We start from the raw sequence: 57,671 nt of genomic DNA on the forward strand, positions 1-57,671 counted from the left end.
CGAATCCTTCACGACCCACCACTTTGGTGGCACTCCTCAGTTTTATTCAGTTCAATTATTCCTCTACAGATAAAGCATTACACTTAACAGATCGTTAGCTCAGTTGATTCTTCATAATAAGAGCGCAGTTGGCTTTACTCTTAACGTCCACATTGGTCGAAGGTTCGAATCCTTCACGACCCACCACTTTGGTGGCACTCCTCAGTTTTATTCAGTTCAATTATTCCTCTACAGATAAAGCATTACACTTAACAGATCGTTAGCTCAGTTGATTCTTCATAATAAGAGTGCAGTTGGCTTTACTCTTAACGTCCACATTGGTCGAAGGTTCGAATCCTTCACGGCCCAGCTCTTTTCTCTATTTGAGTGTAAATTGTTGATTAGCATTGCCTGTAATACTTTTGGTTGATAGACGTTTTGCTAATGTTGCTTGCCAGCTAACTCCGTCATATTAATTTTGAAAAAATATAATGATGAGGGAGAGAACCGATGAAACATGCAAACTTAAGCCTTGTGGCCGCTGCGACTATATTGGCTGTAAGTGTAAATGCACATGCTGGAGAGACAGAGTTTAAATTCGGAGGTTATGTAAAAACGGATGTTATGTTCAGTGATTACAGCAATGGAGCGCCAGACTCAGGAAACCTTTCAAGGCAGTTTTATGTTCCAGGTACCATTTATGGTGTCGAAGGCAATGGCGAACAGGTTGTTGACTTTCAGGCGCGTGAGTCAAGGTTTAATTTCAAAACCAGTACAGATCTAGGTGGCCATAAATTAACAGGTTTTATAGAGCTGGATTTCTTTACTCATTCAGATGGCAATGAACGCGTCTCAAATAGTTACTCTCCTCGTATTCGTCATGCATTTGTCAGCTTCGACAACTGGACTGTAGGACAAACCTGGAGTACGTTCCAAAATCCGGGGGCACTGCCTGAGAATCTGGACTTTGTTGGCGCTGCGGAAGGTACCCCTTTTGCCAGACAGGCGCAAGTACGCTATACCAATGGTGGTTTCCAGTTTGCGGTAGAGAATCCTGAAACTACGGTGACGCCATATGGCGGTGGTTCCCGTATCACCAGCGGCAGCGGCATGGTGCCTGATTTTGTAGCCCGCTATAACTTTAAAACGGAAGGTGGAGCTAAGTTCACCGTTGCCGGCTTGGCAAGGCAGTTAAATATTGAGAAAGGTGATATCGATACTCAGGAGATGGCATATGGTGCCAGCTTTACCGGTGTCATCCCGGTCGGTAGCGATGATATCAAGCTTTCGGCGACGGTGGGTGACGGTTTAGGTCGTTATATGGCGCTTAACTACGCCAATGGCGGTGTACTAAATGAGATGGGGGAGATTGAAACCATCAGTTCTTACGGTGGTTATGCCTCTTATCGTCACTGGTGGAATGATAAGTGGCGCTCAAGTTTCACTGTTTCAGGCTTTAAGGCCGATAATGATGTGACGTTAACCGGTGGTGCGGTCAACGAAGAGTCCTATTCAGGTTATATCAATTTACTCTATTCACCGGTTAAGCCAATGACCGTCGGTGTTGAGTATATGTATGCAGAAAACACTAAGCAAAATGGTGATAAGGGTGAACTGAATCGCGTTATTTTCTCAGTGAAATATGTTCTGTAACCATTGCTCTTAGCTCTTTAGCATTAAAAAAGGAGGCATTGGCCTCCTTTTTATTTAACAGCTTCACTCGGCATTGCCTTTGAGGTCTGTTATCGGTTTTTAATCTTATGCTGGTTGCGTAAGTAGCTGATTTTCTCTTACAAACTGCTCGAACTCGGTGCAGCCACCAACGTGCTGTTTATCAACGAAGATCTGAGGAACAGTCTCAACAGGTTTGCCTACTGTTTTTTCAAGATCTGCCTTACTGATCCCTTCTGCATGAATATCTACATACTTGAATTTAAAGTCATCACGAGCTTCAACAAGTTGTTCAGAAAGTTGTACCGCTCTAACACAGTATGGGCAGCCCGGACGGCCAAAGATTACGACAAACATATTTGCTCCTGAGAATTTACACGCGTACTTTATACCACAGGAATAGTATATTTGCATATTTTCTAATGATTAAAGTTTTTTTCGATTTGATAGCGGCCTTGATAATCGAAGAAAGTTTCTACTAAATCCCACCGTTTCTTGCTCTGTTTAAGCAGTAACAGGTCGGGATGCCTGAACTGATCTGATGCCGCTATGACCTGCTCGGCGCTGTTATATTGTTGATGTTTTAAACCTGGGGTGCGTGTATGAGTCAGTACAAAGAGGGCGTAGAAGGCTCTGATCTGCCCGTTAGTCTGAAAACTAAAATATCGGCAGTAGTCATTGCCGTCGGGATCGATATAACGAACTAGCAATTTATCGGCTTCCTTTTCCAGCAGCATGGTCTGACACTTGAAGAGGTGGTGATGTTTTTGCTGTAACACCTCTTTTAATCGTTTGTCAGGATCGATAAGCATTGAGTCGCATTGATGACAGATCTTGGCTGCAATATCATTTTCCTCACCGCAATTAGGACAGGCTTTAGAACGAAAACGAAAGTCGCATTGAGATCTCCCCCCCAGGTGCTCAATTAATGCCTGGCAACGGCGACCGAAGTGTTCGACGATATCGCCGTCATCATCAACAATCCCCCAAAAGATGTTAGCAAAGTTGCAAATCGGGCAGTGTACCTGTACGGGAACACTCTTGCTGTCAGGCTTATGCTGTCCCACTTCGGGGAAATACAGATCGTATCCATTAGCGGCATAATCGATAACCAGGCATTCATCTTTACCTTCACAGATCCTGAGTCCTCTTCCCACCATCTGTTGAAAAAGGCTTACTGATGCCGTAGGTCTTAAAATTGCGATTAGGTCTACGTGAGGAGCGTCGAATCCAGTTGTGAGAACGGCGACATTGACGAGATATTTTATGTTTCTCGATTTGAAGTCGGTGATGATCTCATCCCGGTCGACCGTTTTTGTATCCGCGGTGATCAGTGCAGCTTTCTCGAGAGTTAATTGCCGCATAATCTCCTGGGCATGGCGAACAGTGGCGGCAAATATGATGACACCCTGCCTGCTGGCTCCCAACTCGACAAGCTGCTTTACTATCGCTGTTGTGGCACGGCCGCAATGACTGAGTAGGTTATTGACCTCCTCTTCGCGATATTCGCCGCTGGGGGAGGTCTTTAACGCGCTAAAATCATATTGTACAGATAAACCATCGAACATCTTAGGGGAGCTCAGGTAGCCTCGTTTAATCAGCGGTCGCATCGGCAGCTCGAAGATGCACTGTTGAAATACGGCCTTATCAGGATTACCTATCTTTCCATGGTAGTGTTGATGGTAGATCCAGCCCCTGTCCAGTCGGTAGGGGGTTGCAGTGAGTCCTAACAGCCTTAGTTTGGGGTTTTGTCTTCTCAGGTGCGAAAGAAGTTGTTGGTATTGGCTATCTGCTTCTGAGCTTACCCTGTGGCACTCATCGATGATCACTAATGAGAAAGCTTCATTGAACTGCTGAGGTGCTCTCACGGCAGATTGGATACTGGCCACAACAGTTTTGTTTTTGGTAGACTTTTGGTTGAGACCGGCGGAGTAGATACTCGCCTCTGCAGTAAGTAATCCCACTTTTTCTGCATTTTGAGCCACTAACTCTTTGACATGAGTCAATACGAGTACGCGGCCATTGGCAATGCGCGCTAATTCCGCAATAACAATGCTTTTTCCTGATCCTGTTGGCAGGACTAACACTGCCGAATCTGCACTTCTCTTAAAGTGAGTTACTGCCGCATCGACAGCTTGTTGTTGATAATCTCTTAACTGCACCTAAAGCCTAAGAATGTTGGTTTACGCAGCTGAAAGGATAACAGTGACAATGGCGGGTATCTAGAGTCAGTGGCCATTCTGCGAATGGAAATTTCTGGCAAAGAAACTGGCCGGCTATAAATAAGGCAATAGAGATAAAAAAAGCCCCTATCTATTGCATATAATAGATAGGGGCCAGCGGGAGTTATTGGTAGCTTACTCGCTGCGGTTGAGTCTTGACTCAATCAAGGTGTCGATAACAGCCGGATCGGCCAGAGTCGACGAGTCGCCTAAGTTTGTCACTTCATTGGCTGCAATCTTACGCAGGAATCGACGCATGATCTTACCCGAACGGGTTTTCGGCAGACCTCCGGCCCACTGTATCAGGTCAGGTGTTGCTAAGGCACCAATCTCTTTACGTACCCACTTTCTGAGTTCCTGACGAAGCTCCTCGGTCTCGGTTGTTCCCTTAGTCAAGGTGACATAGGCATAGATACCCTGTCCCTTGATATCGTGAGGGTAACCAACGACAGCGGCTTCGGCTACATCTTCATGTGATACCAGTGCACTTTCGACTTCGGCAGTGCCAAGCCTGTGGCCCGATACATTGATCACATCATCAACGCGGCCGGTGATCCAGTAATAGCCATCCTCGTCCCGTCTCGCACCATCGCCGGTGAAGTACATGCCACGGAAGGTTTTGAAATAGGTGAGGGCAAACCTGTCATGGTCGCCATAGACAGTTCGCATCTGTCCGGGCCAGGAGTCCAGAATCACCAGGTTGCCTTCGGTTGCGCCATCTATGATATTACCCATATTATCGACAAGGGCAGGTTGAACACCAAAGAATGGACGAGTAGCAGAACCGGGCTTAGTATCGGTGGCACCCGGCAGAGGGCTTATCAATATTCCGCCGGTTTCTGTTTGCCACCAGGTATCGACAATCGGGCAGTGCTCCCGGCCGATGACTTCATTATACCAGCGCCATGCTTCCGGGTTAATTGGTTCACCGACCGAGCCCATGATACGTAATGAGCTACCATCAAAATCGGTAAACTGCTCTTTACCTTCCGCCATCAAAGCACGAATGAGTGTCGGTGCGGTGTAGAGGATATTAACCTTATGACGGTCTATCATCTCACCCAGGCGGGCAGGAGAAGGGTAGTTGGGCACGCCTTCATGAATGAGTACAGTAGCACCGTTGGCCAGAGGGCCATAGACCATATAAGAGTGACCTGTGATCCAACCTACATCGGCTGTACACCAATAGACTTCGCCATCTTTGTAATCGAAAACATATTCATGTGTCATGGCGGCGTAAACCATGTAGCCACCGGTGGTATGCAGCACCCCTTTAGGATTGCCCGTAGATCCTGAGGTATAGAGCAGGAACAGGGGATCTTCTGCGCCCATCTCTTCAGGAATACAGTGCTCGGAAGCCGTATCGATCAGGGATTCCCACTTAATGTCGCGGCCTTCAACCCAGTTAACATCGCCACCTGTTCGTTCTAAGACGATGACCTTCTCGACACAGGTGACATCAGGGTGTGACAGGGCTTCGTCGATGTTAGCCTTCAGCGGAATGATACGCCCGCCGCGAACCCCTTCATCGGCGGTGATCACGACTTTTGATTTTCCGTCGATAACACGAGAAGCAATAGAGTCCGGTGAGAAGCCACCAAAGACAACAGAGTGGATGGCACCAATACGTGCACAAGCCAGCATAACCACGGCAGCCTCAGGCACCATAGGCATATATACGGTAACTACATCACCACGTCTTACGCCCTGGCTACGTAGTGCGTTGGCAAACTTACAGACATCTTTATGCAGTTCGCCATAAGTAATTGTACGTTGATCTTTCGCGTCATCACCTTCCCAGATAATGGCGACTTTATCGGCGTGTTTATCCAGGTGCCTGTCCAGGCAGTTAGCCGAGGCATTGAGTGTGCCGTCATAGAACCAATTAATCGACAGATTATGATCGTCAAAGGAGGTTTTCTTAATTTTAGTGTATGGCTTGATCCAATCGATGCGTTGTCCATGCTCTCTCCAGAAACCTTCAGGATTAACAATCGACTCTTGGTACATCTTTTTATATTTTTCTTCGTTTATATGTGCGTTTTCAGCTATTTCGCTAGAAACTTTGTAGAGAGACTGCGTGCTCATTGGGCTTCCCTTAATCTAATAATGCCTGACTGAAGTATGGAGTCTCAAGGGCTCTTAGCTCTATTAGACCTTGGTCTAGTGCTAAAATCCTCTTTGTTTTTAGACTGTTGTAAGATATTAGACGGCTAGATTTAATTCTTTTTTTAACGCACAATGGTGTAAAAAAGAGAATATTATGAATTTGACCATCTTTGTAGGCGTGATCGCCGTTCTGTATGTTTTCCTGCTCTTCCTGTTGGCTTGGGGAGCCGAGCGGTGGTTTAGTCGTATTACAAAGAAGTTGCAGGTTTGGATCTATGGTCTGAGCCTGGCGGTTTACTGCTCCTCCTGGAGCTTTTTGGGGACCGTTGGTCAATCTGCGCAGGATCTCTGGTCATTTCTGCCCATCTTTATCGGACCCATTCTTATTTTTACCCTGGGGTTTGGTTTACTTCGAAAGATGGTTATCGTTTCCAAGGCGCATAACATCACCTCTGTTGCAGACTTTATTGCCGCTAGATATGGAAAATCACAGCTTCTGGCGGCTATTGTTACCCTGATCGCTCTCTTTGGTATCATGCCCTATATCGCACTACAGCTAAAAGCCATGGTGTTTAGTCTCAATCTGTTTCAGCCCCATGACTCCCCCTTCGATGGGGCGAAAGTATCCTTGATCATTACTGCCGTTCTTGCCATGTTTGCCATACTGTTTGGCACCAGAAAGCTGGATGCCACCGAGCATAACCCCGGCATGATGCTAGCTATTGCCTTCGAGTCGTTGGTGAAGCTGGCGGCTTTCCTTATTGTTGGCGTTGTAATAAGTTTCGGTTTCTTCGATGGTTTTGGCGATATATGGCAGCAGGCAAGTGAGCAAAATCTTATTAATGAGCCCGTATTACGCATCGAGTCACTGATGCCGCAACTGCTGGTGGGGATAGCCGCATTTCTCTGTATGCCCCGCCAGTTCCATGTGATGATGGTCGAGTGTATCGATGAGAAAAACCTCTTAAAAGCCCGCTGGATATTCCCGGTTTATCTGCTCCTGTTTGGTATGTTTGTTGCGCCCCTGGCATTAGCGGGAAAACTTATTCTGGGTGACAGTGTCGCTGCCGATACCTACGTCATAAACATGCCATTGGCGCTGGACCAGCCTGTGGTCGCTATCATCGCCCTGCTCGGGACCCTGTCTGCCGCCACCGGAATGGTTATCGTTGCGGTGGTGACGATCAGTGTGATGGTCAGTAATGAATGGCTGGTCCCTTTCATGCTGCGAACCGGTAAGATTAAAGAGAAAAATTTCAGTCAATTTTCTCAATTTCTGCTCAATGCCAGACGCCTGTCGATCATCATTATTTTGGGGCTGGGTTACTTCAGTTACCTGTCATTTATGGACAGCGACTCGCTGTCAACTTTGGGGATGCTCTCTTTCGGCGCATTTGCCCAACTCGCTCCCGCCGTCATAGGTGGCATGTATTGGAAGCATGGTAATCGAGCCGGCGTATTAATCGGTCTGGCCGTGGGCTTTGGTCTTTGGTGTTACATACTTCTGTCCGGAGTGAGTGCAACCCATGGCATTTTCGCTAATGATTTTGGTCTGCTCGAGTCTATCACACCCAATGTCAGGGACATCTTAACCGCACTACTGGTTAACCTGGCCTGTTATGTACTGGGCTCCATCTGGTTCAGAGCCGGGGTTGCAGAGCGTATGCAAGCCAGTGCATTTGTTGCTCCCGGAGAGTTGAAGAGTAATGCTAACAGGAAAGCATCACCCGTATCACAACAAGATCTATTGATTCTTGCCAGTCGTTTCGTGAGCCCAACCCGTGCCTATGAAAGTTTCTCCCGGTTCTCAAATGAGGCGGTAAAGAGTGATAGCTGGCATAAAGCGGCCCCGCCGGAGTTAATTGCACATACCGAGCATATGTTAGCCGGTGTCTTGGGGGGCTCCAGTGCCTCTCTGGTCATGGAGTCGGTACAGCAGGGGCGAGATCTGGCCCTGGATGAAGTCTTTAGTCTGGTAGATGAAGCTTCTTCAAAAATTATTCTTAGTCAGGATATGCTCAGAGGTGCCATTGAGCACGCCTATGAAGGGATGAGTGTGGTTGATAAGGATCTCAATCTGGTCGCCTGGAACCATAAGTATTCCGAACTGTATCAGTATCCGGAATCATTTTTACAAGAGGGCATGCCGATCAGTGATGTGGTTCGCTTTAACGCTGCCCGTGGTTATTGTGGTGCCGGTGATGTTGATGAGATGGTACGTAAACGCGTTCAACATATGCGAAATGGTACCCCTCATGTTTCAGAGCGTGAACGAAAAGATGGCAAGGTTATCAAGATTCAGGGAAACCCTATGCCAGGTGGCGGGTTTGTGATGACATTTACCGATATCACCCAATATCGCGAACATGCCAAGGCTTTGCAGGAGGTGAATGATACCCTCGAAGCCAGAGTTAAGGAGCGTACCTATGAGCTGGCTATGCTCAATAGTCAGCTGTTGGAGGCCAAGGCGCAGGAGGAGATGGCCAATGCTTCCAAGAGTAAGTTTTTAGCCGCTGTAGGGCACGATCTTATGCAGCCTCTCAATGCGGCAAGACTGTTTACCGCATCGTTGTCTCAATACCCGAACCTGGATCAGGAGGGGAAAAAGACCTTGTCTCATGTCAACAGCTCCCTGAAGATTGCCGGAGAACTGCTTACGGACCTGCTCGATATCTCTAAGTTAGACTCTGGGATGGTCGAGGTAAATAGAAGGGACTTTGCCGTATCTGAGTTACTTGAAGGTTTGGCCGTTGAGTTTGATGCTATGGCTAAAGATAACCGGATCCGGTTCAGTATGGTGCCATGTAGTGCAACCATCAACTCTGACTTAAGTTTGCTTCGTCGTGTGTTACAGAACTTTTTAACCAATGCGTATCGTTATGCTCGCGGGAGTCGGGTCTTGTTTGGTTGTCGCTACCGCGGGGATGAGCTTGAGATACAGGTTCTGGATACAGGTTGTGGTATCGATGAGAAAGAGACTCAGGAGATATTCAAAGAGTTTAAGCGTCTCGATAACCCCAGCAGTAAAAGCGTGAGTGGCTTAGGGCTGGGACTGGCTATTGCCGATAGGATCAGCCGGGTGCTCAATCATAAGATCCATGTGAGCTCAGTACTGGGCCGCGGCTCGGTTTTCTCTATTCGTGTCCCCATGGGACAAACCGCGAGAGAAGCTCAGCCTAAAAAGCTTCCCACAATGTTACAACCTCTGGCAGGGGTAAAGGTACTGTGTATCGATAATGAAGAGGCGATCCTTGCAGGCTTGGAGAGCCTGCTCAGTCGATGGCAGTGTGAGGTGATCTGTGCCACAGGCCTTGCCGATGCGAGAATTAAGTTAGGGTTAAAGGGGGTCGCGCCCGATATTGTTCTGGCCGATTACCATCTCGATGATGGGCAAAATGGTGTAGATGCAATGGATGGGATCCGTGCTCTGTATGGCAGTCATCTACCCGGTGTATTGATCACGGCCAATACCCGTAAAGAACTTATCGATGATGTGCAGCAAAGGGGTTATCGCTACATGGCTAAGATGGTAAAACCGGCAGCATTGAGGGCATTGATCTCAAGCCTAATCAGAAAATAACACTATGGCGCGGTTGAGTATAAATTCCAATATATAAAAGGTTAATGGAGAGATAAGTGAACACAGTTGTCCTTGGTAATCGAGTCGTTACCCCATCAAAGATAGTTTGTGTGGGCAGAAATTATGTCGACCATATAGAAGAGTTAAAAAATGAGATACCCGAACAGATGGTGCTCTTTGTCAAGCCTAACTCATGTATTACTGATGAGCTCATCAGCTATCAAGATGAAGCGATCCATTATGAGTCAGAGTTATGTTTTCTGGTAGAGAATGGGGGATTTGTTGCCGTGGGACTGGGGCTGGATCTAACGAAGCGGAACCTACAGAGCAAACTTAAAGCAAAAGGTTTGCCCTGGGAGCGGGCAAAAGCCTTCGATGGCTCCGCGGTCATGAGTGAATTTGTTAAAATTGAGGAGGCCTGGGATGGGCTTAATTTCGACTTGTTTATTAATGGCGAGCCGACTCAAAGGGGAAATATTGGGTTGATGATGAATAAACCCGCCGAGATCTTAGATGAAATAAAGAGATTCATGACCCTGGAGGATGGGGATATCGTTATGACAGGGACGCCAAAGGGAGTTGGGCAGGTGAATGAGGGGGACGAATTCAGAGCTATACTCCGTGACAATGATGCCAGGCTGCTAGAGGTAAGCTGGTGTGCTGTTTAACCTGTAATTGTTTAAGTCTGTGGGGGGCTTCAGCGTCTCCTGCTCTTCTCCTCTCTTAATGCGTCTAGGCGTTTAAGATATCTTTCTGATCTTCTTATCTTCAATAAAACAGATGCCCACAACTACTGCCGTCTGTAAAGAAAACCACTACATAGTGGATGAGCAATTCAGCATAGAGTAATAATAATTTGCCGAATTCTCATTGACGCAGATCTCTCTATCTATATACTCAAAAAACAAAGTGTAAAAAATATAAAACAAGAAGTCATTTTATTGAACATGGATGGAGCCTACTCTTATGTCAGAACAACGCTGCGATTCTTACTATAGCGCGACAATTAATGATGAAACTCAATACCCCAGACTCGAGGACAACCTCAGGGTGGATGTGGTTATCGTTGGTGGCGGCTTCACCGGCGTGTCGACAGCTGTTGAGTTGGCCGAACGGGGATTAGATGTCGCCATTGTTGAGGCTAATAAGATAGCGTGGGGAGCGACGGGGCGTAATGGCGGACAGGTTACCGGTAGTCTTTCCGGTGATGCGGCTATGGTTAAACAGCTTAGAAACAAGCTTGGCGCTGAGGCGGAAAATTTTATCTGGAACCTTCGCTGGCGTGGCCACGAGATCATCAAAAGGCGTGTTGAAAAATATGGTATCGATTGTGACCTTAAATTTGGTCATCTGCATGCCGCCTACAAGCCCGGGCATATGCAGGAGTTGCAAAAGAGCTATGATGAAGCTGTAAGACGAGGCATGGGAAGCGAGCTGGAGTTGATATCAAGGCAGGATATTCCCGGTTATCTGGAAACGCCACTCTACCATGGAGGGCTACTGAATAAGCGAAATATGCATCTTCACTCTGTGAACCTCTGCATAGGAGAGGCGCGGGCGGCGCAGGGGCACGGGGTGAAGATATTTGAAGGCTCACCGGTTATCGATATTTGCGATGGCGCTTTACCCGTAGTCAAAACCGCATATGGCTCTGTCACTGCCAATAGCGTGCTCATTGCAGGCAATGCGTATCATAAACTTGCCAGAGCCAAATTAAGTGGCATGTTGTTTCCGGCCTCTTTAGGAAATTGTGCAACGGTAAAGTTAACTCCGGAAGTCGCTAAGGCCATCAACCCTCATGATGTTGCCGTTTATGACAGTCGATTTGTGCTCGATTATTATCGTATGACCGCCGATAACAGACTTATGTTTGGTGGAGGCACCAACTACTCCGGACGGGATTCTAAGCATGTGGCTAAGGAGCTGCGCCCGGCAATAGAGCGGACCTTTCCTAGGCTTAAGGGGATCGAAATCGAGTATGAGTGGACGGGGATGGCCGGAATTGTGGTTAACAGAATCCCCCAGCTGGGTAAGGTGTCGCCCAATGTGTTTTACTGCCAGGGCTATTCAGGCCATGGGGTTGCGACTTCGCATATCATGGGGGAGATCATGGCTAAGGCCATCATAGGTCAGTTGACCGAGTTTGATCTGTTTGCCGATATGAGACAGATCCGTCTTCCCGTTGGTGAGTGGTTGGGAAATCAAGGTATGGCTTTGGGTATGCTCTATTATCGGATGATGGAAAACTTTCGTTGATATCGGCTCACTTTCACTCTATTCGACTCTTCAGATTCGCGTCGTTTAAACTCAAAAGCCGAACAGATGTTCGGCTTTCACAAGTTAACGGGCAATAGGAGCAGGGTTACAGCTCGACCTTCTCCATCTCTAGCTGCTGAAGTGAGATAACGGCCTGGGTGCGGTTACGGACACCAAGCTTACGGAAAATCGCAGTAGCATGGGCTTTAATCGTAGCCTCGGAAACACCGAGATCGTAGGCGATCTGTTTATTTAACAAGCCTTCGGCAAACATCTGCAAGACCTTATATTGCTGTGGAGTCAGATCAGCAAGTTTGCTGGCCACCAGATCCGTTGCATCCTCCTCTATCGGTTGAAGCTCTACGTCTGCGGGTAACCAGATATCACCTTCGAGTACGGCTGTTAATGCTTGTGCGAGTGTCTCCATGGAGGCCGACTTCGGAATAAAGCCTGAGCTCCCATAGTGTATGGCGCGACTGATGGTGATGTTATCTTCGTGAGCGGAGATCACCATCACCGGAAGATCCGGGTAGTGTGTACGAAGGTGAATTAATGTTGAGTAGCCATGTGAGCCCGGCATCTGTAGATCCAGTAGTACCAGGTCAAATTCAACATCTTCATTTTCTATCTGACTTTGTAATGCTTCGGCACTGTCGGCTTCAAACCAACGTGTGTCGGAAAACGATCCTGCTAATGCTTGGCGTAGGGCATTTCTGAATAGCGGATGATCGTCTGCAATGATTATATTTAAGTTATCTAGCTTCATGGCTTTTGTGTTTGTGTTAGTTGCACGTGAAGATTAGTTCAATGTAACAGAAAAAGGAGAGGGGATCCTATCGGTTTGTGAGAAAGGGGGAATATTTTGCCTTAAAATTCGGTTTGTTAGACTTAAGTCTAGTAACTATAGAAGGTGAAAATTCAGTAGGGAGCGGAATTCTTTGCTAAAAAAGTGACAGCGGTCGGTGTTAACTGCTATCACTCATAGTCATTGCAATGACGTTTGTCGGTTTACTCTTCGGTCCATACCTTAGTCGGCTTTCTGTTATCGTCGACGGCGACAAAGGTAAAGACACCTCTGATGGCGTGCTCGCGCTGATCGTTATACATATCTTCGACAAAGATATTGACCTCGACTTTCAGTGAAGTGTTACCTACATGGATAACATTTGCGATGATCTCTGCGAGCGTACCGGCCGGAATAGCTTTCTTAAAGTCAATCCTGTCTGAACTGACTGTGACAAGAGGTTTACGGCAGAACCTGGTTGCTGCGATAAAAGCCGTCTCATCCATCCAGGCTAGTGCTTCACCACCGAATAAGGTGTTGTGGTGATTAGTGATAGATGGAAAAATAGCTTTAATGACTTTGGCTTCTGAGTTTTCTATACGGGCTTTGATCGCCTCACTGAGGTGATTTTGTGTTTGGGTTAGTGGCATACGGCAACCTAAGGTTATGCTTTGTGGAATGATGCGAACAGCTCAGCTCATCGTCGGGCACAATTAATGTGCTTGATTTGAATGAGGGTATGGTTCATGTTTTGAGGTAAAGCAGCGTCCATACAAGCCTCATTCAGATGAAGCATGTATGGTTCTGTATCTTTATCGTGGCAGAGTGTCTGCAGCAATTACTGGTTAAGCTTGTTTATTCTGTCACGTGATGCTTTCGCCAGGTCCCGAAGCAGCTTTTCAGAGTCATCCCAGTTCAGGCATGCATCGGTAATGCTCTTACCGTATACAAGTTGCTCTCCTGCAATCACTTTCTGGTTGCCCTCTTCGATAAAACTTTCGGCCATGATACCGGCGATAGCTGTTGAGCCCTCGCTCATCTGTTGCATGATGCTGTCGGCAACGGTTAGTTGTTGCTTATGCTTCTTCTGACTATTACCGTGGCTGAAGTCAACGACCATGCGATGAGAAACGCCGACACTCTTGAGTTTTTCAGCTGCCGCATCGATATCTTCGACATGATAGTTAGGCTGTTTTCCACCCCTTAGAATGATGTGACCATAAGGGTTGCCAGCAGTGCGGTAGACTGCCATCGCGCCATCTTTGTCCGGAGAGTAGAAGATGTGTGGCTCTTTGGCCGCACGCACAGCATCGATGGCGATATTGATATTACCATCGGTACCGTTTTTAAAACCTACCGGGCATGAAAGTGCTGACGCCATCTCGCGATGGATCTGACTCTCAGTGGTGCGAGCGCCAACGGCTCCCCAGGTGATGAGGTCGGCAATATACTGTCCGTTCACCATATCTAAAAATTCGGTGGCAATGGGTAATTTTAGTTCGGTGATCTCTTGCAGTAACTGACGAGCCAGACGTAAACCTTTATTGGCGTTGAAACTGCCATCGAGATCGGGATCAGAGATTAACCCCTTCCATCCGACTGTCGTACGTGGTTTCTCAAAATAGACCCGCATCAGTATACACAGGTCATCTTTCAGTTCCTGGTGGAGCTTAGCCAGCCTTGTTGCATAATCGATAGCCGCTTTTGTGTCATGAATCGAGCAGGGGCCGATAATAACCAATAACCTCTGATCGTCTCCTTTGAGGATGGCTTCGACTTCACGTCTTTGCTGAACAAGGTAATCGGCAGCATCTTGGGTTAGTGGGAATTCTGAAGCCAATTTTGCGGGAGAAATAGCCTTACATAATAAAGTGGTGCGTAGTTCATCTGTTTTAATGGTCATTCAATATACCGAGCGTTCGTATGGGCAGTTAGCCTTATTGCTTGCGATTATAACGAATAGTTGCGACTTGCACAGTGCCTATTGAGTGAATTCTCTCTCTATTTATAAGCAGCTGTGCAGATATTTGGTCAAACTGGTCAGTTCTTTTCGAAAAAAGTGTTCGATTTTAGAACATATGACGTTCAAGTCCGGTGACATCGAGGATCTTGGTCGCTATCTCTTCGACCGAATGGTTAGTGGTATTTACAAAGGGGATCCGCTCTCGCTTGTACATCATCTCAACCTCTTTTACCTCGATTCGACACTGTCTCAATGAGGAGTATCGGCTGTTGTCCATACGGCTCTTACGTATCTCATGTAAACGCACCGGATCGATCGTTAGACCGAATAGTTTGCTCTTATTCTCTTTTAATACTGTGGGAAGTTTAAGGTTATCCATGTCATCTTCGATGAAAGGATAGTTTGCGGCTTTTATACCAAACTGCATTGAAAGGTAGAGGCTGCTTGGGGTTTTGCCACAGCGTGATACGCCCAGAAGTACTAAGTCTGCCTTATGTATGTTCTTTAATGTCTGTCCGTCATCATTGTCCATTGTATAGTTAATTGCATCGATACGTGCTTCATATCCGTCATTTGCCTTGCCATGGGTTCGATGAACGACAGGTGAGGCTTTTATTCCCAATTGTTTCTCTAAAGGCGACACGAAAGTGTTCAGAAAGTCGTAATCGAGCCCTTCACTGCTGTAGATAATGTCCCGGATCTCTGCTTTTACGATTGAATGGAAAACTAATGGCCGTTCGCCTGTTGTTATATAACAATCATTGATCTGTGCTTTTACATCATGAGCCTTCGCTTCTGTCTCAACGAAGGGTATTGTAAGTGCATCAAACTCAACGGGAAACTGAGAAAGTACTGCATGGCCAAATACTTCAGCTGTGATCGCGGTCCCATCTGAGATATAAAATACTTTACGTGACATTTTGACCTCTTGTAGTAATAAAATTACAAATAAAATTATAGATTTACGCTTCCTGCGCTGGAGTGTAAAATGCCGCTGCCCTCCTGTGAAGGGGCCACACTGAAATAAACTTGCGGAGATAGAACTGTGCAGCAATATGTACTCTGGTATCAAGAATTAGGCATGGGTGACGTCAACAAGGTAGGCGGTAAGAATGCTTCTCTTGGTGAGATGATTAGTAACTTAGCTAATGCAGGTGTTCAAGTGCCTGGCGGTTTTGCTACCACCTCTTACGCGTTCAATGAGTTTCTTGAACAAAGCGGACTTAACCAGAAGATATACGACATTCTAGATACTCTAGATGTAGATGACGTGAACGCACTCGCTACAGCCGGTGCACAGATCAGACAATGGGTGATTGACACCCCGTTCCACCCCGAATTTGAGCAAGTAGTTCGTGAGTCTTACGATAAACTTTCCTCAGAAACCCAAGAAGCCTCTTTTGCGGTACGCTCATCGGCGACAGCAGAAGATATGCCTGATGCTTCATTCGCAGGCCAGCAAGAAACATTCCTGAACGTTAAGGGTTATGATTCTGTATTGGTTGCGATAAAGCATGTATTTGCTTCTTTGTTCAACGATCGCGCTATCTCTTACCGTGTTCACCAAGGATACGACCATAAGGGCGTTGCACTTTCAGCCGGTGTTCAGCGTATGGTTCGCTCCGACACTGCAGCCTCTGGTGTGATGTTCACCATGGATACAGAGTCCGGTAACAATGACGTGGTATTTATCACCTCATCATTCGGTCTGGGTGAGATGGTAGTACAGGGTGCGGTCAACCCGGATGAGTTTTATGTACATAAACCAAGCTTAACGGCCGGCAATAAAGCGGTAGTACGCCGTAATATTGGCAGCAAGTTAATTCAGATGGTTTACTCAGACGATCTAGAACATGGTAAACAAGTTAAAATTGAAGATGTTGCAGCAGAAAAGCGCCGCGAATTTTCAGTGAATGATGAAGAGGTCATGGAGCTTGCGAAGCAAGCGATGATCATCGAGCAGCACTATGGTCGTCCGATGGACATCGAGTGGGCTAAAGATGGTAACGACGGCAAGCTTTACATCGTTCAGGCACGTCCTGAAACGGTTCGCTCCCGTGAAGATGTTCAACTGATTGAACGTTTCCACCTTAAGAGTAAGAGCCAGGTACTAAGTGAAGGTCGTGCAATCGGTCATAAGATTGGTAACGGTGTTGCTAAGGTATTAGGTTCAATTGAGGATATGGACCAGATCCAAGAGGGTGATGTACTTGTTACCGATATGACCGACCCGGATTGGGAGCCAATCATGAAGCGCGCCAGCGCGATTGTCACTAACCGTGGTGGACGTACCTGTCACGCAGCGATTATCGCCCGTGAACTCGGTGTGCCTGCCGTCGTTGGTTGTGGTGATGTGACAGACCGTATCAAGAGTGGTCAGGAAGTGACGGTCTCTTGTGCCGAAGGTGATACCGGTTACATCTATGAAGGCATTCAGGAGTTCGAAGTCGTCTCCTCTCGTGTTGACTCTATGCCTGAACTACCGATGAAGATCATGATGAACGTAGGTAACCCGGACAGAGCTTTCGATTTTGCTCGCTTACCTAATGAAGGTGTCGGCCTGGCTCGTCTTGAGTTCATCATCAACCGTATGATCGGCATCCATCCTAAAGCCCTGCTTGAGTTTAACCAACAAGATGCAGCGCTGCAGGAAGAGATCCATGAGATGATAGCCGGCTATGAGTCGCCTGTTGAGTATTACGTAGCTCGCCTTGTCGAAGGTATTGCGACGATCGCTTCAGCCTTCCATCCGAAGAAAGTGATTGTTCGTATGTCTGACTTTAAGTCAAACGAATACGCGAACCTGGTAGGTGGTGACAGATACGAGCCAGAGGAAGAGAACCCAATGCTGGGCTTCCGTGGTGCGAGCCGTTACATCTCAGAATCGTTCCGTGACTGTTTTGCCCTCGAGTGTGAAGCGATTAAACGTGTTCGTAACGAGATGGGGCTGAAGAATGTCGAAATCATGATCCCATTCGTACGTACTCTCAGCGAAGCCGAGCAGGTTATCGAGCTGCTGAAAGAGCAAGGTTTAGAGCGTGGTGTAGATGGCCTTCGCGTCATCATGATGTGTGAGCTTCCGTCTAATGCACTGCTTGCAGACCAGTTCCTCGAGCACTTCGATGGCTTCTCTATCGGTTCTAACGATTTGACCCAGCTGACATTAGGTCTTGACCGTGACTCTGGCATCATCAGTCATCTGTTTGATGAGCGTAATGAAGCGGTAAAAGCGCTGTTGGCCATGGCGATTAAGGCAGCCAAGAAGAAAGGTGCGTATGTTGGTATCTGTGGTCAGGGACCTTCGGATCATGCAGACTTTGCAGCCTGGTTAGTAGAGCAGGGGATCGATACCGTATCGCTGAATCCGGATACAGTTATCGACACTTGGCTATATCTGGGCAAGGAACACGCTTAATTTTCTTTAAATAGAAGAAGCTAATTACAAAAGCCGCTATTTAGCGGCTTTTTTTGTCTATACCCAAGCCACTTCAAGGTGCTCGTTTCAGAGCTCCCGAAGGATATCTGAACAAGGCAGTGATTGAAGAGAATGGTTACCCCATTGTTAAAATCACTAACACAGTGCAGGTATTCTACGGGGGGGCCGAAGGGCAAGTCGAAAAGTAACACTTTTCTTCATTCTTTATTTATAAGAATAAACATTGAATTAGAATGACTAGTACTGCTGTTTCATGCCTTGAACCTTGTCACTTTTCGACATGCTGCCCCCTGCATTTTGAAGTCGTTTGGGTATATACTGTGAACCAGAATTTTAACAATTAAGTAAACAGAAGCTGATATGTCACCCATCGTTAATCTGCCAAAGTTATCACATGAACAAACGTTAGAGCCCATATACCTTGCCTTTTTGTCTGCGCTTGAACAAAGTGACTTTAGCGGAGATATCGACAAACGATACAGTGCGCGCCTGGCTCAAGCGACGGATAACTCTGTGTACCAGTTCCTTCCTCAAGCCGTTATCTATCCACGAAGTCAAAAAGATATCTGCCTGATACTTAAACTTGCTAACAGCTGTGAGTTTGCCAAGGTCGTTTTCAGTGCACGAGGTGGCGGCACCGGAACCAATGGTCAGGCACTGACTCATGGACTCGTCCTTGACCTGTCGCGTTATCTGAACAAGGTGATAGAGATCAATCCTGAACAGAAGTGGGTCAGAGTCGAAGCCGGTGTGGTCAAGGATGCGCTTAATGATGCGTTAAGACCTCATGGTTTTTTCTTCAGCCCGGATCTCTCCACCTCTAACAGAGCCACAATTGGGGGGATGGTTAACACCGACGCATCGGGGGCGGGCTCGCTGGTTTATGGTAAGACATCGGATCATGTGATTGGCCTGTCCAGTGTGCTCTATGATGGCAGTGTGCTCGATACTTACTCAATCACTCCTGAGCAGGTGGAAAACATCGATTCTGTAACCACAAACCCTCTCGGGCAGAGCTTGATGACGGCGATTGCCGGTATCTGTCATGAAAAACGGTCACTTATAGAGTCCAGGTTCCCTAAGCTTAATCGCTTTTTGACCGGTTATGATCTTAAGAATGTATGGAGTGACGATCTCAGCGAGTTTAACCTGTCCAGAATTTTGACAGGCTCGGAAGGTACACTCGCGGTTATCACCGAAGCCAAGCTGAATATTACGCCTCTTCCGTCGGCGCGTATGATGGTTAACATAAAGTATGACTCTTTCGAGTCCGCGCTACGCCATGCGCCTCAGTTGGTGAAAGCCAATGCGACCGTTGTAGAGACCATAGATTCGAAAGTGTTGAACCTGGCTCAGCAGGATATTATCTGGCACTCCGTTTCTGAATTGATTAAAGAGGTCCCCGGTAGAGCTATCGACGGGCTCAACATGGTTGAGTTTGCCGGAGAGCCGGAGGAGGTGGAAGCCAAAGTTGCAGAGTTAACCGAGGTTTTAGACTCTCAAACCAGCGATAGTGGTGCCGGGGTATTGGGTTATCAGGTGACCCGTGATAAAACCAGCATCAATATGATCTATGCCATGCGAAAGAAAGCGGTTGGTTTGCTTGGGGCGGCAAAGGGACGCAGAAAACCCTTGGCATTTGCTGAAGATACCGCAGTACCTCCGGAAAAGCTTGCCGACTTTATCATGGAGTTCAGAGCGTTGCTGGACAGTCATCAACTTCAATACGGTATGTTTGGTCATGTCGATGCAGGTGTGCTACACGTCAGGCCCGCCTTAGATATGTGCGATGTTAATGATGAAAGGTTACTTAAAACCGTTTCCGATCAGGTGGCCGAGCTTACGCTGAAATATGGGGGCCTGATGTGGGGAGAACATGGGAAGGGGGTTCGTGGTGAATATGGCCCCTCGGTGTTCGGTGAGGAGCTGTACGGCGTTCTGGAGGAGGTTAAGGGACTGTTCGACCCTAACAACAAAATGAACCCGGGTAAGCTGGTGGCGCCTAAGGAGACGGGTGAGCTTCTTTATAACGTCGATAGCATCAAGCGGGGCAGTTTCGATCGCCAGATCCCGGTTCAAACCCGCGATGCCTTTCCCGATGTGATGAACTGTAACGGTAACGGACTGTGCTTCAACTACAGTGTTTACTCTCCTATGTGTCCCTCTTTCAAGGTGACAGGAGATCGTGTCCAGTCCCCTAAGGGGCGTGCAGGATTGATGCGTGAATGGTTAAGGCTGCTAGAATCAGAGGGCGTAGATGTCGATGCCCTTGCTAAAGCCAAGCCCCTGGGATGGCTGCAGCGTACTCAGAATACCTTAAAAGCCACGCGTGAATATGATTACTCCCATGAGGTAATGGAGTCACTGAAGGGGTGTCTGGCCTGTAAAGCCTGTACGTCTCAGTGTCCGGTTAAAGTCGATGTGCCTAAGTTCAGGGCACAATTCTTTAATATCTATTACCAGAGATATCTGCGACCGGTGAAAGACTATCTGGTTGCGGGTATTGAAGATAGTTTACCCTTGATGGCTATGGCGCCAAGGCTTACTAACGCCGTTTCTCAAAACCCGGTCAGTCAGTGGGTGATAAAGCGGTCATTGGGTTATGTCGACGCACCCGCATTATCGGTTCCAACCCTTAAACAGAGACTCGATGGCCACGCCTGTCGTGGTTATGATCTCGAGGCGCTGCAGAATATTCCTGAGGATGAACGGCACAACTATGTGATTGTGGTACAGGACCCGTTCAACAGCTTTTATGAAGCCGACACTGTGTACCACTTTATCAAGTTGATTGAAAAGCTGGGTCTAAAACCTGTGCTTCTCCCGTTTAAACCCAATGGTAAGCCGATACACATTAAAGGCTTTCTCAGCAAGTTTGCAAAGACTGCCCAGTCTTCGGCGGATTTTCTGACTCAGGTCCATCAGCTGAATATGCCTATGGTCGGTGTCGATCCGGCAATGGTGTTGTGCTATCGGGATGAATACAGGGAAGTGCTCGGGGATAGTTGCGGTGATTTTACGGTACAACTATCTAATGAGTGGTTAGCACAAGCAATAAAGCAACATGATATACCAAGCTTAAGCCCCGATGCTGCGGAAAAGTTCACTTGGTTCAGTCACTGCACCGAATCCACGGCTAAACCGAATACCGCAGCCCAGTGGCAAGCGATTTTTGCTCACTTTGGCGCAAAGCTGGAGGCGGTGAGCCTGGGATGCTGTGGCATGGCAGGCACTTATGGCCACGAAGCCGAGAATCAGGAGCGTTCACAAGCCCTGTTTTCCATGTCCTGGGAGCAAACGTTAAAATCGATACCGCCGGAGCAGGTGCTGGTATCCGGTTACTCCTGCCGGAGTCAGGTGAAGCGGTTTGGGGGCTTTAAGCCCAGACATCCGGTGCAGGCCCTGTTGGCCTTGCTGTAAATCCGTTTGTTTAGCTTGCCGTTAGCGACACTACACAAGCCTGGCATTGCCAGGCTTACCTGTCTTCAGGAGTCCATATGAGTGATATTAATCCCGATGCCGGATATGAGTTAGCTAAACTCACAAAAGGGGCGCCACTGTGCTCTGAGAAGGCGTTGTTTGACATCGACGAGCAGGGCGAGTGGAGTTATCTGGGGGAGCCATTACCGAACAAGTTTGCACGACTCTTCTCCTCGGTTTTACATCGTATAGATGATCAATATTTTCTTATTACCCCTGTCGAAAGGTTACGGGTAAGGGTTGCCGATGCGGCACTTCTCATAGTGGACTATGAACATGAAGATAACGCCTTTTTGCTCGACTCTAGTCTGGGTACACAGCATAGCGTCATTGATGTGAATGGGTTTGATCTTAAAGATGATGGGATCTACCTCGAGTTAGAGAGGAGCCTTAAGGGGAAATTGGGGAGAGCTTGCTATTATCGATTTATCAATGAGTTTATAATTTCAGAAGATTAAGCAAACTAATCAAAGCCTTATGTATAAATTCGTAATTAGTTATGACTAACAGCTAGTTTCTTACGGACTAAGTGGTAGTATTAAATCAGGTAGTGATGGATTGGGGGTGCTGATTGAAACAGTATGAAAGCCTCGGATATCTGGTGTCACACTTGAATATTGACCTTCAAAATGCACTGGATCAAAAGCTAAAACGATACCAACTGGACATTAAACTCTGGCCGGTTCTTTTTGCCCTGTGGCAAGAGGAGGGGCTCACGCAAACAGAGTTATCTAAAAGGTGCGATGTCGCTCACTATACGATGACACGCCTGCTCGATCAGTTGCAGGTTCAGGGCCTGATCACCCGGCATCAGGAAGCTGATAACCGCCGTGCTTTTCATATCTTCCTTACCGATGCCGGAAAGGCATTAGAGCAAGATCTGGTGATCGAGGCTGAAAGGGTCAATGCCCACTTTCTTGATAATTTATCCAGTGATGAACGCGCAAACTTCATGACATTACTCAATAAAATCAATCGATTCCCCGGATAAAGCTTAGTTTTATAAATTTCATCTTAATCATTATGATGAACTATCAGAGGATAATATGCTTAAACCCCTGTCTATCATACTGCTCTGTTTCGCCCTGAGTGCATGCTCCATCAATATTAACAAGCCCAGGGCCAAACCGGTTCCCTCCGAGTGTGTTTCATCCGGTATCTACCTTGAAAAGTTTGAATTAGCCAATGGTGCCACATTAGTCGTGAGTGAAGGGAAGTTAGAGCCAAGATCTTTGGGGAGTGTAACTGTAAAACTGTTTCGGGATCTCGCCGTGGGAGATTTTGTCGCCGCGGTGTCTTTTCCCCGTGACGGGACGATTCTAAAGGCGGTGTTAATCGAGAATGGCTCCGATAAACAGAAACTCTCTGTTACAACGGTCACCGCGGGTAGCGGTAATTATCAGGACAGTCAACTGATCTGTGTGGCTGGCGACAATATCACACTCTGTTAGCAGGGCTACTTCGGCACCAGCTTGTCATTTTAGTTAAGCAGCAGAAATATCAGCGCCGAAAGGGTGACAAAAATGGTGATGTTTTGCAGCAGCTTTCTGCTCTGAAGCAGGTTCTCTTTTCCCTGCTTGATACTGGTGACCAGATTATTTCTCTTGTAGATCCGACACACCATCTGTTCGGTTATTGGGTCTATAAGTAATTGAAAACGGCATGGATTTCCATTTGTTAAGCGTATTCTATGTTCGCTGTTTTGACTGAAGTTAAGTTTTCTGGAGACCATCTTTCCGTTAATAAATACACGTTCCAACCCGCACCAGTTGCTGGCTTGAAGTTCGACTACATCCTGGTTGAGATCATACTTGAAAGTAACCATCGCGTTTTCCTACGCTAGATAACGAGGTTCTAAGTCAAGCAGACAAATATGACATTAGCCAGTCAAAACGGTTAAAAATTTATGGTCAATTTCTATCCCGTTGGTCATACACGGAAAATATTTTTAAGAAAAAAGGGACGAAATATCGATTTCGTCCCTTAGGCTGCATTTTACGAAATAGCGAGAATACTCTAGCTCGGTTACGACCTTTTGGCTGTCTCGATGATGTTACGAGCCATCTCATCGGCCACAGAAGCCGTCGTTCTGCCTTGTTCATCTGCCTGGGCAAAGATTCTCATCAAGGTGCCGTAGATCTCTTCAACTTTCTTCGTCGCTGAGGTCACATCATAATCTTTTTCGAAGGAAACATTGATGATGCCTCCTGCATTAATCACATAGTCAGGCGCATATAAGATACCCAGCTCTTTGAGCTTTTCACCATGACGCAACTCGGCTAGCTGGTTGTTTGCACAGCCGGCGACTATGGTGGCCTTGAGTTGAGGTATGGTTACATCGTTAATCGTCGCACCAAGCGCACAGGGCGCATATATGTCAACATCCTGCTTATAGATATCCTGTGGCTCAACTATGGTCGCTCCGAATTCAGTGGCGACCTTGTCCAGTGAAGATTGATGGATATCGGTAACGATTAACTCGGCTCCCTCTTCGTGAAGGTGACGGCATAGATAGTATCCGACATGGCCGACACCCTGAACCGAAATCTTAAGGCCTTTGAGTGAATCAAGGCCACGCTGATGCTTGACTGCGGCCTTGATACCTAAATATGTGCCTAATGCGGTGAAAGGGGATGGGTCGCCGCTCTTTCCTTCGAGCCCAGCCATATAAGGGGTCTCTTCATGGGCAATCATAATATCTGCCGTCGATACGCCGACATCTTCGGCAGAATAATATTTGCCACCCAGACTATGGATACAACGACCGAAGGCACGGAAAAGTGCCTCTCTGTTTTCAGTATCGGGATCGGCGATTATCACCGATTTACCACCGCCCATCTCCAGTCCTGCAAGGGCATTTTTATAAGTCATGCCACGGGATAGACGTAAAACATCATTTAAGGCTTCATCGTCAGACTCATAGTTCCACATTCTACAGCCACCAACAGCGGGCCCTAGTTTAGTGTTGTGGATAGCGACAATCGCTTTTAAGCCACTTTCTTTGTCCTGACAAAATACAACCTGTTCATGTTCATCAAAAGAGATATGATTGAATACGGCCACGTAGTGTTCTCCGCTGGGAAATGAAACGTCGAAAACATCGACGACTTGTTTAAATTATATTGCAGAACGATAGCATTTAGAGATACCCTCAACAAAGTAAAGATTTGGATTAATTGTGATCTGTGTGGCAATTTAGCTTTCCACTTTACGTTAACGTCAAGTTGAGTGTTGTTTACCTGGTCGATACCGGGTCACTTTCGGGAAGCGCTTGCAGATCTGCAAAATAACAATAAGACAGGAATGAAGTATGACGGAGCAAGCAGTCGATCAAACTCAAGAGCTTGATCAGGAAAAACAGGAAGCGCTGAGACAAGAGTGGATCAGAGAGCACTTTCAAAAAGCGAATCGCTTTCTCGCCGAAAAGGGTGTGATCCCGAGTAATGTTATTGCCGATGAAAGCCGCTATCTAGCTCCCTACGTTGCGATCTGGAAAATGGAATCTAAACAGCCAAAGAAACAGACATTTTGGGTAATGTCAGGCGATCTCCCTTCAGATTATGTTGATGTTAATGTTGCCGGCACGGCGCGTGAGGCGATCCGTCACTTCTCTATGATGTGGCAACTAAAAGCTGAAAATCTGCATAAGTCGGGGGCTACCAAAGATCCTATGCAGGCTAAATTTGCCCGGGTTTTGGTTTCAAGGGCCGAAAGCCTTTATCAGATCCACAATGACGACAAGTTATGGACATGAGCAGTTAGGAGATAGTCCAGACTGTGAAGATAAGATATAAAGATGGCACCGAACATGGTGCCATTTTTTATTGCCTGTTTGATTCCATACCAAGCGGTATCAGATATAAAAAAAGCGGTAAGTAAACTCTTACCGCTTTTTTATCACTTAAACAGTATCATCCAACGGCCGATGGTTATAGCTCGTCTACAAACGTTTCGGCGCGGCCGATGTAGTTAGCAGGTGTCATCTTCTTAAGTTCGACTTTAACCTCATCGGGTAGTTCCAGGCCGTCGATAAAGATAGCGAGTTGCTCACCATCGATACGCTTACCACGAGTCAGCTCCTTAAGCTTCTCATAGGGCTTCTCGATGCCATAGCGGCGCATAACGGTTTGTACCGGCTCAGCAAGGACTTCCCAGTTCTTGTCCAGCTCACCGCGAAGCTGCTCTTCATTGACCTCCAGCTTGCTGATCCCTTTAAGTGTCGCCTGGTACGCGATTAATGCATGTGCCATACCAACACCCAGGTTACGAAGCACCGTTGAATCGGTAAGGTCACGCTGCCAGCGAGAAACCGGCAGCTTAGATGCCAGATGTTGCATCAGCGCATTAGCAATACCTAAGTTACCTTCTGAGTTTTCGAAATCGATGGGGTTCACTTTATGGGGCATGGTGGATGAACCAATCTCGCCGGCAATGGTTTTCTGCTTGAAGTGACCCAGGGCGATATAGCCCCAGATATCACGGTCGAAATCGATCAGTACCGTGTTGAAACGTGCAACAGCATCGAAAAGTTCGGCGATATAATCATGTGGTTCGATCTGAGTCGTGTATGGATTCCAGTTAAGCCCGAGACTGGTAACAAAACGCTCAGACAAGGTGTGCCAGTCGACTTCCGGATAGGCCGACAGGTGAGCGTTGTAGTTACCCACTGCGCCATTGATCTTACCCATGACTTCAACTGCGTTGATCTGCTTAAGCTGGCGTTCCAGACGAACCGCCACGTTTGCCATCTCTTTACCTAATGTAGAGGGAGAGGCTGGCTGACCGTGGGTACGTGACATTAATGGTACAGAGCGGTATGCCTTTGCCAGTGACTTAATGGCATCGATGACCTGCTGACAATAGGGAGCCAGCACCTGGTCGCGGGCTTCGCTGAGCATTAAGCCGTGAGAAAGGTTGTTGATATCCTCTGAGGTACAGGCAAAGTGAACAAACTCATCGATTGCGGCAAGCTCAGCATTGTCCGCTATCCGCTCTTTGATGAAGTATTCAACGGCTTTAACATCATGGTTTGTCGTTGCTTCAATTTTCTTAACGCGAAGCGCATCCTCTTCATCGAAGTTATCTTTTATCTGATCGAGCAGGGCTAATGCTGTTTCGCTAAAGGGTGGAACCTCTTCTATTTCTGGGCAGCTGGAAAGCAGCTTTAACCAGTTGATTTCGACTTGAACACGATACTTGGTCAGGCCGTACTCGCTGAAAATCCCTCTTAATGAGGCGGTTTTACTACCATAACGACCGTCTACCGGAGAGATAGCAGTTAGTGCGGAAAGTTCCATTAGAAGCTCCTTTATGAACTTGGCTTATTTATTATAGGGTGAGGCTTTTTTTAGCTATATCGACTATTGTTTTTCTTGCGAAGACAAGGTGTCTGCGCTTGCCTCCTAATTGGCGCCATAATACTGCGCTGCGCATGGCTGACAGCAGTAGGGCACGAATCTTTTCCTGTACTTGAGGCTGTTTCAGGTATTCAGGATTACCCGAAATTTGAATCTTGGGCCCTAACGTACTGATGATATCGCTATAGATACCGGCGAAATTAGCGATGACCTGCTGATCGGTGATCTCAAAGTGATGTAGTTGACGATGGATCTGATTGATACGTTCAGACAATATTCCCATGGCATTCCCACGGGCTAATTTTCTTTCTAAGGCCAAAATACCGACAAGATATCGCGTCACCTCGACATCTTTATCTTTAGCATCACCGAGTTGATTGATAATGAGTTGGTAGCCTTTATTCAAGGCTACTTTGTCAGCATAAACATCAGAGGTTGTATCCGGATTAGTTACCAGAATGGTGTTTAAGCTGGCTGCAAGGCTGTCTCTGTCTGAGTTTCCATGTCTCGCAATGTGTTGCACTTGCGCAATGGCCTGCAAAATACCTGCAAAGGCCATAGTACGGTCAATTAGCTGCTCGCTCACGTCTTATTCTCTAATTAATGAATCGATGATTCCGCCACCCAGGCAGAGTTCTGCATCATAAAATACAGCCGATTGTCCCGGGGTTACCGCTGCCACTGGCTCATCAAATATGACTTTAATTCTGTCATCGCCTTCGTAGGTCAAGGTACAGGCAACATCTCTTTGGCGATAACGGGTCTTCACCGTGATTTTAGCGCCATCTACCGGTCCTTTTCTGTCCACCCAGTGGAGTTGATCGGCATAGAAGCCTACTGACATTAACCTTGGGTGATTGCCGCCCTGGCCGACAATCAGAACGTTTCTGTCCATATCTTTGTCGACGACATACCAGGGATCCTCATTGCTGTTTTTCATGCCGCCGATACCCAGGCCCTTACGCTGTCCTAATGTATGGTACATGAGCCCCTGGTGGGTGCCGATAACTTCGCCTTCGGTGGTTTCGATGTCACCCGGTTGCGCCGGCAGGAAGGTACTGAGAAAATCGGTGAACTTGCGTTCGCCGATAAAACAGATCCCCGTGCTGTCCTTCTTATCGTGTGTGATAAGTCCCATCTCTTTCGCTATCTCCCTGACTTCGCTCTTTTCGAGTTCGCCTACGGGAAAAAGTGAACGGGAAATCTGCTCATGGCTCAGGGTGTAGAGGAAGTAACTCTGGTCTTTATTGTTATCTATGCCCCTGAGCATCTGGCTTTGGCCGCTTTCATCACTGCGACGAACATAATGTCCCATGGCGATGAAGTCCGCGTCTAAAATGTCATCTGCAAACTCGAGAAAGGCTTTAAACTTAATCTCTTTATTGCAGATAATATCCGGATTCGGTGTTCTGCCTGCTTTATACTCGGCTAAAAAGTACTCGAATACATTGTCCCAATACTCTGAGGCAAAGTTAACTGTGTGCAGCTTTATTCCCAGCTTGTCACAGACCGCCTGAGCATCTTTTAGATCGTCCGCGGCGGCACAATATTCATCGGTGTCATCTTCTTCCCAGTTTTTCATGAAAAGTCCTTCGACCTGATATCCCTGTTTTAACAGCAGGTAAGCCGAAACTGATGAATCAACACCGCCGGACATGCCGACAATGACTTTTTTACCGATAGTTGTGGGTTCGTTTAATGCCATAGATCCTAAAACCGTTGAATGTGTCTTGGTAGCCGGGGTTGCGGTTCACTCTTTACGAAGTATGAGCGATACAGAAAACAAGCTACATTTTCGGGGGCGTATTCTATCACGCATTCGAGCCAGGGGCTAACCTCAGATGGTCTCCATTAAGCAGTTCCAGCGGATAGTGAATTTTATTACGAAAGTCATTCAGGCTTGTGAGTACCAGAGGGCTTCTGAGTCTATGTTCTATCGCTTTTATCTCCTCAAAGGTTAGCCATAGTGCCCGATTGATCTCTGTGTCTTGTGGATTAAGAGGACAGAGCGCCTCGATGCTGGCATGAAATGTAAACCGCAGGAAGGCGAGGTCATCGCTGGCAGCGAACTGGTATATGCCGGTTAATCCTTGAGGTGTCAGGTTAATGCCTGTCTCCTCAAAGACTTCACGTTGGCAGGCCATGATTAAGGTTTCGCCTTTCTCCAGATGGCCCGCCGGCTGGTTATAGCGTTTTTCTCCGTCAATTATCTCCTCGACGATCAGGTATTTACCTTGACACTCAATAGTGCAGGCCACTGTAACATTGGGTCTATACCTGTCGGTCATACTCAGCTCTCTGTCTGTCGGTGTAAGATTCAACATCGCCACTGAGGGGCTGATGCATTATAAACGGATAGCTGGGTTAAATATCGAAATACAGCATATCCAAGCTTATTCAGGCATCTCAACGACGCAAAATTCTCCGGATTTAATATCGTTAAGACTCCACTGGCCTATTTTATAGCGAATCAATCTGAGAGTAGGAAAGCCTATGCTGGCAGTCATTCTTCTTACCTGACGGTTTCTTCCCTCACAAATTTGTATCTCCAGCCAGGTTGTCGGTATCGACTTGCGCTCCCTGATAGGTGGCGTACGTACCCAGATATCCGGTTGAGGCATGATCTTTACTTTTGCAGGTAGCGTCATGCCATCTTTAAGCTCGACACCTTGGCGTAACTTATTCAGCTCCTCCTCGTCGGGTGCACCTTCTACTTGAACCCAGTAGGTCTTAAAGGTGCGTTTTTTCGGCTCGGTGATCTTAGATTGTAATTTACCGTCGTTAGTCAGTAAGAGCAGTCCCTCGCTGTCTCTGTCCAGACGCCCCGCTGCATAGACGTCCGGGATGGGAATATAGTCTTTCAATGTTTTACGACCCTGCTCATCGGTAAACTGGCAAAGCACATCGAATGGCTTGTTAAACAATACTATAACAGGATCTTTGGCTCTGGGTTTTGCGGTAACTCTTTTGCGTTTTGCCGGCTTAGCAGTATGCTGTTTATTGCTTTTATGTCTATCAGAGCGCTTGTCTCCATTGGCGGTTCTGTTGCCGAATGATGAAGTGGCTTTTTTGGGTTTTGCTTGACGAGAAATAGTGTGACTCACTTTTGCTAACTTCTGGCATAGTATGACTTTATACTCATATTGTACTTCGCATTCGCCATTAGTGGAATTTGAATATTGCCCGGAATGATCTATGATATGCGCCATTAAAGTGTGATCTGTGACTAATTGTTATTAATTTTGAGAAGTTAATCGTGGCGCAAAGACCTGGAGCTTAGCGCCGTATAAACGCGAGACGCCTGATAATTGAAGCGTGGCTCAACCGGCTTCATTCACGATTAGCGCGTCTCTTAACAGCCAATGGCCCAACTCTTATAAGAAACTGTATCACGAATAAAAAGCAGTGTAAGAATAAACTAAAATATCTTAAATTCTTTATTTTACAATAATGTAGGAATGAAAATGACCGACAAATCATCAACGATTATTTATACCGAAACGGACGAAGCTCCGGCATTAGCCACTCTCTCTTTATTACCTATCATTAAGACCTTTACTCAAGCCGCCGGTGTGAGTGTTGAAACTCGAGATATCTCCCTATCAGGCCGGGTTATTGCTAATTTTCCTAACAAGCTTTCCGAGTCTCAAAAAATTTCAGATGCCTTAGGTGAATTAGGCGAGTTAGTGAGTAAGCCAGGCGCTAATATCATCAAGCTACCTAATATCAGTGCATCTATTCCTCAGCTTAAAGCCTGTATTTTGGAGCTGCAGAACAAAGGTTACGATATCCCGTCTTATCCGGATGAGCCGGCAAACGCTGCAGAAACTGCGATTAAAGCTCGTTATGACAAAATCAAAGGAAGTGCGGTAAACCCGGTTTTGCGTGAAGGTAATTCAGATCGCCGTGCACCTGGGTCAGTGAAGCAATATGCACAGAAGAACCCTCATTCAATGGGCGCCTGGAGTCGTGACTCAAAATCTCATGTGGCACACATGAGTGAAGGCGACTTCTATGGCAGTGAAAAGTCTATGACTCTCGATAAAGAGAGTAATGTTCATATCGTATTAGCCAAAAAAGATGGCAGTGAGCAGGTGCTCAGAGAATCACTCTCTTTACAGGTTGGTGAAGTTATCGATGCCGCTGTGATGAGTAAGAGTGCATTGGTTGAGTTTTTTGAACGTGAAACTCAAGATGCCAAGGCGCAGGATGTATTGCTCTCTTTGCACCTGAAAGCAACCATGATGAAGGTATCTGACCCGATTTTATTTGGTCATGCCGTGAAGGTTTATTATAAAGACGTATTTACTAAGTATGCCGGCTTGTTTGAAGAGTTGGGCGTCGATGCCAATAATGGTATTGGCGATGTATACGCTAAGATAGCTACACTTTCCGATGAGCGCAAAGCCGAAATCGAAGCCGATATTGCAGCTATTTATCAGCAGCGCCCGGAACTTGCTATGGTCGACTCTGATAAAGGGATCACCAACCTGCATGTGCCGAGCGATGTCATTATCGATGCCTCTATGCCGGCTGCAATCCGTACATCAGGAATGATGTGGGGCGCAGACGGTCAACCCAAAGATACCAAGGCTATGATCCCTGACCGCTGCTATGCAGGCGTTTACCAGGAGACCATGAAGTTCTGTAAAGAGAATGGTGCCTTTGACCCCTCAACCATGGGAAGTGTGCCCAATGTCGGCTTGATGGCACAGAAAGCCGAAGAGTATGGCAGCCATGATAAGACATTTGAGATTCCGGCTGCGGGTACGGTCAAGGTCATTGATAACAATGGCGACGTATTGTTGAGTCACGATGTCGAGGCAGGTGATATCTGGAGAATGTGTCAGGTCAAAGATGCGCCAATTCGTGATTGGGTTAAACTGGCCGTAAGACGTGCTCGCCTGTCATCGACGCCTGCCGTTTTCTGGCTGGATGAAAACCGTGCTCATGATGCTCAAATCATCCGCAAGGTGAAGCAATATCTTCCTGAGCATGATACACAGGGGCTTGATATTCAGATCATGTCACCGGTTGAAGCGACCCGATATACGTTGCAGCGTACAAAAGATGGCTTAAATACCATCTCTGTAACCGGCAATGTACTGCGTGACTATCTGACAGACCTCTTTCCGATTCTGGAGCTTGGTACGAGTGCAAAAATGCTCTCAATTGTCCCGTTGATGAACGGCGGTGGCCTGTTTGAAACCGGTGCCGGCGGCAGTGCGCCTAAACATGTCCAGCAAGTTGAGAAAGAGGGGCACCTGCGCTGGGACTCATTAGGTGAGTTTTTAGCTCTGGCGGCGTCGCTGGAGCACCTTAGCCAATCTAACAATAATGCCAAAGCACAGGTATTGGCTGACACGCTGGATACTGCAATCGGTCAGTTCCTGGAGCAAAACAAGTCACCACTACGCCGTGTCGGTCAACTGGACAACCGGGGTAGCCATTTCTATTTGGCTATGTATTGGGCTCAAGCGGTTGCAAACCAGGATCAGGATACCGAGCTGAAGGCTGAGTTTACCTCTCTTGCAGAGTCTTTGACCGCCAATGAGAAGAAAATTGTCGATGAGTTAAATGGTGCTCAAGGGGATGCTGTTGAGCTCGGTGGTTACTATCGCCTGGATGCTGACAAGGCCTCTGCAGCGATGCGCCCAAGCGCAACATTAAACGCCTTGTTTACCGCTTAATATTGGTCAGTCAGCGGAGAGGGAGCCCTCTTCGCTGCTAACTTTGTTGCTTCGAACAAAAAATAAAAAAGGCAGGGAATAGAATATTCCCTGCCTTTTTTGTCTTACGTCGCACCACTAATTTGTGGGCGAAATTGCTGACGCGTGCATACCCTTTGGACCCGCTTCTACTTCGAATTGGACTGGTTGGCCTGCTTTTAGAGTTCGATAGCCTTCCATTTCGATGGTAGAATAGTGTGCAAAAACATCTTCACCACCAGCATCAGGGCAGATAAACCCGAATCCTTTGGCGTTGTTGAACCATTTAACAGTTCCGTTTGCCATACTTCCACTTCCTTCTGTTGTCTACTTCCCAGTAAGATAGTAAAACTTAGTAAGCGGGAAAAATTCACCGCTTGTTGAACAGAATGAAAGCAGTAACATGGTATGTCAAGAGCAAATTAACAATTAATCAACAAATCGGCAAAAAAGTTGTATCAATTGGTGCGGTATATGTGAGATGTTGAGTTATCAATGGGAATAAAATTGTCATTGATTGGTACAAGCCAATAGTAGAGGCTAATATTGAAACATGGGTAAAGCAGTAAATATCGAACATGTAGAAGAGAGTGTAGAATCTGAGTTAATGCCACCGCCTATGTACAAGGTGATACTAAACAATGATGATTACACTCCGATGGACTTTGTGATTGAGGTTTTACAACTCTTCTTCAAAAAGAATGAACAGGATGCCACTGACATCATGTTGGCTATTCATAATCAAGGCAAAGGGATCTGTGGAGTCTTTCCCTTTGGAATTGCAGAAACTAAGGTTGCTCAGGTAAATCAATTTGCAAGACAAAACCAACATCCGTTACTGTGTTCTTTAGAGAAAGCCTGAATTGGGTAAATCATGTGGTAAATTTAGGGGGCGCTTATGCTAAATAAAGATCTCGAAGTCACCTTAAATCTGGCATTCCAACAAGCCAGAGATGCCCGTCATGAGTATATGACGGTAGAACATTTACTCTTAGCCTTAATCGATAATCCAGCGGCGCAGGAAGCCTTGGTCGCTTGTGGGGCAAACCTTGATAAGTTAAGAGAGGATGTATCAGGTTTTATTCAACAAACGACGCCCATCATCGCCGATCCAGAAGACGATAGAGAGACTCAGCCTACATTAGGTTTCCAGCGTGTGCTTCAAAGGGCCGTTTTCCATGTCCAGTCATCGGGACGAAATGAAGTTACCGGTGCCAACGTACTCGTCGCTATCTTCAGTGAGCAGGAATCCCAAGCCGTTTACCTACTGCGTAATGGTGAGGTAACCCGACTCGACGTGGTGAACTTTATCTCCCACGGTGTTTCGAAGAATGAGATGGATAGTGATCTGAATCAGGAGCGAATAGAAGATCAAACTGAGACCGAGGAGGAGAAGAGCAAGTTGTCTCAGTTTGCCGATAACCTTAATGAGCGTGCGCTTCTTGGGAATATTGATCCCTTAATTGGCCGAAGCGACGAGATTGAGCGATCTATTCAGATCCTCTGCCGCAGAAGAAAAAACAATCCACTCCTTGTGGGCGAAGCCGGTGTTGGTAAGACCGCTATTGCTGAAGGGCTGGCTTATCGCATCGTCAAGGAGGAGGTGCCAGATATTATGAGTAAGGCAACCGTCTACTCATTGGACTTAGGCGCACTACTTGCGGGAACTAAATATCGCGGTGATTTTGAAAAACGTTTTAAAAGCCTGCTCAGGGAGCTCGAACATAATGAGCATGCCATCCTGTTTATCGATGAGATCCATACCATAATTGGTGCCGGCGCTGCTTCCGGTGGGGTGATGGATGCTTCAAATCTACTCAAGCCCCTATTGTCCGGCGGTAACCTCAGGTGTATGGGCTCGACGACTTTTCAGGAGTACCAGAGTATCTTCGAGAAGGACAGGGCGCTAGCGAGACGATTCCAGAAGGTGGATATTAACGAACCGTCTGTCGCCGAAACTACCAAGATCCTTCAGGGACTCAAGTCAAAATATGAAGAACATCATGGGGTCAGATATACGATGGCTGCGTTGAGTGTCGCGGCAAAACTGTCTGATAAGCATATCAATGACCGTCATCTGCCGGATAAAGCGATCGATGTTATCGATGAAGCCGGAGCACGTATGGCAATGCAGCCGGCGAGTCGCCGTAAGAAGACCATAGGTCAGGGAGAGATTGAGTCCATCATAGCCAAGATGGCACGCATTCCTGAGAAGTCTGTATCGGCCACTGACAAAGATATGCTTCGCAATCTTGAACGTAACCTGAAAATGGTGGTCTTTGGACAGGATAATGCGATTGAGAGCCTCAGTTCGGCTATTCGTTTATCACGCAGTGGGTTAGGCGGAGAAGATAAGCCGGTCGGTAGTTTTCTGTTTGCCGGTCCTACAGGGGTTGGTAAAACTGAGGTGACGAGTCAACTGGCTAAATGTCTCGGCCTGAATTTAGTACGATTTGACATGTCTGAATATATGGAGAGCCATACGGTCTCACGCCTTATCGGTGCACCACCGGGATATGTCGGTTACGATCAAGGTGGCCTGTTAACCGATGCCGTGATTAAAACACCTCACTGTGTCGTATTGCTAGATGAGATTGAAAAGGCACATCCGGATGTCTACAACCTGCTGCTGCAGGTGATGGATCACGGTACCTTAACAGACAACAATGGTCGTAAAGCCGATTTCAGGCACGTTACCCTGGTGATGACGACCAATGCGGGTGTTCAGGAGACGGTGAGAAAGTCGATAGGCTTTAAACAGCAAGACCACAGTCTGGACGCGCTTTCTGAGATCAACAAAGTATTTTCACCTGAGTTCAGAAATCGCCTGGATGAGATCATCTGGTTCAACCACCTCGATATGATGGTGATAGCTAAAGTTGTCGATAAGTTCCTTGTTGAACTTCAAGCTCAGCTTGATGATAAGGGAGTGACCTTAGATGTTACCGATGAAGCCAGAACCTTACTCGCCGAGAAAGGTTATGATAAGTCGATGGGCGCAAGGCCTATGGCACGAGTCGTTACCGAGTTGATCAAACGGCCTCTGGCCGATGAGATCTTGTTTGGCGATCTCGAGAAGGGTGGTATTGCTCATGTCGATATCGACAATGATGAGATCGCGATCTCGATTAAGAGTCCTGAAAAAGTGAATAGCTGATATTTCCCGGACGCAAGGTACAAAAAAGGCTGCAACTGCAGCCTTTTTTAATTACGATTAAAATAAAAAAACCGGCCTGGCCGGTTTTTAAAATCTGTTATTGCTAACTTAGCGTGAACGGAAGACGATGCGACCTTTGCTCAAATCGTAAGGGGTCAGCTGAACTGTGACCTTATCACCGGTCAAAATTCTAATATAGTTTTTACGCATTTTGCCTGAGATGTGTGCAATCACAACGTGACCATTCTCTAGCTCCACACGAAACATTGTGTTCGGCAAGGTTTCAAGGATCGTGCCTTGCATCTCAATGTTGTCTTCTTTCGCCATTAATCAGTTATCCTGTTAGCCTTCAAATATTAAAAACGGGCGTATCATGCCGTAAAATCCGGCTCCTGTAAAGAGAAGGTTAGCTTAAGCGTGATAAATAACCAGGGGATAGCCCGCTGGGGATCGATGAACAATAGAGTTTATTCTTCAGGCGCTTGCTGCCATCCTGATGCCGTTAAAATCTGGTATGGGGTATAGTCCCGTTTATAGTTCATCTTTCTCGACTCATCGATCTGATAGCCAAGATAAACGAACTCTTTGTCCATCAACTTTGCCAGGCGGCACTGGATGAGTATGAGCAGCGAACCAAGCGAACGCTTTTGCTCATCAGGGCAGAAAAAGCTATATATCGCCGATAAACTGTTTGGCAGAATGTCGGTAACGGCCACGCCTATTAGTGACTCTTTGTTCCATAGCTCTATGAATATGGGCTTGAGCCATCCGGAAGCGATAAAGTGATAATACTGCTCTTTTGAGGCCGGATACATAGGTCCGTCTTTGTGCCTGACATTAATATATCTCTCATAGAGCGTATAGTGCTCCTCGGTCTGTTTGTCGACAATTTTCCAAACCAGATCCCGGTTATTTCTCAGGGTTCTCTTTTGCCTTCTTGACGGCGTGAACAGACGTGCTGGGAGCCTGATCGGCAGGCAGGCCTGACAGTTGGGGCATTGTGGTTTATAGATCGTTCCGCCACTGCGCCTGAAACCTAAGGCTAAGAGTTGCTCGAACAGTTCCAGACCTATATCCCCCTCTTGTAAGACTAACAACTGCTCCTGTTGAGTCTCGATATAGCTACAGGGAAAAATTTTAGTGACTCCAACCGAAATGGGTTGTGATTTAAAGCTCAAGAAGTACCTCTGTTACTACCCAGGGATCTGAGGCGACGTTACCGTCACGAAAACGCTTAAGCAGATTGATGAAATCTCTTCTCTTCAGGGCGGTAGCCCCTAATGATTCCAGGTGAGGGTTTATCACCTGCGCGTCTATGAGTTTGAACCCTTGTTTCAAAAGGTGTTGGTGTAATACAAGCATGGCAGCTTTAGATGCATTTGTCTGTGTGTGAAACATAGATTCGCCACAGAAAACTTGCCCGATCGCTAAGCCATACAGCCCGCCTATCAGTGTATCGCCATCCCAAACCTCTAGAGAGTGGGCGTGCCCCTGCTTGTGCAGTTGAAGGTAAGCCGCTTGAATATCCTCTGTTATCCAGGTGCCATCCTGGGCTGCCCTTGGGGCGGCACATCCCATCACTACCTGTTTGAAAGCACGATTGATGCTAAAGGTCCAATCTTGTTTCTTAAGGTGTTTTATCAGGCTGCGGCTGGTTTTCATACTGCCCGGAACAAATACCGCCCGTGGATCGGGTGACCACCAGAGGATGGGGTCGTCGGCATTAAACCAGGGAAAGATCCCCTCATAGTAGGCATTTAACAGGCGGGTCGGGTGTAGGTCTCCCCCAATGGCGAGTAAGCCATTAGGATCGGTCAAAGCATATTCCGGTGAAGGAAAGCGCTCGAGCTCATGATTTAAGTAGGACAGAGAGTTCACAATTGAGTAAAATTATCTTTATGAGACCTTCTTATAAGTTAGCGGAAAATTGATTATGTTGAAACCTAGTATTAGTCGCTTATTTTACGTTTGCTTGTTTTTTAGCGTTTTTCTCCCGGCGCATGCCGCTTACGATCGTAATCAGGCGGTACCGGTTGAGAAAGTTGTCTATGGCAGCATAGTTTCCGTCCGGAATATCACTCAGAACCAGCTGGTGGAAGATAGAAACCAGGGGTGGAAGACCTTCGGTGGTGCCCTCATCGGTGGTGTCATCGGTCATCAGTTTGGTGGGGGGAGCGGAAAGGATGTAGCCACTGTGCTCGGAGCGCTGATTGGTGCCGGGATCGGTAACCGCCAAGGCAATTCGAGTTATGTTCAGCAGCTTAAGTTAGTCGAGTTGATGATACAGCAAGATGATGGCGAGCAGGTGATGATTATTCAGGATCTGGATCCTGGGATGATCTTCAATGCGGGAGATGAGGTTCGCGTTGTTTATCTGCAGGGCGGAGTCAGAGTCGACCGTGCCATGTAGCGGATCCGCATGATTGGCATATCAACACCCGAATAAATAAAAAGGAGCCATCGGCTCCTTTTTATTTATTGTGAGTAGTCTGGGGACTAGAAACCGCGAGGTAACTGTCCTTTACCCGCAAGTTTTTCACGCCATAGCTCTTTAGGTGTTTTACCACCCTTAGCATTAGCCGAACTGGTTTTCTTTGTTGCCGGTGCCTTCTTGGCTACCGCTTTAGGCTTAGTGGTTTTAGCCACAGGTTTAGCTTTAGTTTCTGCTTCTGCCTGAGGTGCAACGTCACCGTTTAATTCGGCTAGCATCTTCTCAAGTTCACTGAAACGTAATGACTTACCGCCATCGATTTTGTACCAGCTGCCTTTCTGCTCAATTGTTACAGCACTACCTTGCTTTTCGGCTAAGGCAGACTCTAACGCGCTGATAACCTCTTCTTTGGTCAGTTTTGACATAGTTATAACCTATTTATTTTAATGTTTACCTGAAGGTTTGAGCCAATTTTATAGGTGAAACTGGTATAAAGTCCAATTTTCACTGAAAATCTGACGTTTTAATCGATTTTATGGACATAATGCGACTAAAATCATAGCGAAGCCGGCAGCAATCAGGCGATTTAGTTACCACTTAGTTTAGTAAATAATCAGGTGGACGTGAGCGCTTTGCTGTTTATTGATCGGCTATATTTCCACAAAAGAATAATCAAGGGTGTTTCATGACACGTTCAGAGCTAAGTCGATATCTTTCAGAGTTTCTGCAAATCTCCAACTATAAGGACTATGCGCCTAACGGATTACAAGTTGAGGGCAGAACAAAGATAAACAAAATTGTAACCGGAGTAACGGCTTGTCAGGCATTGATCGACAGAGCTGTAGAGTTAAATGCAGATGCAATTCTGGTACATCATGGCTTTTTCTGGAAAGGGGAGCCTGAAGTCATCACGGGAATGAAGCAAAGAAGGATAAAAGCCTTGCTGGCCAATGATATCAACCTGTTCGGTTATCACCTGCCGTTGGATGGTCACCCTATGTTAGGCAATAACGCTGAGTTGGGCCGCAGATTGGATATCTCGGATGCTGAGCCTGTAGAGGGGGTTGCACAGGGGCTTATCTGGCAGGGACGGTTAGATGCCCCTATGTCTGCAGAAGCCTTCTCGAGTCGATTGAATAATGTGTTGAACAGAGACGCACTGCATATTGGCCAGAGCAGTGGCGAGATCCAAAGCGTCGCCTGGTGCAGCGGCGGTGCGCAGGATTATATCGATATCGCGGCCGATCTGGGTGTCGATGCATTTATCAGCGGAGAGGTATCGGAACGTACCTTCCACAGTGCGATGGAGTTGGGCGTTCACTACTTTGCCGCCGGGCATCATGCGACCGAGCGTTATGGCATTCAGGCACTGGGTGGGCACCTGGCACGAGAGTTTAATATTGAGCATCAGTTCATCGATATCAATAATCCTGTGTGAGGGGAAACGCTACCACCTGAATGACTTTGGAAAAGGGATGGAGTGCGGTTTATAGAGGAGGTGCAGCAATGAAGAAATTAACTGCTTTTCTGCATCTTTCACATACTGAAGGTTAATATTTTGCCACTGAGACCTGCCTTCATGAACCGGCTTGTTTTTGTTGGGGGTATGCGTAATGCTATGGTTTTAATCGAAATGCTGTTTAATTGATCAAGGGGGGACTTAAGTAGGTGGTAGATCCCTTGGGCGTTATGTATCTAAATTGTTATTTTTGATGTGAATCAAGATAATGTTAGCCAGCTCTCTTATAGTGGTAACAAATTATAATTAAAACAGAAGCCCACATGAACACTACCGATCAACAAGAAACTGTAACACCAATTTCTACCTTTACTGTCTCGGCAAGAGGGAAAAGCCGCCTTGAACCAATCGGTCAATTTCTGCAGACCAACTTTCCGTCACTTCCCCTGAATCAGATAGAGAGTATCTTCGGTTTTGTCGAGCGTTCGACCCTGTATGGCGGACGGGCATTTAATCAGAGGCAACTCTCTAACAGTGATGTGTTACAGCTTAATGAGTGGGGGATTGGGGTCAGGATCCCGATGACTAATCACTTTGCCACCCGCGATGAATATCGGCAGAACAAACGAATTTTGCAGAAGTACCATAAGCCACTTAATTCAATTATCTGTACTAATGACGAGCTGGCTCAGTGGATCAGAGATGATTTTCCTCACTATGATGTAGAAGCGAGTGTGATTAAGAATATTACCACCTCAAGTCAGATTGAAGATGCGCTAGCTATCTACTCGACGGTTGTTTTGCCAATGGTTGCAAACGATGACGATGCGCTGCTGGATAGTATCCGGGACAAGAGTCGCATAAGACTGTTTGCCAATGCCGGATGTGCCTACACCTGTCCCGCCAGGATCTGCTACAAATCCTTCTCGAAGATGAATAAGTTTACCGGGGATGAGTTTAAGTGCTCTCAGCCGATTAAGGCACGTGAGAGTAAAGGGATGATAGATTTCGATCTGCAGCGGTTACGCAGTAAAGGTTTCCATAAATTTAAGCTTCTGCGGGCTCAGGTCGGTAATCAAACTGGGTATTAGAAATTTTTAGTGTCGTATCTCGTTATTAATCATAGATATATCGATAGGTATCTGTTTTTCAACTCTTCCTATGTTCGACTGTAGCCACTAACTCTTGTGGCTGCAACAAGGCTCTCCTTCCTGCACCGGAGGGCATTTGACAGTTCCATAAGAGCAAAACACACAGCAATCCCCTTTAAGCGGCCTTAGCAGGGTTTTACATGACTCGCACTCGTAATACCACTGACAGGCATCGGTTGGCATCTTTTCGGCTTTGCTATGGCCGCAAACGGGACAGGTGATGGTCGAAACAAGTGCAACGCTCTTCATTATCTCTCCTTTGGGCAATATCCAGCATTTCAAAAATTATTTTTAGGCGGGTGATAAGAGAGGAGGTTACCTCCTCTTTTATATTTTGAACAAGGGTTTGACAGCGATCGCTGTCAAACATGCTTTTGAGTTTTTGTCTCGATGTTTGAAGTTCAAGCCATAGACAAACCCTTGCCTGAAGCTCTAGTTGTTATTGATTTTTTTTCCAGATAAATGCACCTGCAGCAATGATCACAACGGCTACAAACGGCAAAATGTCGAACATATGGTGGAACAGACCCACACCATTATGTCCTTCGTGTGCCATAGCCATTGATGGCATTGCCAGTAGCGCTATCATCGATAATACATTTTTCATAGGTAACTCCATTTTGTTTATTGTAAGTTTACTTTGGTCAATTATTGATATTTAACGATTCAATTTGTTGTGAAATTATTCAGTCTCGAGTTCCAGTTGCATCAGTAACATCTCCTCACCGTCGGTGAGTCGGGTGTTAAAGCCTTTACAGTGAGGACAGATGAGATTTCTCTCCTCCAGTTGCGTACTGGTATCGCAATCTCTGCAGTGGATCACCAGAGGTTGGATCTGCATCTCCAGTTCGGCATTTTTGCAGATCCCATCGAGTTTGAATGTTTCAAATGCCGTCTTAAGCAGCTCGGGCTCGACACCACTCATGACGCCGATTTTTATCACGACTCGTGCTATGCTGTTAGCCCCGTTCTCTGAAGCATGTTGCTCACACTGCTCGATCAGCGCACTGACGATTGAGTATTCATGCATGGTTAGCAGATCCTTGGAAGCAGTTCACCGTGTGGAAGGTCGAGATAGCGGTTACTTCCCCAAGGTGTCTTGATAACGACTTTTCCCAGGTGCTCATCGGTCACTGTGCCTATGATGGCGGCGTTTTCGCAGTGGCCATAGCGCTGCATTATCTCTAATGCACCCTGGGCGATCTCCTGAGGTACGGCGATGATAAATGTCCCTTCATTGGCCAGGTCATGAGCCTCGAAACCATAGAGTTCGCACAGGCCTTTCACCTCATCACTGATTGGTATATCAGACTCTTCGACCTTGATACCGACATTTGACGCCACTGCCCACTCATTGAGTACCGCTGCTAAACCACCACGGGTAGCGTCACGCATGGCATGAATGTCGATATTGGCGGCGATGAGTTGTTCGATCACAGGCCATAAATTGGCACAATCACTGGTGAGTTCAGACTCGAGAGACAGCGCTTCTCTGGCCATCAAGATAGCGGCGCCATGGCGACCGATATCCCGTGATACTATGATGGCGTCGCCCTTTTGGATGTTTTTGACCGAGATCCCTTTATGTAAGACCCGGCCCACGCCTGACGTGTTGATAAACAGGCCATCTGCACAGCCTTTAGGGACGACCTTAGTGTCGCCGCATACGATACGGGTGCCACTCTTGGCCAGCTCCTGGCTCATGCTTTGGGCAATTGTTCTGAGCTTATCAACCTCAAAACCCTCTTCGATGATGAAGCTACAACTCAGATATTGTGGTTCGGCGCCCATCATTGCCAGATCGTTAACTGTGCCGGCGATCGCCAGCTTTCCGATATCGCCGCCGGCGAAGAAGATAGGGGCGACGGTAAACGAGTCGGTGGTAAACGCTGTTTCACCGGAAAGTTTAAGTAGCGCCGCGTCCTCCTCGCTGTTTAAGATAGGGTTGTGAAACTCACTGAAGAAGATATCCTGGATCAGTGCGTTCATCTCTTTACCACCGCCACCATGGCTAAGTTGAACGGTCTTACTCTTCATTTTATTCGACACTGGTTTATTCGACATGGTTAAACTCCGTTGTAGCGGTAGTAAGCGTTACAGGCGCCTTCGGAGCTGACCATACAGCTTCCCAGAGGTGATTCGGGGCTGCAGCCTCGTCCGAAGACCTTACAATCTTTGGGATTAGCGAGTCCGCGCAGGATATCACCACATTGACAGGCTTTATGGTCGTCGATCTCTTTCACTGGCAATCTGTCGGCGTATATGATCTCGGCATCCCTGTGGGCATACTTAGTACTGAGCTTCAGCGCAGAGTTGGGTATAGGACCCAGGCCGCGCCAGCGGAAATCTTCCCTAATCTCGAAGAACTCTTCGTTCTTCTCCTGTGCAGCAAGGTTTCCCTCTTCGGTAACCGCACGGCTATATTGTACATCCAGCTCGGCTATGCCTTGTGCTTTCTGTTTGGTGATCCTTAAGATGGACTCCATAACGTCGACAGGTTCAAACCCCGATACCACGACAGGCATATGGTAGTTCTCAACGGCAGGGCGGTACACCTTGGCACCACTTATCACACTGACATGAGCTGGACCGATAAATGCGTTAACCGTCGCCTTAGGATCTGCCATTACGGCATCCATTGCCGGTGGTACTAACACATGGTTGATGTGAAACAAGAGGTTATCGATACCTCGCTTTTCCGCTTGCTCGAGAAGTACCGCCGTCATAGGGGTAGAGGTCTCGAAGCCTATTGCGAAGAAGATGACTGTCTTGTCCGGATTCTCGGTGGCGATGGTCAGGGCATCGAGCGGGTCGTAGATTGGGCGAATATCGCACCCTTTAGCCCTGAATTCGGCCAGGCTGCCTTTGGAGCCGGGCACACGGATCATGTCACCCAATGTAACCAAAATAGTATTAGGTTGGCTGGCAAGCATAGCGGCATGGTCGATACGCTCTTTAGGCATGATACAGACCGGACAGCCTGGTCCATGAATGAACTTGATGTTGTCCGGCAGGAGCTGGTTCAGGCCGTATTTCATGATGGTATGAGTATGTCCGCCACACACCTCCATGATATTGATAGGCTCGGGACATTTCGCTGCTTCAATGGCGATCATCTCTGCCAACTTTGCAATAATACTTGGGTCTCTGAACCCCTGGTAAAGTGATTTCAGTGGTAACATTAATTACTCCGCCGCGGCCATTTTTTCGACAATTTCGTCATAAAGCTTGATACTCTCCAATGCGTCGGCTTTATCGATCTTATTCATGACGAATCCGATGTGGATCAAGACATAATCACCTATTTCCAAGGGCTCCTGCATGAGGTGGGCACTGACCTTCCTTCTTACTCCCATCGTCTCAACAGTGACACTTTGCTCCTCTTCGTGAAGTTCAACGACCTGTGAAGGGATTGATAAACACATGATTACGCTCCTTTACGGTGAGTTTTAAGCCAGTTGGCAACTTGAGCCATAGAGTCGCCATCCTTGATGGAAACAGGCAGTACCTCAACTTCCGGATTGAGTTTCTTCACCTGAGCGCGAGCCTCTTCGACGCTGAAGTCAAAGTAGGGAAGTAGATCGCACTTGGTTATCAGCACAAGATCGGCGCGGCGGAACATGACCGGATATTTTTCAATCTTATCATCGCCTTCAGGTACGGATACCAGGACAACATTCAGGTGCGTACCGACATCATATGAGGCGGGGCAGACCAGGTTCCCGACGTTTTCTACGAAGCAGATATCGAGATCTTTCAGCTCTATGTGGTGCAGGGCGCTGTGAACCATAAATGCATCGAGGTGACAGGCCGAGCCGGTTTGGATCTGATAAGCGTCGATCCCTTTGGCTTTTAATCTGTCAGCATCACGTGAAGTTTCCAGATCGCCCTCGATTACGGCGTATTTGAGATCTGTGTATTCATGTAAGTTTTCAAGCAAGGTCGTCTTACCGCTGCCCGGACTACTCATTAAGTTGAAGGCTGTAACCCCGTTGGCTTCGAAATGTTCGCGGTTATGAGCGGCTTCGATATCATTTTTATCGAGTATTTTGTGAATAACCGCTAATGTTTTCTTATCATTCAGTTGGGGATTACTATGTAGATCGCCGTGAGAGTGATGTTCATGATCATGAGAATGCTCGCCATGAGTGGGACGAGTCAGTGAACAGCCGCAATCTTTACACATTGTTGTACTCCATTTTTAGTCCTGATGTTAAATAATGTCTGAAAATGTGAAAATTTCTTTGATTCCCATCAGGTCAGTTATTGATTATTGTTGTTTTGCACTTTAATTGTGATGCAAGCCATACCAGAGTTGGCCCAGAGCAATACCGCCATCGTTGATAGGAACCTGATGAGATGTCAGTCGCTCATGTCCCAGCTCGTTAAGTCGGGCGATGGTTTGCTCACTGAGATACCGGTTTTGAAATACCCCGCCACATAAAACCACGGGCAGGGAGCGATGTTGTTTTGCAAGGTCAGTGATGGCATCGGTGAGGCTAATCATAAATCCGCGGGCAATAGCGCCGATTCTCTGCTGGGTCAGGGGCTCTTGGGTGACAGATGCCACCAACTGGCTAAACAGGGTATTGAGATCCCACATCCCGTCGATAACCGGGAGGGAGAAATTAAACTCACCCGCCATCTTACTATCGATTGAGGTGTCGGCATGATTTGCTGCCGCTTCGAGCAACATTCCGGCTTGGCCTTCAAACTGCGTCTTCTCAATCAAACCAAGTAGCACGGCTACTGCATCGAAAATACGTCCTACCGAAGAGGTTTCAATACAGTTACTCCCGGCCTGCCATAATCTATGCAGATTCTCTATAAGTCGGGGTTCGGTTCTATTCAGGATGGGCAATGAGAGTGCATTGATCTCCTGTGGTGAGTATTGTTGAAACAGGATGGCGAGCAGTAAACGTTTCGGGTCCCTGATAGCCTGTTCTCCGCCGATAAGCTTGAAGGGCTTAATGTGGCATACCCGCTGAAAGCCATCCACATCGGCAATGAGCGCCTCGCCGCCCCACAATGACTGGTCGTCACCGAGCCCGGTACCATCGAAGCTAAAGCCTAATACTTTCTCTTTAACCTGATTAACAGCCATGACACTCAATATATGGGCATGATGATGCTGAATTTCTAAGTGTTTTGCCTCCTCGTTCTGCTCAGTAAATTGTTGTGCCCATTTGGAAGGGGCATAGTCCGGGTGTTTGTCGCTGATGACCACATTGGGACTAAATTGGTAGAGGCGTTTGAAGGTCGCCAATGTATGCTCAAAATAGCTTTCTGCTTCTAAGCTAAACAGATCGCCGATATGAGGGCTCAATACCATCTTGTCGGCGAAGCCAAATGCGATACTGTTTTTTTGTTGTGCCCCAACGGCAAGCCGGTGCGATGCACTAGCTGTAGGGTTGTGTATACTCAGCGGCGCAAAACCACGGGCTAAGCGTAGCACCTGGACTTCATCGCCTACACATTGGATGACGCTGTCATCACAGGCGTTGATGATGGGGCGGTTATGGTCGAGTATCGAGTCGACAACGTCTCCCAGTTGAGCAACAATCTCATCAGCGTCACAAATGATCGGCTCACCGCTACGGTTAGCGCTGGTGGCGACGATGGGAATGTTGAGCTCTTTCAAAAGAAGAGAGTGAAGTGGGGTATAGGGTAAAAATACCCCCAACTTATCGATGCCAGGTGCGATAGCGGGGCTGAGTCCCGGGGTCGACGAGCGGCATTTAGTCATGATTGTGATAGGTCTTTCAATCGAGGTGAGCTGCTCCCACTCAAATTGAGAACCTGTCACTATGGATTTTGCCATTTCCAGATTGCTTACCATCACAGCCAGTGGTTTAGCCGGACGTCTCTTCCTCTCTCTCAAACGCTCAACTGCGCCATGATTGGTTGCATCACAGACTAAATGGAAGCCACCAAGGCCCTTAATTGCAACGATCTCCCCCTGTAACAGCCTTTGTACTGTTGCGCTCAGCGCCCTGTCGGCTTGGGCGATGCTGGCCCCATCTCTGGTGAGCAGAGAGAGCTGCGGCCCGCACTGTGGACAGCTGACGGGCTGAGCATGATAACGCCTGTCCATTGGGTCGAGATAGGAGCTCTTACAAGTTTCACACATATCAAAGCTTGCCATAGATGTGTGTTTACGATCGTAAGGCAGGGCGTTAATCAGTGTATATCTGGGGCCGCAATTGGTGCAGTTGGTAAACGGATAGCGGTAGTGGCGGTTATCCGGGTCATTAATTTCATCTAAACAGCTACTGCAGCAGCTCTTATCCGGTGAGACAGCAACCACCGCATTCGAATTACCATCACTGGCTACAATGATGAAATCCTCACAATTATCATCGATGGCAATCTGTTTGGAACTAAGTGTATCTATACGGGCAAGTGGGGGAGGCGAGTTATGAAAACGTTCGATAAAGCTGTCGATATCGTTCTGTTGCCCTTGAACTTCAATGGTTACCCCTTGGCCGTTATTAAGGACGAAGCCACTGAGGCGTTCACTTTTTGCGTAACGATATACGAAGGGCCGGAAACCGACCCCCTGAACGATACCCGTGACAGTAATCTCAACCCTTGCAACCTTGGGCTGCGAGGAGCTGAGAGTGTAATTGTCTTTGGTTTCAATCATTAATTGTTATCTTCGCTTCTTAAGGTAGAGCCCGCCGACAGCAAGGTTGTTTCCATCGAGATCGAGCCTGTGGTTGACTTTCAGAGGGAAGTTTTTACCCAGTCTTAATGATAATCTTTGAGTCAACACCTCATTGGCAAACTCACTGCCAGCAAGGACGACGGAGTTAACACCAACGTTGAGATCCAGATGCTCAATCCAGTTGGCTAAAAAGTCGGCGAGTGAATCTTGCATGCCGAAGGCAAGTTTGAATGCATCTCTATCGTCAGCCAGCCTGAAACTTATCAGTGAACCCAGTGTTTTGCACCAGTTTAGGCTTCTATGGGCTTCCCCCTTAGTCAGTGGGTAGTCAATTCTGGGTGAATTAGAGCCCCTGTGGGCCATGGCGCAGCTGATTAGGGCGTCACTGAGAGATTCTTTAGCCAGTGATTTGGATGAGAGGCCGAGGATAATTGCCGAAATAGCCCATAGGCTTTGCAGGTTATCAGTGGGGGCCGCTAAGTTCAGATCGAGCAACCTGAGATAGTCATCCGGGTATTTCTGTTTGAACTTTTCCACTACGCTTCGCTGCGGGCTCTGCTCCAGTTGGTGATAGATCTCATACCCTGTGCTTGGAAGCTGTGGCAGAGAGAAGAAAAGCTCACTCTTTTGGGTCCTGTCCTGGGTAAGGATCTGCCCCGTATGTTGCTGGCTGAAGTAGATAACGGCCGAGTTTTTGAACTGACCGCTTTCAAGGTTCCCCGCATTGAGCGCGCAGATCCCTGCATCAGTCATGTCGCGTCGGTTATCATCAGTAGCCGAAGCCTTGCAGCTGATCACTCCCTTCTTCCAGCTGGCAGTTATGCCGTTAAAGCTTGCCTCATCGTGCAGAGGTTCCGGCGTTTCCTCTAATACAACCCATGATTGCTGTTCATGAGCTGTGCTGGATATTTTACTCCAGGCCGATTGTATCCAAACCATAGGCTTGTCAAGGTTGTCGGCATTGAAATAGATCCAATCTACTCCTCGCTGTCTTAATATTTCACACAAGACCACAATCCCACGGTTGTAGGCGAAACAGATATCGTACAGAGGCGCATTCAGTTTGGGGTGGTCGCTGACAGGTCGTGCGGTGATCAATGGTTTTTCGATGCTCGACAGGGCTAATATCTGGTGATCTTTTAGGTGAAACTGAGCATTGAGGGTATTAGGGTTGCAGACAAGCAGCTTGTCCCTGCCTTCACTATCCAGAGGTGAGAGACTCAGCGTGACGGGGGAGTTGCTCGGAAATAGCGCATGACCATCTGTCAGTAGTTTATCTGCTACAGAGGCGATATCAGCAAAGGAGAGGCCTAAGTGTTCTTCATTGAGGCGGGTTTCGCCCTGACAGCAGTCGCATTTTAAGGATATATCGCCAAATTGTGGCGACTGGTTGTCGCCAAATTTCGGCAGGCATTGCTGGCAAAACTCCTGCTCTACCTTAGCGTTGGGTAGAAGCTGATGCCCACCCATTCGGGATTCGATCAGTGAGATCCGCGAGTCGGTTAACCATACGGAGATCAGAAAATCCTGGGCAATCGCATCGGCAAGAGATTCAAGCTCCTTCAACTCTCCCTGCGCTTCGATAAAATAGACCTGATCTTGATAACCTACCGTTATATTGAGCTGATCATGATTAAGATATTGATTACATAGATGCGCATAAAGGGGAACCTGTCTTGAGCAGGTAAATTCAAACCTAATATTCTTCATTATAAGTAACACCGCGTTTGTATGACTCGGGGATTAAGGTATTGATATCTATTTCATTGATGCGTTCGCAGCTGAAATTAAGCTGGTTAAAATGTTCTAATAATGTTTTTTCCATGAGGGGAACCGCCGCCTCGACCATAGGGGTCAGGCCCAGGGTCATCGGCTCAAGTACGGTGGGAGTCACACCCAGGATAAATGTTTTAGGGCGATCGCCTACCATATCCATCATGTTCAATGTTTGCAGCATTTCGACTTCGTGAGCGCTGCCTTGCCAGTCGATCTCTGCCGGGGCCTTATCGAAATCGAAGAAATAAACCTGCCCGGGTTCCACACCATGGGCGTTGACTGTGTCGACAACAATTAAGTAATCATATTGACAGATAATTGGGATTAATCCCTGAGCGAGGGTGCCACCATCTGTAATATCCAGTTGGTCACTCTCATGGCTGAATTTGAAATTTTCAGCGATATAATTGACGAAATGTACACCGATACCTTCATCTGCGTACAGGACATTGCCAATACCTAGCAGCAATACCTTCATTAAAACCTTGCCTTGTTGTTAGGGACTATCATCATCGATAAGTAAGGTTTATACCTGCTTTCAACACCACTTTCTATCCATGAAAATACAGTGATCAGATAATAATGGTCTAAATATAATAAAAGTACGCCGATAAAAACATCGGCGTACCCTGATACTGCTTAATGACTACAATATCTACTAGTGCTTCTTGTGGTAATCATAACCAGAGACTATAGAATCTACAGAGTTATGCTTGAACCTGATACCCGACCAAACGGCCATGTATACATGGACAAGTACGAAGATGACAAATACCCAAGTCAGGTAATGATGCCAAATTCTTACTTGTGCCAGTCCACCCATCTGTGCGGTGATCCAACCTGCCGCATCCCACATCATGCCACCCATTCCAAGGTGATAGACGTTGGCATACAGTACCAGGCCGGTGATACAGATAAACAGAGCCATAAATGAGATCAATACATAGGTTGTGAACTGTAGTGGTCCATAAACACCCGCTTTATCAAGGTGTCCCATCCATAAGTAAGATTTCAGGTTTTTAACCCAGCTAGTTACACTCGCCGCATCTCGGAAAGATCGACGTTCGATGTCGCTCTTGCCGAAGAAGAAGAGGTAAAAGCGCACCAGGGTGATGGCCGTTAACGCAAAGCCAAACACTAAGTGAGCGAAGCGGATATAGCTCTGAACCTGAATATCGTTATTTTCAGGTGCCACTAAAAATGGCCAAGATATATAAAATCCTGTGATTACCAGAACGAGTATCGACAGTGCGCGAAGCCAGTGAAAAATCCGGATCGCAGGGCTGAAGATCAAGTCTCTAGTATGGGTCGCAGAATGATTCATTTTGCTATCCCTCCCTTAGTGATTATTGGCCGTTGGGATCGATACGGAACTCACCCAACTCTTGTCCCTTAAAGTCCATAACGTGTACAGAACACGCCATACAAGGGTCAAACGAGTGAATAATACGTATGACTTCCAGTGGCTTAGTTGGATCTTCCAACTTAAGGCCAACCAAAGAGGCTTCATATGGACCCATCTTACCGTTAGCATCGACGGGACCTGCGTTCCAGGTTGTCGGTACTACAGCCTGATAGTTCTCTACTAAACCGCCTTTGATACGGATCCAGTGACTTAGCATGCCGCGAGGCGCTTCAATCATGGCGTGTCCAACGTACTCCTGATTTGAGTCCATCTCAGGCTTAACATAGGTAGACTCATCAGACTGCATGTTGACCAGCATAGCGTCGAACGTCTTAAGACCCTCTTCGGCGACAATCACTGTCTGTAGCATGCGAGCCGCAGTACGGCCAAGAGTAGTGAATAGTGCTTCAATTGGCAGACCCGTTGCTTCGAGCAGGCCGTTGACTGAGTCAACAACAACCTTGTTGCCTTTAGCGTAGCTCACAAGCAAGCTGGCAAGTGGTCCCACTTCCATTGGCTCATCGTCATAACGTGGTGACTTCACCCATGAGTACTTACCGTCGCCATCTAGGGTAGGTAACTTACCGTAGACTGTGTCACGCTCAACGAAACCTGTATAGTCAGGTACCGTTGTACCGTCATATGGATGCTGTGCGCCATCTGCCTTATACCAGGCGTGGGTGACATCTTCCTTGATAAGATCAGGGTTGATATCGGTTACACCGGCCAGGTCGCCATTCATGATCACACCCTGATCGAACATGTACTGACCATCGGCCAATACGAAGTCGTTGGTTGCCATGAAGTTCTTCACGTTTACACCGCCAAGAACGCTTGGTTCACCACCGAATGCGGCAGCCGCCATCACGATGTCAGCCTTGTAAGCACGGTGAATGAAGTCAGTCACGATAGCGTGTTTCTGCTTCCACTCCTGAAGACGTGCAGGGCTTAACATGTCACGAACCGAAGTCACACCACCAACAACCAAAGATTGTGGATGCGGAGACTTACCGCCGAAGATAGCTAACATCTCGGCTGCGACACGCTGAACTTCCAGTGCCTTAAGGTAGTGAGAAAGGGCAATAAGGTTCTGCTCGGGAGTAAACTTGTAGGTGCTGTTGCCCCAGTAGGCGTTAGCAAATGGGCCAAGCTTACCTGTCTCTACGAACCCTTTGACACGCTCCTGTACGGCACGCAGTTCACCTTCGCCGGCAGCGATAGGCTTATCTGTGTACTTAAGGGCTTCTTGTGCAGCCGCTGCAGGGTCGGCGCTCAGTGCCGAAACTACGTCTACCCAATCCAGACCATGCAGATGATAGAAATGAACGATATGGTCATGCATATACAGAGATGTCTGCATCAATGAACGCAGATACTTAGCGTTCAATGGGATCTGTGTCCCTAATGCATTTTCAACCGCTTCGATACCTGCACGGTAGTGAGAATAGGTACATACACCACAGATTCTCTGAACGATAAGGCCGACATCCATAGGGGTACGGCCCTTAAGGATGACTTCGATACCACGCCAAAGGGTTGAAGATGACCAAGCCTTGTTAATTACATTGTTTTCGTCGACTTCGACTTCGACACGCAAATGACCCTCAATACGGGTAATTGGATCGATTACTACACGCTTGCTCATTGATTACTCCTCCAGTGGTTTGGCAAAAATGCTTGTAACGGCATGGGCGCCAATACCCACTGCAGTTGCGCCAAGAATAACGGCACCAACGGTGTCCGCAGTAGCATCAATTCCATGGAGGAGTTGTCTGCCGAGTGGCTTCTCAAAGTCAGCCATATCATCCCAGAAATTAGGCTCTGAGCAGCCCATACAACCGTGTCCTGCAAGTACAGGCCAACTTGTATGATGGTTAAAGCGTTCGGTCGGGCAGTTGTTGTAGGTATAAGGACCTTTACAACCAACCTTGTAGAGGCAGTAACCCTCTTTAGCACCCTGGTCACCAAACTCTTCGACAAACTCACCAGCATCGAAGCGACCGCGACGTTCGCAGTTGTCGTGTACACGAGCACCGTAAGCCCACTTAGGACGGTTGAACATATCCAGGGCCGGTAGTTTGCCGAACATGATGAAGTACATCAGGGTACCGACAATGTTTTTCTCACTTGGAGGACAACCACCCAAGTTGATCACAGTCTTGTCGACAACTTCATGAACGCCTTTCGCACCCGTTGGGTTAGGAGAAGCGGCCTGAATACCACCGAAAGCAGCACAGGTACCTACTGAAATGATCGCCGCAGCGCCATCGGCAGCATGCTTGACGATGTCCAGTCCGGTGTGACCTTTACAACCTACGGTCAGGAAAGCACCGTTGTTGGCCGTAGGGACCGCACCTTCAACAGCGAGAAGGTAGTTGCCTTTGTAGGCTTCCATTGCATGCTCAAGGTTCTCTTCAGCCTGCCAACCGGCAGCTGCCATCAAGGTCTCATGGTATTCCAGAGAAACATGATCGAAGATGAGAGAATCCAGATTAGGTGTATCGGTTCTTACCAAAGACTCAGAACAACCTGTGCACTCGGCCATGTGTAACCAGATTAACGGTACTCTATCGGCAAGTTCCGCGGCTTCCGCAACAAGCGTGCTGAATGGAAGGGGTAGAGCAAGCATCGCTGTAACGGATGCACTCCACTTCATAAAATCACGGCGAGTGATGCCGTGTTCTTTCATTTTGCTAGTTAATGACTGTCCGTCTCGGGATTTGAGCTGGCGCAGCATATCCAAACGCGCCTGTCCCTGTCGATATAGGGCTGCATGTGTGTCCATGTTAAACCTTTGTTGTTGTTTTGGGGGTGAATTGTTTTTTGCTCACTTTTCGGAAACAAGTCTATGCCTAAAAAAATGAAAAATATTGACTCATATCAAGCTTTGTTGTGCTTGAGACTAAAGTCGTGCATTAGGTTTCATCAATATGAGCTAGATCATCTTTCACGACGCGACTGGGTCAAAATGTCCCACTTTGAAAAAATGCTCGTTGTCACTCACATAAATAAAACTGATTAAATCTAGTGGGTTAAAGGAAAAACACTTGTTTTACAGTGTGTTTTAAACTTGCATGTTTTTTACCAGTTTGCAATGTTAATTATTTGGTTAATTTGTTGCCGATTACACTATTTCAACAAAATTAGTCATTTAGATTAGCGTTGTTGAATATTTTCTATACAGTTCATTAATATCTTATGTAAACTAAGGTCAGTACACACCGGAGGGAAAACTATGGACTCTATAAAAGTTAATGAACATATGGACCGTCAACCCGTGCTGCTTACACCCGAAATGTCGTTGGCTTCGGCAGTAGAAGCGCTGTTAAACGAGAAGAAACAGGGAGCACCCGTGGTTGATGCGTCGGGACAGCTTGTTGGGTTTCTGTCTCAGCAGGATTGTATGTCTGTGATGTTGAAGAGTAGTTACCATTGTGATTTAGTGGCCAACGTCAATGATTGTATGCGTAGCGATGTGCTCTGGGTGTCGCCCGACGATAGCATTTTGGGGCTGGCCGAGCAGATGCTGGGGGAGAAACCAAAGATCTATCCTGTGGTCGAGGAGGGGAGGGTCATCGGTACCATCAACCGCACTAATGTACTCACAGCTATCAACAACTATATGCAGCAGTGTTATCTCGCACCGGCTTAGGTTTTTCGATTAGGCCCAGCCTTATGCTGCGAGAGCGTCTCGCAGCATAAGGCGTCTCTTGACTGTTTTTCCATTTATTACCCCTTGTACTTTTCTGTTTACTCCGGGAGCAGCTTCCCTCTGTCACATATCCCCGGCGTAATAATATTTAACCGCTCGGCCAGACGGCTTTTAAGCAAATATTTATATAGCCAGCTATGCTTGATAGGTGGCGGCCGCGATGCCGCATCTGATTCTAAGTTGCTGTGACGCAGGAGGCGGTAACAATTATACGATTAGGGGTCTCGTTCAACAGGATGGTTATCTTATAGACTCCTGGGGTTAAGATGAAAAGAATCATTATTTTCATATTTACCACTATTCAATTCATGTTTGTCGCTCAGGCTGCCGAGCTTAAGTTCGTCACCCATAACTTTCCGCCATTTAGCTATATCAAGGGGGAGGCCTTATCGGGAGCGGCTATCGATATTGTCAGGCAAGCATGCGATGACACAGATATCAGCTGCTCTATCGAGTTACTGCCATGGAAACGCTCGCAATTTAAAGTGAAACGGGGACTGGTGCAGGCAATGCTGGTCATCGGATGGAATAACAAGCGGGCCCAATGGCTTACCTTCTCCCCGCCTCTGCTGAAGACTCAGTATGGGTTCTTCGTTAATAGTTCTAACCCTTTGAACTATTCCTCACTTTCAGATCTGGCCGGTGCCAGAGTTGGTGTCCTCGAATCTTCTAATACCTCGGAGCACCTGAAGAAGATCCGTCAGCAGATGATTGAGGCAAACCTTGAGCCCATCACCATTCAGGAGATCCATGACAATACACAAGTGTTTAAGATGTTGAATAACGAAGGTCGTAATATCGAGATGATCTACTCCAACAGAGACGTCGGCAATACACTTATTGCTCAGGGAAACTTTAATAATGTCCGTTATGCAGGTTCAAACGAGGAGCTGTATTACTATATCGGCTATGGCCGAAAGCACGCCGACAAGGAGGTTGTGGACCGTTTCAACATGAGTTTACAAAGGCTGCAACGCAGTGGTGTTATTCAGAGTATTTTAGCCGGATATAACCTGGAGTCGGCTGAACCTGAGTAAGTTAGCGTTTGATAAGGAGATGACCGGTGTGGATTGGTTGATCTGTTCCATGCCTGCGACGACGTTAACCGGGCTTGGTGGCGTTTACTCGTCGAATAATACTCAGAGTCCCACTATTGCCTGTCATTTACCGGCGCGCAGGAAAATTTTCCATACCAAAAACCTCCTATCCTTGCTAGGATCCCTTTTTTGATCCTGGCAATGGAATCTGGACTTGAGTTCGCAACAACACCCTCTATCGAATACATATCTAAAACAGTGCTATCAAGCCGACGTTTCTCGAATAAGACGACGCCTATACAGACTCAATAAAGAGGCTGATTCAGATAAGAAGCGCCTCGCCATAGAGAAACTGGAAGCACAAGCCGTTGAAGCTTTTGAAAAGGTAGAGAAACGACGTCAGGCGCGTCCGGAGATCACTTACCCCGAAGGTTTACCAATCTCGCAAAAACGCGAGGAGATAGCCAGGGCGATCGCTGGTCATCAGGTGGTGATCGTCGCAGGTGAAACGGGATCGGGTAAAACGACTCAGTTACCTAAGATCTGCCTGGAGCTTGGTCTGGGTTGTCGCGGCTTGATTGGCCATACTCAACCAAGGCGCCTGGCGGCCAGAAGTGTCGCCACTCGTGTTGCCGAAGAGCTTAAGAGTCCGCTCGGTGAGGTTGTCGGCTTTAAGGTTCGATTTGCTGATGCGATAAATGATGGTTCATACATTAAGCTGATGACAGACGGTATCTTGCTGGCCGAGCTTACCAACGATAAATTCCTCGACCAATATGACACTATCATCATAGATGAGGCCCATGAACGAAGCCTCAATATCGATTTTATCTTAGGTTACCTGAAAAACGTCCTTAAGAAGCGTCCGGATCTCAAGGTGATCATCACTTCGGCAACGATCGATCTCGACAAGTTTTCGAAACACTTCGGTGATGCCCCAATCATCGAGGTCTCGGGGCGTACCTATCCGGTGGAGACACGTTTCAGGCCGCTGGTACGCGATAGTGATGAAGATCTGGATTTGACCGAAGGAATATTTGAAGCCGTCGATGAACTCACTGCAGAAGGGCCCGGCGACATTCTTATCTTTATGAATGGTGAGCGTGAAATTCGAGATGTAGCCGATCAGTTGAATCGTCGTCAGTATCGCGATACCGAGATATTACCCCTATATGCTCGCCTCTCTTACGGTGAACAGTCGAAAGTATTCAAGAGCCACGTCGGCCGACGCATCGTACTGGCCACTAACGTGGCAGAAACCTCGCTGACGGTTCCCGGTATCCGTTATGTTATCGATCCCGGTACGGCTCGTATCAGTCGATATAGCTACCGAACCAAGGTTCAACGTCTTCCTATTGAGCCGATCTCACAGGCCAGTGCCAATCAGAGGCAGGGGCGTTGTGGTCGTGTCGCGCCGGGGATCTGTATCCGTCTGTATAGTGAGGAGGACTTCAGCGGTCGTCCGGAATTTACCGATCCTGAGATCCTGCGTACCAATCTGGCCTCCGTGATTCTGAAGATGCTGTCGATCGGACTTGGTGATATCGAAGCTTTCCCGTTTATCCAGTCACCGGACCAGCGCTATATCCGTGATGGCTTCCTGCTCCTTGAGGAGTTGGAAGCCGTACGCAAGGCGAAGGGGCGTTTAGCCTTGACTCCTTTGGGAAAGAAGTTGGCTCATATCCCGGTGGATCCCCGCTTGGCACGTATGGTGGTTCAGGCTGAAAAGTTTGGTTGTCTTCATGAGACACTCGTCATCACCTCTGCACTGTCGATTCAAGATCCACGGGAACGTCCTATGGATAAGAGGCAGGCGGCCGATGAAGCCCATAAGAAACACAGTGACAAAAACTCAGATTTTGTTGCGTTTGTTAATCTGTGGGATCACCTTAAGGTGCAGCAAAAGCAGTACTCCTCAAGCCAGTTCAGGAAACAGTGCAAGAAAGAGTTTCTTGCTTACCTGAGGGTCAGGGAGTGGCAAGACCTCTACGTTCAGTTAAAGCAGGCCGTGCACGATCTTAAATGGCGGCTTAATACCGAACCTGCGGATTATGAGCTGCTGCATAAATCTTTGCTAACCGGACTGCTCAGTCATGTAGGCTTTAAAGATAAAGACAATGAGTATTTAGGAGCGCGCAATCGTAAGTTCTTCGTGTTTCCCGGTTCGCCGCTGGCGAAAAAGGGACCGAAATGGATCATGGCGGCAGAACTTACCGAAACCTCACGCCTGTTTGCCCGTTGCTGTGCCAAAATTCAACCCGAATGGATCGAGCCCTTAGCCGGTCATCTGGTGAAGAAAAACTACCTCGAGCCTCACTTCGAAGCTAAGCA

General features: G+C 47.3%; 51 protein-coding genes and 1 tRNA gene (1 of these 52 running past the window's edge). 20 read left to right on the forward strand and 32 right to left on the reverse strand.

The features are described 5' to 3' along the window. The first annotated feature begins 257 nt into the window (after nucleotides 1-257). Nucleotides 258-348 (forward strand) — tRNA-OTHER (locus tag Q1B47_RS12710). Between the two features lie 141 nt (nucleotides 349-489). Continuing rightward, the gene (locus tag Q1B47_RS12715; protein ID WP_299794176.1) at nucleotides 490-1,632 is read left to right on the forward strand and encodes a DcaP family trimeric outer membrane transporter; all 1,143 of its coding nucleotides are present in this window, start codon (nucleotides 490-492) and stop codon (nucleotides 1,630-1,632) included. Nucleotides 1,633-1,737: 105 nt separating this feature from the next. Here the strand turns inward: Q1B47_RS12715 and Q1B47_RS12720 are convergent, their stop codons facing one another. The 3 genes from Q1B47_RS12720 to acs form a co-directional block, all read right to left on the reverse strand. Then, the gene (locus tag Q1B47_RS12720) at nucleotides 1,738-2,007 is read right to left on the reverse strand and encodes a GrxA family glutaredoxin (protein WP_299794178.1); all 270 of its coding nucleotides are present in this window, start codon (nucleotides 2,005-2,007) and stop codon (nucleotides 1,738-1,740) included. 62 nt (nucleotides 2,008-2,069) lie between these two features. Then, the gene (locus tag Q1B47_RS12725; protein WP_299794181.1) at nucleotides 2,070-3,812 is read right to left on the reverse strand and encodes a DEAD/DEAH box helicase; all 1,743 of its coding nucleotides are present in this window, start codon (nucleotides 3,810-3,812) and stop codon (nucleotides 2,070-2,072) included. Between the two features lie 195 nt (nucleotides 3,813-4,007). Next, complete coding sequence (gene acs, locus Q1B47_RS12730) at nucleotides 4,008-5,960, reverse strand: acetate--CoA ligase (RefSeq protein WP_299794183.1); 1,953 nt, start codon at nucleotides 5,958-5,960, stop codon at nucleotides 4,008-4,010. A gap of 175 nt (nucleotides 5,961-6,135) precedes the next feature. Between acs and Q1B47_RS12735 the strand changes: the two genes are divergently transcribed. The 3 genes from Q1B47_RS12735 (at nucleotide 6,136) to Q1B47_RS12745 (ending at nucleotide 11,817) form a co-directional block, all read left to right on the forward strand. Beyond that, the gene (locus Q1B47_RS12735; protein ID WP_299794185.1) at nucleotides 6,136-9,561 is read left to right on the forward strand and encodes a PAS domain-containing hybrid sensor histidine kinase/response regulator; all 3,426 of its coding nucleotides are present in this window, start codon (nucleotides 6,136-6,138) and stop codon (nucleotides 9,559-9,561) included. 56 nt (nucleotides 9,562-9,617) lie between these two features. Then, nucleotides 9,618-10,229, forward strand: coding sequence for a fumarylacetoacetate hydrolase family protein (locus Q1B47_RS12740; RefSeq protein ID WP_299794188.1), 612 nt, complete (start codon nucleotides 9,618-9,620; stop codon nucleotides 10,227-10,229). A 298-nt stretch (nucleotides 10,230-10,527) separates the two neighbouring features. Further along, complete coding sequence (locus Q1B47_RS12745) at nucleotides 10,528-11,817, forward strand: FAD-binding oxidoreductase (RefSeq protein ID WP_299794191.1); 1,290 nt, start codon at nucleotides 10,528-10,530, stop codon at nucleotides 11,815-11,817. A gap of 106 nt (nucleotides 11,818-11,923) precedes the next feature. On the opposite strand, the gene Q1B47_RS12750 is transcribed toward Q1B47_RS12745, so the two are convergent. The 4 genes from Q1B47_RS12750 to Q1B47_RS12765 all read right to left on the reverse strand — a co-directional run bounded on the left by Q1B47_RS12750 (nucleotide 11,924) and on the right by Q1B47_RS12765 (nucleotide 15,483). Continuing rightward, nucleotides 11,924-12,583, reverse strand: a complete 660-nt coding sequence (locus Q1B47_RS12750) for a response regulator transcription factor (protein ID WP_299794194.1) — start codon at nucleotides 12,581-12,583, stop codon at nucleotides 11,924-11,926. 242 nt (nucleotides 12,584-12,825) lie between these two features. Further along, nucleotides 12,826-13,251 (reverse strand): acyl-CoA thioesterase, encoded by a 426-nt coding sequence (locus Q1B47_RS12755; protein ID WP_299794196.1) that lies wholly within the window; start codon nucleotides 13,249-13,251, stop codon nucleotides 12,826-12,828. Nucleotides 13,252-13,439: 188 nt separating this feature from the next. Continuing rightward, nucleotides 13,440-14,504, reverse strand: a complete 1,065-nt coding sequence (locus Q1B47_RS12760; RefSeq protein ID WP_299794199.1) for a 3-deoxy-7-phosphoheptulonate synthase — start codon at nucleotides 14,502-14,504, stop codon at nucleotides 13,440-13,442. A 166-nt stretch (nucleotides 14,505-14,670) separates the two neighbouring features. After that, on the reverse strand, nucleotides 14,671-15,483 hold the full coding sequence (locus Q1B47_RS12765) for a pyruvate, water dikinase regulatory protein (protein ID WP_299794202.1): 813 nt from the start codon (nucleotides 15,481-15,483) through the stop codon (nucleotides 14,671-14,673). Between the two features lie 126 nt (nucleotides 15,484-15,609). Here Q1B47_RS12765 and ppsA point away from each other — a divergent pair, with 126 nt between their 5' ends. From ppsA to Q1B47_RS12790, 5 genes are all read left to right on the forward strand, one after another. Further along, nucleotides 15,610-17,979: a phosphoenolpyruvate synthase gene (gene ppsA / locus Q1B47_RS12770; protein ID WP_299794205.1), complete on the forward strand. Its 2,370-nt coding sequence runs from the start codon at nucleotides 15,610-15,612 to the stop codon at nucleotides 17,977-17,979. Between the two features lie 381 nt (nucleotides 17,980-18,360). Then, complete coding sequence (locus tag Q1B47_RS12775; RefSeq protein WP_299794208.1) at nucleotides 18,361-21,420, forward strand: FAD-binding and (Fe-S)-binding domain-containing protein; 3,060 nt, start codon at nucleotides 18,361-18,363, stop codon at nucleotides 21,418-21,420. Between the two features lie 77 nt (nucleotides 21,421-21,497). After that, nucleotides 21,498-21,938 carry a DUF1285 domain-containing protein gene (locus Q1B47_RS12780; RefSeq protein ID WP_299794211.1) on the forward strand — a complete coding sequence of 147 codons (441 nt, stop codon included), beginning with the start codon at nucleotides 21,498-21,500 and terminating at the stop codon, nucleotides 21,936-21,938. Nucleotides 21,939-22,051: 113 nt separating this feature from the next. Beyond that, nucleotides 22,052-22,471 carry a MarR family transcriptional regulator gene (locus Q1B47_RS12785; RefSeq protein ID WP_299794214.1) on the forward strand — a complete coding sequence of 140 codons (420 nt, stop codon included), beginning with the start codon at nucleotides 22,052-22,054 and terminating at the stop codon, nucleotides 22,469-22,471. Between the two features lie 55 nt (nucleotides 22,472-22,526). Then, nucleotides 22,527-22,931 carry a PliI family lysozyme inhibitor of I-type lysozyme gene (locus Q1B47_RS12790; RefSeq protein WP_299794217.1) on the forward strand — a complete coding sequence of 135 codons (405 nt, stop codon included), beginning with the start codon at nucleotides 22,527-22,529 and terminating at the stop codon, nucleotides 22,929-22,931. Between the two features lie 29 nt (nucleotides 22,932-22,960). On the opposite strand, the gene Q1B47_RS12795 is transcribed toward Q1B47_RS12790, so the two are convergent. Both Q1B47_RS12795 and Q1B47_RS12800 read right to left on the reverse strand, forming a co-directional pair. Then, the gene (locus Q1B47_RS12795; protein WP_299794220.1) at nucleotides 22,961-23,305 is read right to left on the reverse strand and encodes a hypothetical protein; all 345 of its coding nucleotides are present in this window, start codon (nucleotides 23,303-23,305) and stop codon (nucleotides 22,961-22,963) included. Between the two features lie 200 nt (nucleotides 23,306-23,505). Next, nucleotides 23,506-24,543 (reverse strand): Glu/Leu/Phe/Val dehydrogenase, encoded by a 1,038-nt coding sequence (locus tag Q1B47_RS12800; protein WP_299794222.1) that lies wholly within the window; start codon nucleotides 24,541-24,543, stop codon nucleotides 23,506-23,508. Nucleotides 24,544-24,790: 247 nt separating this feature from the next. On the opposite strand from Q1B47_RS12800, the gene Q1B47_RS12805 reads away from it, so the two are divergent. Next, on the forward strand, nucleotides 24,791-25,234 hold the full coding sequence (locus tag Q1B47_RS12805; RefSeq protein ID WP_299794224.1) for a DUF4826 family protein: 444 nt from the start codon (nucleotides 24,791-24,793) through the stop codon (nucleotides 25,232-25,234). 175 nt (nucleotides 25,235-25,409) lie between these two features. Here Q1B47_RS12805 and purB read toward each other — a convergent pair whose 3' ends face one another. From purB to Q1B47_RS12830, 5 genes are all read right to left on the reverse strand, one after another. Next, nucleotides 25,410-26,777, reverse strand: coding sequence for an adenylosuccinate lyase (purB, locus tag Q1B47_RS12810; protein WP_299794226.1), 1,368 nt, complete (start codon nucleotides 26,775-26,777; stop codon nucleotides 25,410-25,412). 31 nt (nucleotides 26,778-26,808) lie between these two features. After that, nucleotides 26,809-27,423 carry a high frequency lysogenization protein HflD gene (gene hflD / locus Q1B47_RS12815; protein WP_299794229.1) on the reverse strand — a complete coding sequence of 205 codons (615 nt, stop codon included), beginning with the start codon at nucleotides 27,421-27,423 and terminating at the stop codon, nucleotides 26,809-26,811. A 3-nt stretch (nucleotides 27,424-27,426) separates the two neighbouring features. Then, entirely contained in the window at nucleotides 27,427-28,542 is a 1,116-nt protein-coding gene (gene mnmA, locus Q1B47_RS12820; RefSeq protein ID WP_299794231.1) for a tRNA 2-thiouridine(34) synthase MnmA, read from the reverse strand. A 106-nt stretch (nucleotides 28,543-28,648) separates the two neighbouring features. After that, nucleotides 28,649-29,125 (reverse strand): NUDIX hydrolase, encoded by a 477-nt coding sequence (locus Q1B47_RS12825; RefSeq protein ID WP_299794234.1) that lies wholly within the window; start codon nucleotides 29,123-29,125, stop codon nucleotides 28,649-28,651. Between the two features lie 105 nt (nucleotides 29,126-29,230). Then, the gene (locus Q1B47_RS12830) at nucleotides 29,231-29,941 is read right to left on the reverse strand and encodes a pseudouridine synthase (RefSeq protein ID WP_299794237.1); all 711 of its coding nucleotides are present in this window, start codon (nucleotides 29,939-29,941) and stop codon (nucleotides 29,231-29,233) included. Nucleotides 29,942-30,301: 360 nt separating this feature from the next. On the opposite strand from Q1B47_RS12830, the gene Q1B47_RS12835 reads away from it, so the two are divergent. After that, nucleotides 30,302-32,527, forward strand: a complete 2,226-nt coding sequence (locus Q1B47_RS12835) for an NADP-dependent isocitrate dehydrogenase (RefSeq protein WP_299794240.1) — start codon at nucleotides 30,302-30,304, stop codon at nucleotides 32,525-32,527. 117 nt (nucleotides 32,528-32,644) lie between these two features. Here Q1B47_RS12835 and cspD read toward each other — a convergent pair whose 3' ends face one another. Beyond that, complete coding sequence (gene cspD / locus Q1B47_RS12840) at nucleotides 32,645-32,851, reverse strand: cold shock domain-containing protein CspD (protein ID WP_076413583.1); 207 nt, start codon at nucleotides 32,849-32,851, stop codon at nucleotides 32,645-32,647. A 247-nt stretch (nucleotides 32,852-33,098) separates the two neighbouring features. Here cspD and clpS point away from each other — a divergent pair, with 247 nt between their 5' ends. Together clpS and clpA are read left to right on the forward strand one after the other, a co-directional pair. Then, nucleotides 33,099-33,407 (forward strand): ATP-dependent Clp protease adapter ClpS, encoded by a 309-nt coding sequence (clpS, locus tag Q1B47_RS12845; protein ID WP_299794251.1) that lies wholly within the window; start codon nucleotides 33,099-33,101, stop codon nucleotides 33,405-33,407. Between the two features lie 36 nt (nucleotides 33,408-33,443). Further along, complete coding sequence (gene clpA / locus Q1B47_RS12850; RefSeq protein ID WP_299794254.1) at nucleotides 33,444-35,702, forward strand: ATP-dependent Clp protease ATP-binding subunit ClpA; 2,259 nt, start codon at nucleotides 33,444-33,446, stop codon at nucleotides 35,700-35,702. 108 nt (nucleotides 35,703-35,810) lie between these two features. Here the strand turns inward: clpA and infA are convergent, their stop codons facing one another. From infA to aat, 3 genes are all read right to left on the reverse strand, one after another. After that, on the reverse strand, nucleotides 35,811-36,029 hold the full coding sequence (infA, locus tag Q1B47_RS12855; protein WP_011865366.1) for a translation initiation factor IF-1: 219 nt from the start codon (nucleotides 36,027-36,029) through the stop codon (nucleotides 35,811-35,813). Between the two features lie 140 nt (nucleotides 36,030-36,169). Continuing rightward, nucleotides 36,170-36,880 (reverse strand): arginyltransferase, encoded by a 711-nt coding sequence (locus Q1B47_RS12860; protein WP_299794282.1) that lies wholly within the window; start codon nucleotides 36,878-36,880, stop codon nucleotides 36,170-36,172. Beyond that, on the reverse strand, nucleotides 36,870-37,580 hold the full coding sequence (gene aat / locus Q1B47_RS12865; protein ID WP_299794285.1) for a leucyl/phenylalanyl-tRNA--protein transferase: 711 nt from the start codon (nucleotides 37,578-37,580) through the stop codon (nucleotides 36,870-36,872). Before aat ends, Q1B47_RS12860 begins: the two co-directional genes overlap by 11 nt. Before the next feature lie 55 nt (nucleotides 37,581-37,635). On the opposite strand from aat, the gene Q1B47_RS12870 reads away from it, so the two are divergent. Further along, nucleotides 37,636-38,112, forward strand: coding sequence for a glycine zipper 2TM domain-containing protein (locus Q1B47_RS12870; protein ID WP_299794288.1), 477 nt, complete (start codon nucleotides 37,636-37,638; stop codon nucleotides 38,110-38,112). An 86-nt stretch (nucleotides 38,113-38,198) separates the two neighbouring features. Here Q1B47_RS12870 and Q1B47_RS12875 read toward each other — a convergent pair whose 3' ends face one another. Further along, nucleotides 38,199-38,558, reverse strand: a complete 360-nt coding sequence (locus Q1B47_RS12875) for a hypothetical protein (protein ID WP_299794292.1) — start codon at nucleotides 38,556-38,558, stop codon at nucleotides 38,199-38,201. A 260-nt stretch (nucleotides 38,559-38,818) separates the two neighbouring features. Between Q1B47_RS12875 and Q1B47_RS12880 the strand changes: the two genes are divergently transcribed. Further along, entirely contained in the window at nucleotides 38,819-39,571 is a 753-nt protein-coding gene (locus tag Q1B47_RS12880; protein WP_299794295.1) for a Nif3-like dinuclear metal center hexameric protein, read from the forward strand. Between the two features lie 344 nt (nucleotides 39,572-39,915). Beyond that, nucleotides 39,916-40,683, forward strand: coding sequence for a hypothetical protein (locus Q1B47_RS12885; RefSeq protein WP_299794298.1), 768 nt, complete (start codon nucleotides 39,916-39,918; stop codon nucleotides 40,681-40,683). Nucleotides 40,684-40,770: 87 nt separating this feature from the next. On the opposite strand, the gene Q1B47_RS12890 is transcribed toward Q1B47_RS12885, so the two are convergent. The 13 genes from Q1B47_RS12890 to hyaA all read right to left on the reverse strand — a co-directional run bounded on the left by Q1B47_RS12890 (nucleotide 40,771) and on the right by hyaA (nucleotide 53,376). Next, entirely contained in the window at nucleotides 40,771-40,992 is a 222-nt protein-coding gene (locus tag Q1B47_RS12890) for a GDCCVxC domain-containing (seleno)protein (RefSeq protein WP_299794301.1), read from the reverse strand. Between the two features lie 190 nt (nucleotides 40,993-41,182). After that, complete coding sequence (locus Q1B47_RS12895) at nucleotides 41,183-41,350, reverse strand: hypothetical protein (RefSeq protein WP_299794304.1); 168 nt, start codon at nucleotides 41,348-41,350, stop codon at nucleotides 41,183-41,185. Nucleotides 41,351-41,425: 75 nt separating this feature from the next. Beyond that, a complete protein-coding gene (gene hypA / locus Q1B47_RS12900; RefSeq protein WP_299794307.1) occupies nucleotides 41,426-41,773 on the reverse strand; it encodes a hydrogenase/urease nickel incorporation protein HypA in 348 nt (115 codons plus the stop codon). A 2-nt stretch (nucleotides 41,774-41,775) separates the two neighbouring features. Next, nucleotides 41,776-42,792, reverse strand: a complete 1,017-nt coding sequence (gene hypE, locus Q1B47_RS12905) for a hydrogenase expression/formation protein HypE (protein ID WP_299794614.1) — start codon at nucleotides 42,790-42,792, stop codon at nucleotides 41,776-41,778. A 17-nt stretch (nucleotides 42,793-42,809) separates the two neighbouring features. Next, nucleotides 42,810-43,925, reverse strand: a complete 1,116-nt coding sequence (hypD, locus tag Q1B47_RS12910) for a hydrogenase formation protein HypD (protein WP_299794310.1) — start codon at nucleotides 43,923-43,925, stop codon at nucleotides 42,810-42,812. Nucleotides 43,926-43,928: 3 nt separating this feature from the next. Further along, entirely contained in the window at nucleotides 43,929-44,168 is a 240-nt protein-coding gene (gene hypC / locus Q1B47_RS12915; RefSeq protein ID WP_299794312.1) for a HypC/HybG/HupF family hydrogenase formation chaperone, read from the reverse strand. 2 nt (nucleotides 44,169-44,170) lie between these two features. Beyond that, nucleotides 44,171-44,929, reverse strand: coding sequence for a hydrogenase nickel incorporation protein HypB (gene hypB / locus Q1B47_RS12920; protein ID WP_299794314.1), 759 nt, complete (start codon nucleotides 44,927-44,929; stop codon nucleotides 44,171-44,173). Between the two features lie 102 nt (nucleotides 44,930-45,031). After that, entirely contained in the window at nucleotides 45,032-47,389 is a 2,358-nt protein-coding gene (hypF, locus tag Q1B47_RS12925; RefSeq protein WP_299794316.1) for a carbamoyltransferase HypF, read from the reverse strand. A gap of 6 nt (nucleotides 47,390-47,395) precedes the next feature. Then, entirely contained in the window at nucleotides 47,396-49,120 is a 1,725-nt protein-coding gene (locus tag Q1B47_RS12930; RefSeq protein WP_299794319.1) for a NiFe hydrogenase, read from the reverse strand. Further along, nucleotides 49,107-49,664 carry a HyaD/HybD family hydrogenase maturation endopeptidase gene (locus Q1B47_RS12935; RefSeq protein ID WP_299794322.1) on the reverse strand — a complete coding sequence of 186 codons (558 nt, stop codon included), beginning with the start codon at nucleotides 49,662-49,664 and terminating at the stop codon, nucleotides 49,107-49,109. Before Q1B47_RS12935 ends, Q1B47_RS12930 begins: the two co-directional genes overlap by 14 nt. A 180-nt stretch (nucleotides 49,665-49,844) precedes the next feature. After that, on the reverse strand, nucleotides 49,845-50,510 hold the full coding sequence (gene cybH / locus Q1B47_RS12940; protein WP_299794325.1) for a Ni/Fe-hydrogenase, b-type cytochrome subunit: 666 nt from the start codon (nucleotides 50,508-50,510) through the stop codon (nucleotides 49,845-49,847). A gap of 22 nt (nucleotides 50,511-50,532) precedes the next feature. Further along, entirely contained in the window at nucleotides 50,533-52,236 is a 1,704-nt protein-coding gene (gene hyaB / locus Q1B47_RS12945) for a nickel-dependent hydrogenase large subunit (RefSeq protein WP_299794328.1), read from the reverse strand. A gap of 3 nt (nucleotides 52,237-52,239) precedes the next feature. Beyond that, nucleotides 52,240-53,376 carry a nickel-dependent hydrogenase small subunit gene (gene hyaA / locus Q1B47_RS12950; protein ID WP_299794331.1) on the reverse strand — a complete coding sequence of 379 codons (1,137 nt, stop codon included), beginning with the start codon at nucleotides 53,374-53,376 and terminating at the stop codon, nucleotides 52,240-52,242. Nucleotides 53,377-53,826: 450 nt separating this feature from the next. On the opposite strand from hyaA, the gene Q1B47_RS12955 reads away from it, so the two are divergent. The 3 genes from Q1B47_RS12955 to hrpA form a co-directional block, all read left to right on the forward strand. Further along, the gene (locus Q1B47_RS12955; RefSeq protein ID WP_299794334.1) at nucleotides 53,827-54,243 is read left to right on the forward strand and encodes a CBS domain-containing protein; all 417 of its coding nucleotides are present in this window, start codon (nucleotides 53,827-53,829) and stop codon (nucleotides 54,241-54,243) included. 326 nt (nucleotides 54,244-54,569) lie between these two features. After that, nucleotides 54,570-55,340, forward strand: a complete 771-nt coding sequence (locus Q1B47_RS12960) for a transporter substrate-binding domain-containing protein (protein ID WP_299794337.1) — start codon at nucleotides 54,570-54,572, stop codon at nucleotides 55,338-55,340. 208 nt (nucleotides 55,341-55,548) lie between these two features. Next, nucleotides 55,549-57,671, forward strand: partial view of an ATP-dependent RNA helicase HrpA gene (hrpA, locus tag Q1B47_RS12965; protein WP_299794617.1) — the 5' portion only. 1,759 nt of this gene lie beyond the right edge of the window; the window shows 2,123 of its 3,882 coding nt (coding positions 1-2,123); its start codon is at nucleotides 55,549-55,551; its stop codon lies beyond the right edge, outside the window.

This window comes from uncultured Shewanella sp. (assembly GCF_947501225.1).
In the GTDB taxonomy this organism is placed as follows: Bacteria; Pseudomonadota; Gammaproteobacteria; order Enterobacterales; family Shewanellaceae; genus Shewanella.

Excerpts from the sequence above, each read along its gene's own strand:
- Q1B47_RS12715 (WP_299794176.1), top strand. The coding sequence starts at position 490 with ATGAAACATGCAAACTTAAGCCTTGTGGCCGCTGCGACTATATTGGCT.
- Q1B47_RS12720 (WP_299794178.1), bottom strand. The coding sequence starts at position 2,007 with ATGTTTGTCGTAATCTTTGGCCGTCCGGGCTGCCCATACTGTGTTAGA.
- acs (WP_299794183.1), bottom strand. The coding sequence starts at position 5,960 with ATGAGCACGCAGTCTCTCTACAAAGTTTCTAGCGAAATAGCTGAAAAC.
- Q1B47_RS12735 (WP_299794185.1), top strand. The coding sequence starts at position 6,136 with ATGAATTTGACCATCTTTGTAGGCGTGATCGCCGTTCTGTATGTTTTC.
- Q1B47_RS12745 (WP_299794191.1), top strand. The coding sequence starts at position 10,528 with ATGTCAGAACAACGCTGCGATTCTTACTATAGCGCGACAATTAATGAT.
- Q1B47_RS12750 (WP_299794194.1), bottom strand. The coding sequence starts at position 12,583 with ATGAAGCTAGATAACTTAAATATAATCATTGCAGACGATCATCCGCTA.
- Q1B47_RS12755 (WP_299794196.1), bottom strand. The coding sequence starts at position 13,251 with ATGCCACTAACCCAAACACAAAATCACCTCAGTGAGGCGATCAAAGCC.
- Q1B47_RS12760 (WP_299794199.1), bottom strand. The coding sequence starts at position 14,504 with ATGACCATTAAAACAGATGAACTACGCACCACTTTATTATGTAAGGCT.
- Q1B47_RS12765 (WP_299794202.1), bottom strand. The coding sequence starts at position 15,483 with ATGTCACGTAAAGTATTTTATATCTCAGATGGGACCGCGATCACAGCT.
- Q1B47_RS12775 (WP_299794208.1), top strand. The coding sequence starts at position 18,361 with ATGTCACCCATCGTTAATCTGCCAAAGTTATCACATGAACAAACGTTA.
- Q1B47_RS12780 (WP_299794211.1), top strand. The coding sequence starts at position 21,498 with ATGAGTGATATTAATCCCGATGCCGGATATGAGTTAGCTAAACTCACA.
- Q1B47_RS12790 (WP_299794217.1), top strand. The coding sequence starts at position 22,527 with ATGCTTAAACCCCTGTCTATCATACTGCTCTGTTTCGCCCTGAGTGCA.
- Q1B47_RS12795 (WP_299794220.1), bottom strand. The coding sequence starts at position 23,305 with ATGGTTACTTTCAAGTATGATCTCAACCAGGATGTAGTCGAACTTCAA.
- Q1B47_RS12805 (WP_299794224.1), top strand. The coding sequence starts at position 24,791 with ATGACGGAGCAAGCAGTCGATCAAACTCAAGAGCTTGATCAGGAAAAA.
- purB (WP_299794226.1), bottom strand. The coding sequence starts at position 26,777 with ATGGAACTTTCCGCACTAACTGCTATCTCTCCGGTAGACGGTCGTTAT.
- mnmA (WP_299794231.1), bottom strand. The coding sequence starts at position 28,542 with ATGGCATTAAACGAACCCACAACTATCGGTAAAAAAGTCATTGTCGGC.
- Q1B47_RS12825 (WP_299794234.1), bottom strand. The coding sequence starts at position 29,125 with ATGACCGACAGGTATAGACCCAATGTTACAGTGGCCTGCACTATTGAG.
- Q1B47_RS12835 (WP_299794240.1), top strand. The coding sequence starts at position 30,302 with ATGACCGACAAATCATCAACGATTATTTATACCGAAACGGACGAAGCT.
- cspD (WP_076413583.1), bottom strand. The coding sequence starts at position 32,851 with ATGGCAAACGGAACTGTTAAATGGTTCAACAACGCCAAAGGATTCGGG.
- clpS (WP_299794251.1), top strand. The coding sequence starts at position 33,099 with ATGGGTAAAGCAGTAAATATCGAACATGTAGAAGAGAGTGTAGAATCT.
- clpA (WP_299794254.1), top strand. The coding sequence starts at position 33,444 with ATGCTAAATAAAGATCTCGAAGTCACCTTAAATCTGGCATTCCAACAA.
- infA (WP_011865366.1), bottom strand. The coding sequence starts at position 36,029 with ATGGCGAAAGAAGACAACATTGAGATGCAAGGCACGATCCTTGAAACC.
- Q1B47_RS12870 (WP_299794288.1), top strand. The coding sequence starts at position 37,636 with ATGTTGAAACCTAGTATTAGTCGCTTATTTTACGTTTGCTTGTTTTTT.
- Q1B47_RS12875 (WP_299794292.1), bottom strand. The coding sequence starts at position 38,558 with ATGTCAAAACTGACCAAAGAAGAGGTTATCAGCGCGTTAGAGTCTGCC.
- Q1B47_RS12880 (WP_299794295.1), top strand. The coding sequence starts at position 38,819 with ATGACACGTTCAGAGCTAAGTCGATATCTTTCAGAGTTTCTGCAAATC.
- Q1B47_RS12885 (WP_299794298.1), top strand. The coding sequence starts at position 39,916 with ATGAACACTACCGATCAACAAGAAACTGTAACACCAATTTCTACCTTT.
- Q1B47_RS12890 (WP_299794301.1), bottom strand. The coding sequence starts at position 40,992 with ATGAAGAGCGTTGCACTTGTTTCGACCATCACCTGTCCCGTTTGCGGC.
- Q1B47_RS12895 (WP_299794304.1), bottom strand. The coding sequence starts at position 41,350 with ATGAAAAATGTATTATCGATGATAGCGCTACTGGCAATGCCATCAATG.
- hypA (WP_299794307.1), bottom strand. The coding sequence starts at position 41,773 with ATGCATGAATACTCAATCGTCAGTGCGCTGATCGAGCAGTGTGAGCAA.
- hypD (WP_299794310.1), bottom strand. The coding sequence starts at position 43,925 with ATGTTACCACTGAAATCACTTTACCAGGGGTTCAGAGACCCAAGTATT.
- hypC (WP_299794312.1), bottom strand. The coding sequence starts at position 44,168 with ATGTGTTTATCAATCCCTTCACAGGTCGTTGAACTTCACGAAGAGGAG.
- hypB (WP_299794314.1), bottom strand. The coding sequence starts at position 44,929 with ATGTGTAAAGATTGCGGCTGTTCACTGACTCGTCCCACTCATGGCGAG.
- hypF (WP_299794316.1), bottom strand. The coding sequence starts at position 47,389 with ATGATTGAAACCAAAGACAATTACACTCTCAGCTCCTCGCAGCCCAAG.
- Q1B47_RS12930 (WP_299794319.1), bottom strand. The coding sequence starts at position 49,120 with ATGAAGAATATTAGGTTTGAATTTACCTGCTCAAGACAGGTTCCCCTT.
- Q1B47_RS12935 (WP_299794322.1), bottom strand. The coding sequence starts at position 49,664 with ATGAAGGTATTGCTGCTAGGTATTGGCAATGTCCTGTACGCAGATGAA.
- cybH (WP_299794325.1), bottom strand. The coding sequence starts at position 50,510 with ATGAATCATTCTGCGACCCATACTAGAGACTTGATCTTCAGCCCTGCG.
- hyaB (WP_299794328.1), bottom strand. The coding sequence starts at position 52,236 with ATGAGCAAGCGTGTAGTAATCGATCCAATTACCCGTATTGAGGGTCAT.
- hyaA (WP_299794331.1), bottom strand. The coding sequence starts at position 53,376 with ATGGACACACATGCAGCCCTATATCGACAGGGACAGGCGCGTTTGGAT.
- Q1B47_RS12955 (WP_299794334.1), top strand. The coding sequence starts at position 53,827 with ATGGACTCTATAAAAGTTAATGAACATATGGACCGTCAACCCGTGCTG.
- Q1B47_RS12960 (WP_299794337.1), top strand. The coding sequence starts at position 54,570 with ATGAAAAGAATCATTATTTTCATATTTACCACTATTCAATTCATGTTT.